The 56,621-nt window shown below is 65.8% G+C and carries 50 protein-coding genes (1 of these 50 running past the window's edge); 21 read left to right on the top strand and 29 right to left on the bottom strand.

Annotated elements, in window-relative coordinates; all coding sequences use genetic code 11:
- Positions 1-543: the 5' portion of a helix-turn-helix domain-containing protein gene (locus tag FAS41_RS10905; protein ID WP_425049009.1), read on the bottom strand. 210 nt of this gene lie to the left of the window's left edge; 543 of the gene's 753 nt are visible here — the first part of the coding sequence; the start codon lies at positions 541-543; its stop codon lies beyond the left edge, outside the window.
- A gap of 304 nt (positions 544-847) precedes the next feature.
- Here FAS41_RS10905 and FAS41_RS10900 point away from each other — a divergent pair, with 304 nt between their 5' ends.
- From FAS41_RS10900 to FAS41_RS10890, 3 genes are all read left to right on the top strand, one after another.
- Positions 848-2,656, top strand: a complete 1,809-nt coding sequence (locus FAS41_RS10900) for a DUF1302 domain-containing protein (RefSeq protein WP_138522058.1) — start codon at positions 848-850, stop codon at positions 2,654-2,656.
- 22 nt (positions 2,657-2,678) lie between these two features.
- A complete protein-coding gene (locus FAS41_RS10895) occupies positions 2,679-4,049 on the top strand; it encodes a DUF1329 domain-containing protein (protein WP_138522056.1) in 1,371 nt (456 codons plus the stop codon).
- A 196-nt stretch (positions 4,050-4,245) separates the two neighbouring features.
- The gene (locus tag FAS41_RS10890; RefSeq protein ID WP_138522054.1) at positions 4,246-6,774 is read left to right on the top strand and encodes a LuxR C-terminal-related transcriptional regulator; all 2,529 of its coding nucleotides are present in this window, start codon (positions 4,246-4,248) and stop codon (positions 6,772-6,774) included.
- A gap of 22 nt (positions 6,775-6,796) precedes the next feature.
- On the opposite strand, the gene FAS41_RS10885 is transcribed toward FAS41_RS10890, so the two are convergent.
- Complete coding sequence (locus FAS41_RS10885) at positions 6,797-7,606, bottom strand: SirB1 family protein (RefSeq protein WP_138522052.1); 810 nt, start codon at positions 7,604-7,606, stop codon at positions 6,797-6,799.
- Positions 7,607-7,761: 155 nt separating this feature from the next.
- Between FAS41_RS10885 and FAS41_RS10880 the strand changes: the two genes are divergently transcribed.
- Positions 7,762-8,796, top strand: coding sequence for a Glu/Leu/Phe/Val dehydrogenase family protein (locus tag FAS41_RS10880; RefSeq protein ID WP_138522050.1), 1,035 nt, complete (start codon positions 7,762-7,764; stop codon positions 8,794-8,796).
- Positions 8,797-8,852: 56 nt separating this feature from the next.
- Here the strand turns inward: FAS41_RS10880 and FAS41_RS10875 are convergent, their stop codons facing one another.
- Positions 8,853-9,119, bottom strand: a complete 267-nt coding sequence (locus FAS41_RS10875) for a YebG family protein (protein WP_017519065.1) — start codon at positions 9,117-9,119, stop codon at positions 8,853-8,855.
- 269 nt (positions 9,120-9,388) lie between these two features.
- Positions 9,389-9,670 (bottom strand): DUF3509 domain-containing protein, encoded by a 282-nt coding sequence (locus FAS41_RS10870; protein ID WP_138522048.1) that lies wholly within the window; start codon positions 9,668-9,670, stop codon positions 9,389-9,391.
- A 185-nt stretch (positions 9,671-9,855) separates the two neighbouring features.
- Between FAS41_RS10870 and FAS41_RS10865 the strand changes: the two genes are divergently transcribed.
- From FAS41_RS10865 to FAS41_RS10835, 7 genes are all read left to right on the top strand, one after another.
- On the top strand, positions 9,856-10,335 hold the full coding sequence (locus FAS41_RS10865) for a phosphate-starvation-inducible protein PsiE (RefSeq protein WP_045210811.1): 480 nt from the start codon (positions 9,856-9,858) through the stop codon (positions 10,333-10,335).
- 85 nt (positions 10,336-10,420) lie between these two features.
- Positions 10,421-11,392: an HlyD family secretion protein gene (locus FAS41_RS10860; protein ID WP_138522046.1), complete on the top strand. Its 972-nt coding sequence runs from the start codon at positions 10,421-10,423 to the stop codon at positions 11,390-11,392.
- On the top strand, positions 11,374-12,546 hold the full coding sequence (locus tag FAS41_RS10855) for an ABC transporter permease (RefSeq protein WP_138522044.1): 1,173 nt from the start codon (positions 11,374-11,376) through the stop codon (positions 12,544-12,546). Before FAS41_RS10860 ends, FAS41_RS10855 begins: the two co-directional genes overlap by 19 nt.
- A gap of 9 nt (positions 12,547-12,555) precedes the next feature.
- Positions 12,556-13,689: an ABC transporter permease gene (locus FAS41_RS10850; RefSeq protein ID WP_138522042.1), complete on the top strand. Its 1,134-nt coding sequence runs from the start codon at positions 12,556-12,558 to the stop codon at positions 13,687-13,689.
- Positions 13,690-13,723: 34 nt separating this feature from the next.
- Positions 13,724-14,083, top strand: a complete 360-nt coding sequence (locus FAS41_RS10845) for a YceK/YidQ family lipoprotein (RefSeq protein WP_138522040.1) — start codon at positions 13,724-13,726, stop codon at positions 14,081-14,083.
- A 30-nt stretch (positions 14,084-14,113) separates the two neighbouring features.
- Complete coding sequence (locus tag FAS41_RS10840; protein WP_138522038.1) at positions 14,114-14,476, top strand: YceK/YidQ family lipoprotein; 363 nt, start codon at positions 14,114-14,116, stop codon at positions 14,474-14,476.
- Positions 14,477-14,518: 42 nt separating this feature from the next.
- Positions 14,519-15,304, top strand: a complete 786-nt coding sequence (locus tag FAS41_RS10835) for a 3-hydroxybutyrate dehydrogenase (RefSeq protein ID WP_138522036.1) — start codon at positions 14,519-14,521, stop codon at positions 15,302-15,304.
- A gap of 376 nt (positions 15,305-15,680) precedes the next feature.
- Here the strand turns inward: FAS41_RS10835 and FAS41_RS10830 are convergent, their stop codons facing one another.
- Positions 15,681-18,062 carry a DEAD/DEAH box helicase gene (locus FAS41_RS10830; protein ID WP_480448356.1) on the bottom strand — a complete coding sequence of 794 codons (2,382 nt, stop codon included), beginning with the start codon at positions 18,060-18,062 and terminating at the stop codon, positions 15,681-15,683.
- A 90-nt stretch (positions 18,063-18,152) separates the two neighbouring features.
- On the bottom strand, positions 18,153-19,040 hold the full coding sequence (locus FAS41_RS10825; protein WP_138522034.1) for a DMT family transporter: 888 nt from the start codon (positions 19,038-19,040) through the stop codon (positions 18,153-18,155).
- A gap of 138 nt (positions 19,041-19,178) precedes the next feature.
- On the opposite strand from FAS41_RS10825, the gene FAS41_RS10820 reads away from it, so the two are divergent.
- From FAS41_RS10820 to FAS41_RS10800, 5 genes are all read left to right on the top strand, one after another.
- Positions 19,179-20,576, top strand: coding sequence for an aminotransferase-like domain-containing protein (locus FAS41_RS10820; protein ID WP_138522032.1), 1,398 nt, complete (start codon positions 19,179-19,181; stop codon positions 20,574-20,576).
- Between the two features lie 295 nt (positions 20,577-20,871).
- Positions 20,872-21,459: a hypothetical protein gene (locus FAS41_RS10815; RefSeq protein ID WP_138522030.1), complete on the top strand. Its 588-nt coding sequence runs from the start codon at positions 20,872-20,874 to the stop codon at positions 21,457-21,459.
- Positions 21,460-21,591: 132 nt separating this feature from the next.
- A complete protein-coding gene (locus FAS41_RS10810; RefSeq protein ID WP_138522028.1) occupies positions 21,592-21,879 on the top strand; it encodes a DUF3649 domain-containing protein in 288 nt (95 codons plus the stop codon).
- A complete protein-coding gene (locus FAS41_RS10805; RefSeq protein WP_138522026.1) occupies positions 21,876-23,399 on the top strand; it encodes a PepSY-associated TM helix domain-containing protein in 1,524 nt (507 codons plus the stop codon). Before FAS41_RS10810 ends, FAS41_RS10805 begins: the two co-directional genes overlap by 4 nt.
- A complete protein-coding gene (locus tag FAS41_RS10800; protein WP_138522024.1) occupies positions 23,399-23,722 on the top strand; it encodes a DUF3325 domain-containing protein in 324 nt (107 codons plus the stop codon). The genes FAS41_RS10805 and FAS41_RS10800 overlap by 1 nt, the downstream gene beginning before the upstream one ends.
- 126 nt (positions 23,723-23,848) lie before the next feature.
- Here FAS41_RS10800 and FAS41_RS10795 read toward each other — a convergent pair whose 3' ends face one another.
- Positions 23,849-24,724, bottom strand: a complete 876-nt coding sequence (locus FAS41_RS10795) for an AraC family transcriptional regulator (protein ID WP_138522022.1) — start codon at positions 24,722-24,724, stop codon at positions 23,849-23,851.
- Positions 24,725-24,859: 135 nt separating this feature from the next.
- Between FAS41_RS10795 and FAS41_RS10790 the strand changes: the two genes are divergently transcribed.
- On the top strand, positions 24,860-25,753 hold the full coding sequence (locus tag FAS41_RS10790) for a DMT family transporter (RefSeq protein ID WP_138522020.1): 894 nt from the start codon (positions 24,860-24,862) through the stop codon (positions 25,751-25,753).
- 96 nt (positions 25,754-25,849) lie between these two features.
- Here the strand turns inward: FAS41_RS10790 and FAS41_RS10785 are convergent, their stop codons facing one another.
- Entirely contained in the window at positions 25,850-26,824 is a 975-nt protein-coding gene (locus FAS41_RS10785; RefSeq protein WP_138522018.1) for a 2-hydroxyacid dehydrogenase, read from the bottom strand.
- A 207-nt stretch (positions 26,825-27,031) separates the two neighbouring features.
- Complete coding sequence (locus FAS41_RS10780; protein WP_017519048.1) at positions 27,032-27,967, bottom strand: LysR family transcriptional regulator; 936 nt, start codon at positions 27,965-27,967, stop codon at positions 27,032-27,034.
- A gap of 294 nt (positions 27,968-28,261) precedes the next feature.
- Here FAS41_RS10780 and FAS41_RS10775 point away from each other — a divergent pair, with 294 nt between their 5' ends.
- The 4 genes from FAS41_RS10775 to FAS41_RS10760 are packed head-to-tail and all read left to right on the top strand — an operon-like array spanning position 28,262 to position 33,085.
- The gene (locus tag FAS41_RS10775) at positions 28,262-29,776 is read left to right on the top strand and encodes an efflux transporter outer membrane subunit (RefSeq protein WP_138522016.1); all 1,515 of its coding nucleotides are present in this window, start codon (positions 28,262-28,264) and stop codon (positions 29,774-29,776) included.
- Position 29,777: 1 nt separating this feature from the next.
- Positions 29,778-31,964: an FUSC family protein gene (locus FAS41_RS10770; protein ID WP_138522014.1), complete on the top strand. Its 2,187-nt coding sequence runs from the start codon at positions 29,778-29,780 to the stop codon at positions 31,962-31,964.
- A gap of 1 nt (position 31,965) precedes the next feature.
- On the top strand, positions 31,966-32,166 hold the full coding sequence (locus tag FAS41_RS10765; RefSeq protein ID WP_138522380.1) for a DUF1656 domain-containing protein: 201 nt from the start codon (positions 31,966-31,968) through the stop codon (positions 32,164-32,166).
- Between the two features lie 13 nt (positions 32,167-32,179).
- Positions 32,180-33,085 (top strand): efflux RND transporter periplasmic adaptor subunit, encoded by a 906-nt coding sequence (locus tag FAS41_RS10760; RefSeq protein WP_138522012.1) that lies wholly within the window; start codon positions 32,180-32,182, stop codon positions 33,083-33,085.
- 54 nt (positions 33,086-33,139) lie between these two features.
- Here the strand turns inward: FAS41_RS10760 and FAS41_RS10755 are convergent, their stop codons facing one another.
- The 20 genes from FAS41_RS10755 to algD all read right to left on the bottom strand — a co-directional run bounded on the left by FAS41_RS10755 (position 33,140) and on the right by algD (position 56,535).
- Positions 33,140-34,801 (bottom strand): SulP family inorganic anion transporter, encoded by a 1,662-nt coding sequence (locus FAS41_RS10755; protein WP_138522010.1) that lies wholly within the window; start codon positions 34,799-34,801, stop codon positions 33,140-33,142.
- A gap of 132 nt (positions 34,802-34,933) precedes the next feature.
- Positions 34,934-35,179 carry a hypothetical protein gene (locus FAS41_RS10750; protein WP_138522008.1) on the bottom strand — a complete coding sequence of 82 codons (246 nt, stop codon included), beginning with the start codon at positions 35,177-35,179 and terminating at the stop codon, positions 34,934-34,936.
- Between the two features lie 30 nt (positions 35,180-35,209).
- Positions 35,210-36,097, bottom strand: a complete 888-nt coding sequence (locus tag FAS41_RS10745) for a TIGR01459 family HAD-type hydrolase (RefSeq protein WP_138522006.1) — start codon at positions 36,095-36,097, stop codon at positions 35,210-35,212.
- Between the two features lie 74 nt (positions 36,098-36,171).
- Positions 36,172-36,843: a tyrosine-protein phosphatase gene (locus FAS41_RS10740; RefSeq protein ID WP_138522004.1), complete on the bottom strand. Its 672-nt coding sequence runs from the start codon at positions 36,841-36,843 to the stop codon at positions 36,172-36,174.
- Between the two features lie 85 nt (positions 36,844-36,928).
- A complete protein-coding gene (locus FAS41_RS10735) occupies positions 36,929-37,315 on the bottom strand; it encodes a hypothetical protein (protein ID WP_138522002.1) in 387 nt (128 codons plus the stop codon).
- The gene (locus tag FAS41_RS10730) at positions 37,315-37,668 is read right to left on the bottom strand and encodes a hypothetical protein (RefSeq protein ID WP_138522000.1); all 354 of its coding nucleotides are present in this window, start codon (positions 37,666-37,668) and stop codon (positions 37,315-37,317) included. Before FAS41_RS10730 ends, FAS41_RS10735 begins: the two co-directional genes overlap by 1 nt.
- Entirely contained in the window at positions 37,665-38,495 is an 831-nt protein-coding gene (locus tag FAS41_RS10725; protein ID WP_138521998.1) for an SDR family oxidoreductase, read from the bottom strand. Before FAS41_RS10725 ends, FAS41_RS10730 begins: the two co-directional genes overlap by 4 nt.
- A 61-nt stretch (positions 38,496-38,556) precedes the next feature.
- On the bottom strand, positions 38,557-39,021 hold the full coding sequence (locus tag FAS41_RS10720) for a multidrug transporter (RefSeq protein WP_138521996.1): 465 nt from the start codon (positions 39,019-39,021) through the stop codon (positions 38,557-38,559).
- Between the two features lie 438 nt (positions 39,022-39,459).
- A complete protein-coding gene (locus FAS41_RS10715; RefSeq protein ID WP_138521994.1) occupies positions 39,460-40,902 on the bottom strand; it encodes a mannose-1-phosphate guanylyltransferase/mannose-6-phosphate isomerase in 1,443 nt (480 codons plus the stop codon).
- Between the two features lie 337 nt (positions 40,903-41,239).
- Positions 41,240-41,902, bottom strand: a complete 663-nt coding sequence (gene algF, locus FAS41_RS10710) for an alginate O-acetyltransferase AlgF (RefSeq protein WP_138521992.1) — start codon at positions 41,900-41,902, stop codon at positions 41,240-41,242.
- An 80-nt stretch (positions 41,903-41,982) separates the two neighbouring features.
- The gene (locus FAS41_RS10705) at positions 41,983-43,173 is read right to left on the bottom strand and encodes an alginate O-acetyltransferase (protein ID WP_138521990.1); all 1,191 of its coding nucleotides are present in this window, start codon (positions 43,171-43,173) and stop codon (positions 41,983-41,985) included.
- 11 nt (positions 43,174-43,184) lie between these two features.
- Complete coding sequence (locus FAS41_RS10700; protein WP_138521988.1) at positions 43,185-44,747, bottom strand: MBOAT family O-acyltransferase; 1,563 nt, start codon at positions 44,745-44,747, stop codon at positions 43,185-43,187.
- 379 nt (positions 44,748-45,126) lie between these two features.
- Positions 45,127-46,239 carry a mannuronate-specific alginate lyase gene (locus FAS41_RS10695; protein ID WP_138522378.1) on the bottom strand — a complete coding sequence of 371 codons (1,113 nt, stop codon included), beginning with the start codon at positions 46,237-46,239 and terminating at the stop codon, positions 45,127-45,129.
- Between the two features lie 35 nt (positions 46,240-46,274).
- Positions 46,275-47,687: an alginate O-acetyltransferase gene (locus tag FAS41_RS10690; RefSeq protein WP_138521986.1), complete on the bottom strand. Its 1,413-nt coding sequence runs from the start codon at positions 47,685-47,687 to the stop codon at positions 46,275-46,277.
- A gap of 9 nt (positions 47,688-47,696) precedes the next feature.
- Entirely contained in the window at positions 47,697-49,337 is a 1,641-nt protein-coding gene (gene algG, locus FAS41_RS10685; protein WP_138521984.1) for a mannuronan 5-epimerase AlgG, read from the bottom strand.
- Positions 49,338-49,441: 104 nt separating this feature from the next.
- A complete protein-coding gene (locus tag FAS41_RS10680) occupies positions 49,442-50,875 on the bottom strand; it encodes an alginate export family protein (RefSeq protein ID WP_138522376.1) in 1,434 nt (477 codons plus the stop codon).
- Between the two features lie 101 nt (positions 50,876-50,976).
- Positions 50,977-52,374: an alginate biosynthesis TPR repeat lipoprotein AlgK gene (gene algK, locus FAS41_RS10675; protein WP_138521982.1), complete on the bottom strand. Its 1,398-nt coding sequence runs from the start codon at positions 52,372-52,374 to the stop codon at positions 50,977-50,979.
- Positions 52,375-52,387: 13 nt separating this feature from the next.
- Positions 52,388-53,557 carry an alginate biosynthesis protein Alg44 gene (locus FAS41_RS10670; RefSeq protein WP_138521980.1) on the bottom strand — a complete coding sequence of 390 codons (1,170 nt, stop codon included), beginning with the start codon at positions 53,555-53,557 and terminating at the stop codon, positions 52,388-52,390.
- 49 nt (positions 53,558-53,606) lie between these two features.
- Entirely contained in the window at positions 53,607-55,091 is a 1,485-nt protein-coding gene (gene alg8, locus FAS41_RS10665) for a mannuronan synthase (RefSeq protein ID WP_138521978.1), read from the bottom strand.
- Positions 55,092-55,224: 133 nt separating this feature from the next.
- Positions 55,225-56,535, bottom strand: a complete 1,311-nt coding sequence (gene algD, locus FAS41_RS10660; RefSeq protein ID WP_138521976.1) for a GDP-mannose 6-dehydrogenase — start codon at positions 56,533-56,535, stop codon at positions 55,225-55,227.
- Between the last annotated feature and the right edge of the window lie 86 nt (positions 56,536-56,621).

The following is a 56,621-nucleotide window of genomic DNA, read 5'->3' as shown; positions in this document are numbered from 1 at the left end:
CATCACCTGGTTGAGTAGGTAGGAAATCTGGTTGCGCGTATAGCCGGTGGCAGTGGCCACTTGCGTGAGGTCGAGGTCCGGCGCCAGGTACGGCTGGCTCTTGCTGAAATAGTCTTCCAGGTCGCTGGCCAATTGGCTGAGCTGACGAGGCGAGAGCCCCAGGCGGCTGGTTGCCGGACGCGGATCGATGGTCTGGGGGCGGTTTTCCCCACCTTCGCGCACCACCGAGGCGTATTCGTTGATGCGCCAGATCAGGCCGTCACGGACGGTGATGGCTTCGCTGGAGTGGAAGGTCGCCAGGCGCCCGCTCAGCGTCACCGCGATGCGGTACTGGATGAAGGCGGTGTCGCCATCCACGCGGATGCGGTCGATGTGGTCGAGAAATTCTTCCGGGCGGCTCGGCATGGTCGCCTGCACGTAGTCGCGCAGGTCGGTGTAACCCAGGGTGCGGTTCTGGAAGAAGTCGTTGTACTGCACCTGCGGGTGATACAGCGCGAGCACCGCTTCGAGGTCGCGGAGCTTCCAGCACTGGTGGTAGCGCAGCACCACCTCGCGGGTCTGCTCGGTGAGGTGGCTGTCGGTCGGGCGTTGGTCGATGGCATGCATAGGGGGCTAAGCATGCCCCAGACGGCGCTTCTCGGGTAGTGGCAAAGCACCTGCCGGGTGCAAGGCACTATCCATCGTCTCGATGATCCGTCATCGCCTGCACCAATATCGCCCGACAGAGCCCGTCCCAGAGGGGGGATTCACTCTTTCGGGCGACACGCCAAATACCACCTTGGAGCGCTTACTCCCCGCCAGGTCGCTCAGTAGGGTAAGGCCACCTAGACACCGTCAGGAGAGCCGCATGACAACAAAAACAAGGCGCGGATTCTTCCAACCGCAACTTCTCGCCACTGCTGTCGCCCTGGGATGCGCCACCCAGGCTCAGGCAATCAACTTCAACATCGGGGAGATCGAAGGACAGTTCGATTCCAGCCTGTCTGTGGGGGCCAGCTGGAGTACGCAGAGTCCGAAAGAGGACCTGATCGGCTCCGCCAACGGCGGTCACGGGATGACCCAGACCAACGATGATGGCCGGCAGAACTTCCGCAAGGGCCATACCTTCTCGAAGATCTTCAAGGGTATCCACGATCTGGAGCTGAAGTACGGGGACTTCGGCGTGTTCACCCGTGGCAAGTATTGGTACGACTTCCGCCTGAAGGACGAAAGCGTGGCCTTCAAGGACCTGTCCGACGATGGCCGCAAGGAAGGCGCCAAGGCTTCCGGTGCACAACTTCTCGATGCCTTCGGCTACTACAACTATTCCATCGCCGAACTGCCGGGCACCGTGCGCCTGGGCAAGCAGGTGGTGAGCTGGGGTGAAAGTACCTTCATCGGTAACAGCATCAATGCCATCAACCCCATCGACGTGTCCGCCTTCCGCCGTCCCGGTTCGGAGATCAAGGAAGGCCTGATCCCGGTGAACATGCTCTATCTGTCGCAGAGCCTCACCGACAGCCTGTCCGTGGAAGGCTTCTACCAGCTGGAGTGGGACCAGACGGTGCTCGACAACTGCGGCACCTTCTTCTCCACCACCGACGTCGCCGCCGACGGTTGCAAGACCAACTACAACATCCTCGACAAGAACACCGTCACTGCATTGAATGCTCCGGCGACCAAGGCGCTACTCAACTCGCTGAACGTTACTGTCACCCCCGAGGGTCTGATGGTGCCGCGCGGCGCTGACCGTGACGCTCGTGACTCCGGTCAGTGGGGCCTGGCCCTGCGCTGGCTGGGTGATGATGTGGAGTACGGCGCGTATGCCATGAACTACCACAGCCGCACGCCCATCGTGAGCATGAAGAACGCAGGCGCCGCTGACATTGGCAATGCCCTGCGCGCTATCGGTGCGGGTGCTTCGGCGCTGGCTCAGCCGATCCTCCTGGGGCGCGGCAATTACTTCCTCGAATACCCTGAGGACATCCGTCTCTACGGCCTGAGCTTCTCCACCACTCTGCCCACCGGGACCGCGTGGAACGGCGAGATCAGCTACCGGCCGAACATGCCGCTGCAGCTCAATACCACCGACCTGACGCCGCTGCTCGCCACCACTGTGGCCGGTGGATTCGCCACCGGTGGCGTCGCCGGCGCCCTGGCCGAGGCCAACCAGATCAGCCATGGCTACATCCGCAAGGAAGTGACCCAGGCCCAGACCACGTTCACTCACTTCTTCGACCAGACCATGGGCGCTGACCGCCTCACCCTGGTCGGCGAGGTTGGCGTGACCTACGTCGGCGGCATGACCAACAAGGTCGGCGAGCGCTACGGCCGCGACTCGGTCTACGGCGTGCCGGAGAATGCGGCGGCCGATGCGGAGTACGGCAGCGGCGGCTTCTATACCTCGTCTTCCTGGGGTTATCGCGCCCGCGCCATCTGGGACTACAACAACGTGTTCGCCGGGGTGAACCTCAAGCCGAACATCGCCTGGTCCCATGACGTGAACGGCTACGGCCCGGTCTTCAACGAAGGCAGCAAGGCTGCCAGCGTCGGCATCGATGCGGACTACCAGAACACCTACACCGCAAGCCTGAACTACACGAACTTCTTCGGCGGCGACTACAACACCATCGTCGACCGGGACTTCCTCTCGCTCAGCTTCGGCGTGAACTTCTGACCTGCCTGCTCAAGGAATCGACATGAGAACGACAAGAATCCTCCAATGCGGCGCGCTGGCCCTGAGCCTGCTGTCCTGTGGCGTGATGGCGGCGGCGTCCGCCGACGATGTGGCCAAGCTCGGCACGACGCTGACGCCCATGGGCTCGCAGAAGGAAGGCAACGCCGATGGCAGCATTCCGGCCTGGACCGGTGGCATTTCCCGCACCGCCGGCAAGCTCGACAGCAAGGGCTTCCTCTCCGACCCGTTCGCCGGTGAGAAACCGCTGTTCACCATCACCGCGCAGAACGCCGACCAGTACAAGGACAAGCTTTCCGCCGGCCAGCTGGCGATGTTCAAGCGCTACCCGGACAGCTACAAGATCCCGGTTTACAAGACCCACCGTACCTTTGCGCTGCCTGACGACATCTACGCCGCGATCAAGCGCAGCGCCGAGTTCGTTCAGCCGATCAACGACGGTAACGGCCTGGAGAACTTCGAGAAGAGCCGCTACTACGCCTTCCCGCTGCCCAAGAATGGCGTACAGGCACTCTGGAACCACCTGACCCGCTACCACGGCGGCAATATCTCCCGCACCGTGGTGCAGGTGGTGCCGCAGACCAATGGCAGCTACACGCCGATCCGCTTCGAAGAATCGATTGCGGTGCCGCAGAGCATGACGGACCAGGACGCCGGCAAGACCGGCAACATCCTCACCTACTTCAAGCAGCAGGTAACGGCCCCGGCGCGCCTGGCCGGTAACGTCCTGCTGGTGCACGAGACCCTGGACCAGGTGAAGGAGCCCCGCCTGGCGTGGATCTACAACGCCGGTCAGCGCCGCGTGCGCCGTGCCCCGCAGGTGGCGTACGACGGTCCGGGCACCGCCTCCGACGGCATGCGTACTTCGGACAACTACGACATGTTCTCCGGCGCCCCGGACCGTTACGACTGGAAACTGGTGGGCAAGCGCGAGATGTACATCCCGTACAACAGCTACCGCCTGAATTCGCCGGAGCTCAAGTACGACGACATCGTCAAGCCGGGCCACATCAACCAGGACCTGACCCGTTACGAACTGCACCGTGTCTGGGAAGTGGTGGGCACGCTGAAGTCCGGCGAGCGCAACATCTACGGCCAGCGCCACTTCTACCTCGACGAGGACAGCTGGCAGATCGCGGTATCCGAGCTGTATGACGGTCGCGGGCAACTCTGGCGCGTCGGCGAGGGCCACGAGATGACCTTCTACACCGAGCTTGCCACTGGCTACGCCGCCGAGTCGCTGTATGACATCCTCGCCGGCCGCTACGTGACCTTCGGCCTGAACAACGAAGAGAAGCGTGGCTACCAGTTCGGCCAGAAGGCCAGCATGGCCGACTTCACCCCGGCGGCACTGCGTAACGCCGGCGTTCGCTGACGTAACACCCCGCTCCTTGGCCCCGGCATTCCTCGTGGATGCCGGGTTTCTTTTTTTCCGCCGTCTGCACGTCGCGTAGCCTCTATTTCGGGCCTGGGGGCGACCTGCGCTATACCGCCCCATGAATCTGGCTGATGGTCCTTTGCCCGCTTCGCCCGGCGGCATAGTCTGGCCAGCAAATGGCCGGAAGAAGCCCATGTCGACAATCGCCCTGCACAGCGTGGCGCTGCCTCGCCTGCCCCGCCAGCACCTGCCCCGCGAACGGCTGCATGCCAGCCTGAGCGCCACCGAGTGCCGCCTGCGCCTGCTGGTGGCGCCGCCCGGTTGCGGCAAGACGGTGCTGATGAGCGAGTGCGCGCGCCTCGCGCCGGCCGGCACCCGCCTGGTCTGGCTCGGGCTGGGCGGTCGCGCCCTGGAGCCCGAACAGTTCTGCGAACGGCTGGGCGAGGCGCTAGGGGTGCCCTGGTCCGGCGAAGCGGCGCTGGCGGCCTGGCTGGAAAACGCCAGTGAGCCGGTCTGGCTGATGCTCGACGACTATCCCCGTGCACCCGATCCCGCCCTCGATGACTGTTTCGATCGCTTGCTCGCCGTGGCCTCGCCGCAGATCGGCTGGTGGTTGGCCAGCCGCCGTCGCCCGGCCTGCAACCTCACCCGCCTGTTGCTCGAAGGCGAGTTGCTGGAACTGGGCGCCAGCACTCTGGCGCTGACCCAGATCGAGCTGGATGCCTACCTGCAGACTGCCGGCCTGGAATGGCCGCAGGCCCAGCGCCAAGCCCTGCAGGATGCCACCCACGGCTGGTTCGCCGGCGTGCGCTTGCGCCTGCTCAGCCTGGGCAACGAACCCATCGCACCCTGTGCCACCCAGGTGGCCGAGACCGGCAACGGCCTGCTGCAGGACTACCTGCAGCGCGAAGTGCTGGCGAGCCTGCCGGCGGAGCTGGCGGAAACCCTTTGCGGTCTGGCGCAGATCGCCCGCTTCAATCGCGAACTCTGTGATTACCTGTTCGACGAACCCGGCCTTGGCCTGGACGGCCTGCAGGCATGGGGCGTGCTGATCGAAGCGGTGGACAACACCCAGCACTGGTTCCAGGTGGCGCCGATGGTCGCGACGGCGCTGGCGAACCTGTCGCGCTGGCCGGCGGCGACCCTGCACCGGCGCGCCTGCCAGTGGTTCACCCAGTGCGGGGAAATTCACTCGGCGTTCGAGCACTCGCTATACGCCGAGCAGCCGGATGTTTCCGCCAGCCTGCTGCAGCGCCTGACCGAGGAGCAACTGCTGCACGGGCGCAATGTCGAGCGTGTGCTGCAACTTCGGGAATCGCTTCCCGAGGAACTGCTTTGCAGTACGCCACGTCTTCTCATCCTCAACGCCTGGACGCTGCTGTTCGTCGGTCGCCTGGACGACGTGGAAGCACTGCTGACCGGCTTTGATCGTTTCCTGCCGATGCCCGGTGAGCACCGCCAGCGAGCACTGATTGCCCAGTGGCAGGGGTTGAACGGCATGCTCACCCATGCTCGTGGCCTGGCCGGCTCTCGCGAGCAGCTGCGTGAGGCGCTGGCGTACCTGCCCGAGGACGCCTGGGCACAGACCCTGATCTGCCTGTCCGCGTTGACCCAGCAGGCCCAGGCCGAGGGACGCCTGGCCGAGGCACGGCTGATCAACCGCGAGGCGCTGCGGCGCGCTCGCCTGCAAGGCAGCACCACTTTCGAGGCGCTGCTGGAACTGGACCGCGCCCAGTGGCTGGAGCAGCGCGGCGAGTTGCAGCGTGCCGATGCACTGCTGGCGCGCGTGCAGGAATACCTCGACGAGATGCGTATCACCTGCAATGCCATGGCCGGCCGTGTTGCCCTGCGCCGGGGCTGGCTGTGTCTGCGCCAGGGGCGTGACGAAGAGGCTCGCGAACTGTTCATCGCCGGGTTGAACGAAACCCGCCGCAGCCACGATCCGAGCTCGATCTACGGCTTCACCGGCATGGCCTGGCTGGACGCGCTGGATGGCGACACCGACGGTGCGTTCAGCCGCCTGCTGGAAGTCGAGCGTCTGATGCAGCTGCAACATGTGCCCGAGCCGATCTACCGCGGCCCGCTGTTGCTCGCCAGCGGTGCGCTGAACCTGCGCCAGAATCGCCCAGGGCCGGCGCGAGAAGTCCTCCAGCGCGTAGCCTCGCGTTATCGCACCGACCACCTCAGTCCGCCCGCGGCAGCACCGGATCAGATACTGCGGGTCGAGCACCATCTGGCACTGGCCGAGCTTTATGACGGCGACGTGGATGCCGCCCTGCAGCGCTTGCTGGCAATGCTCCCGGACCTGCTGCGCCAGGGCCGAAATACCTTGGCCTGCGACGTCTGGCTGGCGCTGGCCGAGGCTCACTTCATCGCCGGCAGCCTGGACGAAGCGCGCAGCGCGCTGGACGAGGGCGTCGCCCTGGCCCAGCGCTTCGGGCTGCTCTCAACCTTGCGCGACACCCAGCGCCGCCAGCCCGGCCTGTTCGGCCTGCGCCCACATGCCGGCGAGATGGCGCCGCATAACCTGCTGAGCCTGCGCGAGCTCTCGGTGCTGGAGCTGATCGCCCGGGGTTGTTCCAACCTGGAAATCGGCGAGCGGCTTTACATCTCCCTGCACACGGTGAAAACCCACGCACGCCGGATCAACGGCAAGCTCGGCGTGGAGCGCCGCACCCAGGCGGTCGCGCGGGCCAAGGAGCTCGGTCTGTTGAAGGTCTGAGGCTTGCTGAAAGTCTGAAGCGTCAGTGCAACGCCTTGGGCGGCACGTGGATTTCCGCCAGTCGCTGGGCCAGGCGCACCTGCTCGGCGGCGTCGTCGCTGAGCAGCATCGCCCGCTCCAGGTCGTAGCGTTCGGCCTGCGGGCAATCCAGCGTGTGATAAAGGTCGGCGCGGGCCAGGTGATCGCTGGCACTGGGCGGCCCCAGCTCCAGCACGCGCTGGGCATCCTTCAGCGCCGCCAGCGGTTCTCCGGCGGCCAGGTGCAACTGGCGCAGATTGCGCGATAGACGTTGCAGCATGTCGGCGGCGCTGGCGGTGCGCAGGTGCTCGGCGGACAGCTCAGCGTTGGCGCCCATCTGGCGCGCCAGCAGGTCACGGCAGTCGCGGGTATAGAGGCGGCGGCCGGTGGCGGGGTCGAGCAGGTGGTCGGCGCCGGGCACGCGCAGCAGGAAGCGTCCGGGGAAGTTCACCCCGACCAGGGTGATGCCGTTGCGCCGTGCCATCTCCAGGGCGATCAGCGCCAGTGACAGAGGCTGGCCGTGGCGGCGCTGCAGTACCTGGGGGAGCAGGGCGGCGCGCGGGTGCAGCGGGTACTCGTCGTCCTCGGCGAAGCCCAGCTCGCTCAGCCGGCGCAGCAGGAACTGCGCGCGCTCCGCAGCGCTTGTGCCCTGGGGCAGGGCGACCGCAACCTGGTGCGCGAGCGAGTCGAACAACCGTAGCGCCTGTTCCGGCGGCAGGTGCGGTTCGTGCTCGGCGGCGATCCACAGGGCCGCCTCGAACAGGGCGGGCGGGTCCTGGGCAAGACAGGCAAGGCAGGCTTGACGCGGGTCCATGGCGTTCTCCGGCTGACCCTGCGGTTGTAACCGGAGCGCCGGGCACTCGTCCAGTGGCACGGTCGTCGCCCGTGACGGTCAGGTGACAGGCGCTGCCTATACTTAGAAGGATTCGCTTACGGACTGCCGTCCACCCCCAGCAAGGGAGCGCCGCCATGTTCGACATGATGGAAGCCACCCGGCTCGAGTCGCTGCATCTCTTCCAGGACCCGGCCACAGGACTCAAGGCCATCATCGCCATCCACAATTCCCGGCTCGGGCCGGCGCTGGGTGGCTGTCGCTACCTGCCGTACCCCAGCCATGATGCCGCGCTGCGCGACGCGGCGCGCCTGGCCCAGGGCATGAGCTACAAGGCGGCGCTGGCCGGGCTGCGCCAGGGCGGCGGCAAGGCGGTGATCCTGCGAGCCCCGCACGTCAATAACCGCGGCGAGCTCTTCGAAGCTTTCGGTCGCGCGATCGATTCCCTGGGTGGCGCCTACATCACGGCGGTGGACAGCGGCACCTCCAGCGCCGACATGGACTGCATCGCCCAGTTCACCCGTCACGTCACCAGTACCACCAGTGGTGGCGATCCTTCCCCGCACACCGCGCTGGGGGTGTTCGCCGGCATCCGCGCCAGCGCTCAGGCGCGTCTGGGGAGTGATGATCTCGATGGTTTGCGCGTGGCGATTCAGGGGCTGGGCAATGTGGGGTATGCGCTTGCCGAGCATCTGTCGGCGGCGGGCGCTGAACTGCTGGTCAGCGATATCGATGCCGGTAAGGTGCAGCTGGCGGTGGAACAGCTGAGCGCGCGCCCTGTGCCCAACGAGGCGCTGCTCACCACGCCTTGCGACATTCTTGCGCCCTGCGGGCTGGGTGGTGTGCTGTCATCACAAGTGGTCGGCCACCTGCGCTGTGCCGCCGTGGCGGGTGCGGCCAACAACCAGCTGGCTCATCCGGACGTCGCCGATGAACTGGAGGGGAGGGGAATTCTTTACGCGCCGGATTACGTGATCAACTCCGGCGGGTTGATCTACGTCGCCCTGCAACACCAGGGTGAAGCCCTGCCGACCATCACCGCGCATCTGTCGCGCATTGCCGAACGCCTGACGGAGGTCTATGCCCATGCCCAGGCTGATCACCTTTCGCCGGCTCGAGTGGCCGACAAGCTGGCGGAGCGGATCCTCTATGGGGAGTTCTCGGGGCACTGAGGCCCTCGCCGCTTGCAGGAGCGCACGGATGACGCGCCCCTGGAGGAGGCGCGAGCTTACTCCTCGGCGGCAGGTTCGCTGAATATCTCGCTCAGCGCGTCGGGCTGGTTCTTGAAGGCGCGGGCGAAGGCGTCGCGGTTCCTGGCCATGAAGATGCCGATCTCCTCGACCTGATCCTCCTTCAGCGAAGGCACCGCCTTCTGCAGCACGTCCGCCAGCGTTTCCGCCAGCTCCAGCATCTTGTCGTGCCGGTCGGCTTCTGCCTTATCCATGAACAGGCGCTCCGGATCGCGGCTGCTGCGGTACACCACTTCGACGGCCATTCATCACCTCTGTGCCTTCTCTTTGATTGGGGAGTTCGAAATAACTGTTTATTTATACAGTAAAGTGATTGCGCAATGCTACTGCCGTTGTGCGAATCATTGCCAGCAGCGTAGACGTCGGAGAGGGGTGTGCCTGTATCTGGCCAGTATCGGCAGTGGCCCAAAGCAGTGCGCGCGCCCTGTAGGCGCGCGCACTGCCGCCACGTGACTGGCGCAATGAATCGTCAGTCAGATGGCTCTGTAGGAAGGAGTTCTTGCGGAGGGTGGTTTCAGGAGGCGATCGGCAGGCCGTTTTCGCCGCGCGTCATGGCAGCCAGCATCTGCGGCGCCGTGCCGCCTTGCTCGATGGCGATGCCGAAGCGGATGCTCTGGATGAAGCGCTGCAGCTGTTCCGGGTCCTGCAGCTGGGTATTGCGGATCAGACGGCGCGCGGCGACACCTGCCTCGGTGGAGAGGGTCAGGACAATGCTGCCGTCTGGCCGTTCAAGGCTGAAGTTGACGCGGTATTCGTCCTGGAAGGCGTCGGTCAGCTTCTGAAAGGGACTTTCCATCACTCGTTCCTGCCTGTTTTGTGGCATGCCCCTGAATGGACTCGGGGCCGGCCGAAAAAGTTCGCAGTCATATTCGCGCAGCGCCCTTGTGCCATAAGAGGGGGGTGCCATGACTGCGCAAGATCAATGGCGTAGCACTTGCAGGCTTCACGCCAACAAAGCCTTGTATTGCGGAGAACCGACGAATGAAACAGAACTGGGCCGAGCGCCTGAGCGAGCGGATGCACGGCTGCGCCGAATCCCTGGGCAATCTGCTGGTGGAGGGCTTCCACTACCTGGCGCTGTTCGCCATCGGCGGCACGGTGTTCTGGTCGGCGGCGGTGGCGTTCGGCGAGATGGTCGGCAAGGGGCACGCGAGCATCGATGACATCCTGCTGCTGTTCATCTACCTCGAACTGGGCGCCATGGTGGGTATCTATTTCAAGACCAACCACATGCCGGTGCGCTTCCTGATCTACGTGGCGATGACCGCGCTGACCCGCCTGATGATTGCCGACATCCAGCACAACCACGTGCCCGACGACGGCATCATCCTGGTCTCGGTGGCGCTGTTGCTGCTGGCCCTGGCGATTCTGGTGGTGCGTTACGCCTCCTCACGCTTCCCCTCGCCGAGTTCACCGCAGCGCGGCAGCGAACGCGATCTGATCAGCGACGACGAGCGCTGATCGCCCGGCGACGTTGATCCAGAGCCGCCGCTCGGGCAGCGGATGCACTACCATCGGTGCATCCGCTGCCTGAGAAGACCACTCCATGAAGGGATGGAAGCTGTTCGCACCCCTGCTGATCCTGGTGATCATTGCCGTCACCCTCTACCTGCGCCTGCACACCCAGCCGCTGCTGCTGCAGGGTGAAGCGGACGCCACCAACGTCATCGTCGCTTCCAAGGCCAAGGGCCGGGTCGAGGTGCTGCATGTGCGGCGCGGCGACGACGTGAAGCAGGGCCAGGTGCTGATCTCCCTCAGCAGCCCGGAGCTGCAGGCCCAACTGGATTCCCTGCGCGCCGCGCGCAACCAGGTACAGGCCAATCTCGACGAATCCCTCCACGGTACCCGCGAGGAAACCCTGCGCGCCCTGCAGGCCAGCCTGTCCCAGGCCCAGGCCGAGATGCGCAACGCCGATCTGGAGTACCAGCGCAACGAAGAACTGGCCGGGCGCGGCTTCGTTTCCCAGGCGCAGTTGGACCTGTCCCGCCGTGGCCGCGACGTGGCGCGCAACCGCGTCGCCGAGGCCCAGGCCAATCTCGATGAAGGCACCCAGGGTGACCGCGAAGAGCGCCGTCAGGCGCTGGAGGCCGCCGTACGCCGGGCCGATGCGCAGATTCTCGAACTGCAGGCACAGACCGATGACCTCAACGTGGTGGCGCCGGTGGACGGCGAGGTCGGGCCGATCCCGGCGGAGCAGGGTGAGCTGGTCAACGCCTACAGTCCGCTGCTGACGCTGGTGAGGCTGTCCGACAGCTATTTCGTGTTCAACCTGCGCGAAGACATCCTGGCCGACGTGAAGAAGGGCGACGAAGTGGCCATCCAGGTGCCGGCCCTCAAAGGCGCTGAAGTGCAGGCCAGGGTCGCCTACATCGCGCCGCTCGGTGACTTCGCCACCAAGCGCGCCACCCGCGCCACGGGTGATTTCGATCTGAAGACCTTCGAGGTGCGCCTGTATCCGGACCAACCGGTGCAAGGCCTGCGCCCCGGCATGAGTGCGCTGTGGCAGTGGAAGCAGTAAGGCGCAACCTGCTGCGTTTCGCCCAGGCCTTCAGCAGCGAAACGCGAGTCGCCCTGCGCAGCTGGACCATCCACTGGCTTGGCTGGCTCTGGCCGTTGCTGCTGTTCGTGGTGATCAGCGGCGTGTACCAAGCGGGCACGCTACTGGACATGCCGGTGGCTGTGGTCGATGCCGACCACAGCAGCCTGTCGCGGCGGATCGTCCGCGAGTTGGACGCAGGCTCCCATGCCAAGGTCGAGGTGCTCGGCGGCGGGCTGCAGGAGGGACTTCGTCGGCTGCGGATGGCCGACGACTACGCGCTGCTCTATATACCCCGCGACTTCGAGGCGGACGCCTTGTCCGGCCGCCAGCCCGTTGCCGAGCTCTACTACAACTCGCTGTTCTACTCGGCCGGCTTCTACTCGACCCAGGATTTCAGCGGCCTGATGAGCTCGGTCAATGCCGAACTGCGACCGCGCCTGGCTGCAGGGATGGACCGCGCGATGCCCGCGCTGGCCAGCATCAGCGTGTCCTACGAAAGCCTGTTCAACGCCAGTGGCAACTACATCTACTTCCAGCAGTTCGCTGCCATCGTGCACTTGCTGCAACTGTTCGTGATCGTCGCCACGGTGCACGTACTGGCGCGCGAAGCGCCTGAGCTGCGGGCGTCCTCGCCGCACATCCTGCGGGCCAAGGCCCTCGGCGCGCGGCTGTTGGGCAAGATGGCGCCCTACACGTTGCTGTTCAGCACGCTGCTGATGGTCGAGCTGTTCCTGCTGGTGGAGCTCAATGGCGCGCGGATCAACGGCAATCCCTGGTGGATGCTGGCAATCACCGTCTGCTATGTCGCGGCGGCCCAGAGCGTCGGGCTGATGTTGTTCATCTTCACCGCCAACCGCTTCAGCGCCTACTCGCTGATCGGCCTGCTGATCGGGGTGGCGCAGACTTATTCCGGGGTGCTGCTACCGGAGCTGGCGATGCCGCAGATCGCCCGGATCATCTCCGAGGCCGAGCCGCTGACCCATACCCTGCACGGGCTGTTCGACCAGTTCCTGCGCAAGGCGCCGGCCGAATCCGGCCTGTACACCTGCTGCAAGCTGCTGCTCTACCCGCTGATCGCCTACATGATCGCCAAGATGCGCCTGCGCCGGCGCCTCGACCTGAGCCCGGCGTAAGGAGCCGCCATGGAGAACTTCTGGAACGTCTTCCGCCAGTCGCTGAAGAACATGCTCGGCAAGCCGCTCTGGCTGCTGATGGTGCTGTCCGTGGCACTGACCACCCTGCCGTACGCCCACCGCACCATGGACGACCTGCCGGTGGCGGTAATCGACATGGACCACAGCGCAGTCTCCCGCGAACTGATCCGTCTGCTGGACGCCGCGCCGAAGATCGCCACGCGCGCCTACGACCAGTTGCCGGAAGCCCAGCACGATCTCGCCTGGCGCGAGCTGTTCGGCATCGTGGTGATACCCGTGGACTTCGAGAAGCGGGTATTGCGAGGCGAATCGGTCACGGTGCCGATCTTCGGAGACGCCACCAACCGCATGGCCAACGGGCAGATCCAGCAGGACATCAGTGCCACCTACACTGAGCTGTCGCTGCGCTACAACCGTGAGCGGCTGATGCGCGGCGGCTTCTCCGAGGAGCAGTCGAACGTGCTGCTGCAACCGGCGATCGGCCAACTGACCGATCTGTTCAACCCCGGTACCAGCTTCGCCGCCATCGTCCTGCCGGGGCTGGTGACGCTGATCCTGCAGCACAGCCTGCTGCTCTCCTGCACGCGGGTGAACCTCAACCTGCGCGGCGGCACCCCGCGCTCGCTGCGCCAGCCAACATCGACCCGATTCGGTCGCTACGCTGCGCAGTTGCTGATCTGGATGGTGCTGGCGATGCTCTTCTACGTGATCTGGCCATGGATGATGGGCTACCGGCAGACGGCCTCGTTCTTCATGCTGATGGGGCTGGTGCTGCCGTTCCTGCTGGCGGTGATCGCCATGAGCGAGTTCATCGCCGAGCTGCTGCCCTCGGAAGAGGCGGTGTACCTGACCATGACCTTCATCACCCTGCCGCTGTTCTACATGGCCGGCTTCACCTGGCCGCCCCAGGCCATGCCGCAGTGGGTGCAGCTGCTGGCCGACGCGATCCCCTCGACCTGGGCGATCCGCGCGGTGGTGGAGATGAACCAGATGAATCTGCCGCTTTCCGCCGTGGCCGACAGGATTCTCATCCTCTTCGCCATGGCGGCGGCCTATGGACTGTTGGGTACACTGATCTACCAGTACCGCAACTGGCGCTGGGACCAGCTCAAGGGCTGGTAGGCTGCCGCTTTCGCTATCGAGAGGGAGTTTCGATATGACGATGTTCCGTTCCTGCCTGCTGCTCGGTGTCGGGTTGCTCAGCGGTTGTGGGTCCTACCACACCCTGCGCAGCGACAGTGTGGTGGACGCCAGCGACCTGAAGCTCAAGGGCTCCTATTGCGGTGCCATTCCGCGCGTCTATGGCGGCGTGGTCTGGGATGCCTGTCAGCTTTACGGCGAGCCTCCGGCCAACAGCGGTTACACGCCTCCTGCCGCGCCAGCTAACTACACCTTCGGCCCGCCGATCCTGCCTGTGCTGGATATGGCGCTTTCCGGCATCGTCGATACTCTGGCCTTGCCCTACACCCTTTATCGGCAGAGCCGCGATGGCAGCATCGAGCTGCGCCGGGACTGAGCGGAATCCAAACTTCACAGGAGATGAGCGATGCTGAGGCGTCTGTTCGCGGTGCTGATAGTCACCGCCGGAGTCAGCGGGTGCGGGTCGGTTCGGACGCTGGACAGCGAAGCGCATGAGAGCGTGAGCGATCTGAAACTGGGCAGGACCTACTGCACCGAGCTCCCCCGCATCTACAGTGGTGTCGCCTACAACTTCTGCGCCTTGCATGGTGATCCGGGCGGTAGCTATCAGCGCAGCGCCGGGCTTTCGCCACCGCTTCCCGACTCGCCCCAGGGGCTCTACTGGCCACTGTTCGATGGCCTGCTTTCCGCTGCCACCGATACGCTGGTGCTGCCTTACACGATCTATCGGCAGCAACGCGATGGCAGTATCGAGCTGACCCACGACTGAGCCGTCTAGAGTGAGAGTTCCAACTTCCCTGGGAGCTCTCTGATGAACGCATTGAACGGCAAGGTCGCAGTGGTCACCGGCGCGGCCAGCGGCATCGGCAAACAGATCGCCCTGACCCTGGCGCACGCCGGCGCGGCGGTGGCCATCGCCGACTTGCAGCAAGACGCCGCCCAGCGCGTGGTGGCCGAGATCGAAGCCGCCGGTGGCAAGGCGCTGGCGGTGGCCATGGACGTGACCGACGAGCAGGCCGTGGACAGCGGTATCGACCGGGTGGTCGCCACTTTCGGCGGGCTCGACATCCTGGTTTCCAACGCCGGCATCCAGATCGTCAACCCACTGCAGGACTATGCCTTCGCCGACTGGAAGAAGATGCTCGCCATCCACCTCGACGGCGCCTTCCTCACCACCCGCGCAGCTTTGCGCCACCTGTACCCGACCGGGCGCGGAGGCGTGGTGATCTACATGGGCTCGGTGCACTCCCATGAAGCCTCGCCGCTCAAATCCGCCTACGTCACCGCCAAGCACGGCTTGCTCGGCCTGGCCCGCACCCTGGCGAAGGAGGGCGGGCCACACGGTGTTCGTTCACACGTGGTGTGCCCCGGTTTCGTACGGACGCCATTGGTGGAGAAGCAGATTCCCGAGCAGGCAAAGGAACTGGGCATCAGCGAGGAGGCAGTGGTGAAGCAGGTGATGCTCGGCGGGACGGTGGATGGCGAGTTCACCACCGTGGAGGACGTGGCGCAGACAGTGCTTTTTCTGGCCAGTTTCCCTTCGGCGGCGCTCACCGGGCAGTCGGTGCTGGTCAGCCATGGCTGGGGGATGCGCTAAGGCGCCAGTGGAAAAACAATGACCCCGTCTCGTAAGGGGACGAGCGGGGTCACTGGGTCGACTTGCTTGCGCCGGCAAGAGCCCTGGTTCACTCGGGGCGTCTGCCTCTGCCGGGGCCGGGCTCGTTGCTTCGGCGCAGGAGTAGATTCCTACAAATAGGGGAGGCTCGATGTAGTGGGTTTCCCTTTTGCGTTGTCAGAAGGTTCTTCTCTGTAGGGCAGCAGGGCCGCGTCGACGCCCTGGCTGGCTGCTGCAGGAAGGCGCAAGCCTGGGGCGTCGGAGAGCTGGGGCTGGTTCGCGAGCAAGCTCGCTCCTACAGTCTGAACCGGGTCGCTCCAGGTAGGAGCGAGCTTGCTCGCGAACTGCTCTCGGCGGCTCAGACCGCCTTGGGCAGCGGCGCGAACAGCGCGTCGATGTCCGCGTCATCCAGCTGCCAGTCGGTGCCGGTGCCTTCGAGGATGCCGGCGGCCAGGGCGGCCTTGTCGCGCTGCAGCAGTTGGATCTTTTCTTCCACCGTGCCGCGGGCGATCAGCTTGTAGACGAACACCGGTTTGTCCTGGCCGATGCGGTAGGCGCGATCACTGGCCTGGTTCTCGGCCGCCGGGTTCCACCAGGGGTCGTAATGGATCACGGTGTCGGCGGCGGTGAGGTTCAGGCCTACACCACCGGCCTTCAGGCTGATCAGGAACAGCGGTACGCGGCCTTCCTGGAAATCCTTCACCGGTGCGCGGCGATCGCGGGTGTCGCCGGTCAGCAGGGCGTATTCCAGGTTGCGCTCGGCCAGAGCCTCGCCGATCAGCGCGAGCATCGAGGTGAACTGCGAGAACACCAGCACGCGGCGGCCTTCGGCGAGCAGCTCTTCGAGCATGTCGAGCAGGTAGACCAGCTTGCCCGAGGTCACCGCACGCGCGGATTTGCCGGTGGGCGGCGGGGCTTCCTTGTTCACCAGGCGGATGTCGCAGCAGACCTGCCTCAGTTTCAGCAGTGCCTCGAGGATGATGATCCGGCTGCGCGCCAGACCTCTGCGGGCGATCTCGTCGCGTACCTTGCGGTCCAGTGCCAGGCGCACGGTCTCGTAAAGGTCGCGCTGCGCCTCGCTGAGTTCGATGTGCTGGATGAACTCGCTCTTGGGCGGCAGTTCCGAGGCGACCTGCTCCTTGGTACGACGCAGCAGGAAGGGCCGGATACGCGCGGCCAGGTGCGCCAGGCGGCCCTGGTCACCGTGGCGCTCGATGGGCGTACGGTAGTCCACGGCGAACTGCCGGGCATCGCCGAGCCAGCCCGGCAGCAGGAAGTGGAACAGCGACCACAGCTCACCCAGGTGATTCTCCAGCGGCGTGCCGGTCAGGCACAGCCGGTGGCGCGCGCGCAGGTGCCGCGCGGCCTGGGCGGCCTTGGTGGTGGCGTTCTTGATGTTCTGCGCCTCGTCGAGGATCAGCAGGTGATACTCGTGCTGGGCGAGCTTCTCGGCATCGCGGGGCAATAGGGCGTAGGTGGTGAGGATCAGGTCGTGCTCGGCGATCTTCGCGAACGCCTTGCGCCGCCCGGCGCCATGCAGTGCGAGCACGCGCAGATCGGGGGTGAAGCGCTCGGCCTCGTCCAGCCAGTTGGGGATCAGGCTGGTAGGCATGATCACCAGGGCCGGGCTGGTCAGGCGGCCGGCCTGCTTTTCCAGCAGCACGTGGGCGAGGGACTGCAACGTCTTGCCCAGGCCCATGTCGTCCGCGAGGATGCCGCTGGCGCCAACTTCGCGCAGGGTCTGCATCCAGCTCAGGCCTTCGTGCTGGTAAGCACGCAATTCGGCGTTGAGGCCGTCGGGAATCTGCGCCGGCTGGGCGCGGTAGTCGCGCAGGCGATGGGCGATCTCGCGCAGCTGTTCGCCGCCCTGCCAGGTCAGCGGCAGCTCTTCCAGTTCGGTGAGGCGCGCGGCGTCCGGCGCACCCATGCGCAGGCGACGTACCGGCGGCTGCTCGCCGATATAGAACTCGGACAGTGTGCCCAGCAGCGGCTTGAGCTTGCCGAACGGCAGCGAGACGCGCAGCGGGCGGTCGGAGGCGGTCTGCCAGGTGTGGATCGGGTTGCGCCCGGCATCCAGGCGCAACACCAGTTGTTCATCGTCGGCGTGGCGGGCGAGGGCGACTGGGTCGAGTAGCGCCGGCATGCGACGGATCAGCTCGATCAGCGCCGGCAGCAGGCTGATGCGCCGGCCTTCCACCTCGATGCCCAGCTCCAGGTCGAACCATTGGCGGTCGTCGGTCTCCTCGATCTCGGCGTACCAGTTCTCTACCGGCGTGAGGTCGAAGACGAATTCGGGGCGGATGTCGATTTCCCAACCCTGTTCGCGCAGGTGCGGCAGGCCTTCGCGCATGAACGCCTGCCAGGCGCTGTCGTCGGGCAGTTCGAACATTTCCCCGGCGCTGTCTTCCAGCGCGTCGCTGCGGCGCATTGCCGGCTTGAAGCCCAACTCGCGCAGGTCCAGGCGCCAGGCATGTTCCAGCTCCAGCTCGCGGCTGACACGGACGATCTGGTCGTCGCGGAATACCCGGATCTCGCGGCCCGAGCGCGGCGTGACGCTGCCCGAGACCGGCATGTCGCCATACAGGAATGCCAGCGCGGCGCGGTGCCGGGAGATGTTCTGCATGCGCCCGCTGCGCAGGTCGAAGCCGCTGTGCACGTGGCTGCCCAGAGTCAGCCGTGGCCGGGGCGCGAGTTCGTCGCGCTCCACGGCAGGCAGTGGAGATTCGGCGGGTGGCTTCATCCGAGTGTCCTTCCGGCAGTCCAGCCGAGTACGCAAACGCCCGATGATACCGCGATTTTTCTCGGGCGGGACGCGGAAGGAAACCGGCGGTCAGCGGGCGAAGCGTTTCGCCCCCGCCACGCATAGCACCACGGCGACAGTGGCGCCGGCCATCAGCGGGCTGATCTGCTCGTGCAGCAGCAGGCCGGCCAGTGCCAGGCCGAAGAAAGGCTGCAGCAGCTGCAGTTGGCCAACCGCTGCGATGCCGCCCGTGGCCAGGCCGTGGTACCAGAAGAAGAAGCCGATCAGCATGCTGAACAGCGACACGTAGCCCAGGCTGATCCAGGCCGGCCAGCTGGCGCCGGTGAAGGTTGCCGGCTGGGTGTACCAGGCCAGTGGCAGCATCAACGGCAGGGACAGCACCAGCACCCAGCAGATAACCTGCCAACTGCCCAGGTGACGGGCGATGCGCCCGCCTTCGGCGTAGCCCAGGCCGCAGACCGCGACGGCGGCCAGCATCAGCAGGTCGCCGGTGAAGTTACCCGCGCCACTCTGCGACAGGGCGAAGCCGGCGACGACGGCGCTGCCCAACAGCGAGCAGATCCAGAACGCCGGACGCGGCTGTTCGCCGGCGCGGATCACGCCGAACAGCGCGGTGGCCAGTGGCAGCAGGCCGACGAAGACGATGGCGTGGGCCGAGTTGACATGCTTGAGTGCCAGCGCAGTGAGCAGCGGGAAGCCCACCACCACGCCGCCGGCGACCACCAGCAGGGGAATCAGGTCCTTGCGCGCCGGCAGCTTCTGCCGCAACAGGATGAGGATCGCCGCGGCCAGCAGGCCGGCGATGCTGGCGCGGGCGAGGGTGAGGAAGGTCGGGTCGAAGTCGGCCACCGCTACCCGCGTTGCCGGCAGCGAGCCGCTGAAGATGAGCACGCCGAGGAAACCACTGAGCCAGCCGCCGAGGTTGCTGTTCGTGGCGAGAGTGTGGGTGTTGTTCATGGTGGGTCTTCCGGCAGGAGAGCGAGCCTGGAGGATGCGCGCGGAGCCGCCGGGCGGCCAGTGACAGAAAGGTACAATTTTCGCAAACTGTCCGTAAATTATATCGGTACACATTACCCAGAGGCAGGCGAGGGCGGCATGGGCAGACCAAAGAGCACGCGGGTCGATTCGGTGATGCACCACGTGCGCGAGCGACTGGCCGCGCGGGCGCTGGTGCCGGGAGAACGACTGCCGTCGATTCGCCAGTTGGCCGAGCAGTTGGCAGTGTCCAAGACCACCGTCGTGGAAGCCTATGACCGGCTGGCCGCCGACGGCGTGATCGCCGCGCGCCGGGGCTCCGGCTTCTATGTCGCCGGCCATGCGCCGCCGCTGTCCCTGGCGGACGTTGGCCCGGCGCTGGACCGCAGCATCGATCCGCTGTGGATTTCCAGACAATCGCTGGAGGCGGCCGACACCTCGCTCAAACCCGGCTGTGGCTGGCTGCCGCCGTCCTGGCTGCCGGAGGAGGAGTTGCGCCGGGCGTTGCGGCAGATCGCCCGCGCGCCGCAATCGAGTCTGCTGGAATACGGCCGTCCCTACGGCCATTCCGGCCTGCGCGAACAGCTCGCGCGCCGACTGGCGGACTATGGCGTGCCAGTCGGACCGCAACAGCTGGTACTCACCGACAACGGCACCCAGGCCATCGACCTGGTCTGCCGCTTCCTGCTGGAGCCGGGAGACTGCGTGCTGGTGGACGATCCCGGCTACTTCAACTTCCAGGCCCTGCTGCGCGCGCACCGTGTGCAGGTGGTGGGGGTGCCCTACACACCGACCGGGCCGGACGTCGCCGCCATGGCGACCTTGCTGGACCAGCATCGCCCGCGCCTGTACATCACCAACTCGGCCTTCCATAACCCCACCGGCGCGGTGCTCTCGCCACTGGTTGCCCATCGTCTGCTGAAGCTGGCCGAGGCCCATGACCTGCTGATCGTCGAGGACGATATCTTCGGCGACTTCGAGCATGAGAGCGCGCCGCGCCTGTCGGCCTTCGACGGGCTGGAGCGGGTGATTCAGGTCGGCAGTTTTTCCAAGACGCTGTCGGCTTCGGTGCGCTGCGGCTACATCGCCACCAAACCCGAGTGGTGCGAGCGCCTGGTGGACCTGAAGCTGGCCACCAGCTTTGGCAACAGTCCGTTCAGCGCGGAGATGCTCTACGAACTGCTGCGCAAGGGTAGCTACCGTCGCCACCTGGACAGCTTGCGCGGGCGCCTGGCCGACGCCATGGGCGAGACGCTGCTGCGCCTGCGCACGCTGGATATCCAGCCGTGGCTGGAACCGCGCGGCGGCGTGTTCGTCTGGGCCTGCCTGCCGGGCGGGCTGGACGCCGCCGAGGTCTCGCGCGCTGCACTGGCGGACAATCTGGTGCTGGCGCCTGGCAACGTCTTCAGCCTGAGCCAGAGCGCCACGGGCTACCTGCGCTTCAACGTTGCCCAATGCCTGTCTCCGCGAGTTTTCGAAGGGCTTGAGCGTGCCATGAGGAAAGCGTGTGTGCGCTGACAGGAATTTCGTTCAGAACCGGTCGAGTATTCTTTTTTCTTCGTGCGAACTCGGTGCGCTTCCCTCTCCTGGCGCTGGCAGGAAGTGACGCAGGTTGGGCAATGAGTCCTGAAGCGGCTGAAAAGCCTGCGGAAAGTTGAACAGATGTACAGCTCAATCCGAAAAATACCACTCCACGGTCGAAAAGGTAGGGCGAACCGCGCATAGGGCAAACCTCTAGGATTATCGATTCAGCACCTCGGAGCGTGATGCGCGATCCGAAGTGAATCGTTGGATCAGAAAAAAGGACACCCCTATGGCCGAGCCGTGTCAGCTGTACCTGAAGGTTTCCATCACCCGCCCCCGACTTGAGGCCTTCCTCTCCAGGGAAGCGGATTCTGCCGCCTGTTTCAGGGATCTCGAGCAATGGCTCGACGGCAATCACCACCGACGAGGCGGTCTGACCTGGGCCGAGCTGTGCGAACTGGGACAGGGCACTACCGCGGCGGCCTGGGTGGCGGGCTGGAGCCAGCACCTGCGCTCGCCAGCGTGGAACCACTACGACGAGACGACCCAGACCTGGAGCCTCGGCGTGCTGGAGTTCACCGAAAGCCGGGACTGGATACTCGGTTCGATCAACGTGTTGCGGCGTATCGCCGACTTCAAGGACCTGCCCGGCACGGACTACCTGCTGATCTACGAGTACCTGTTCGGCAAAGGCTCGGTGGTGGCTGCGGTCGAGCTGACCCCCGGCGCCTCCCGCATTCTCGAGGAACAACCGCCTCCGCGCCTGACCGCCGAAGCAGACCGGATGATGAACAGCCTGTTGCGCGCCATGGATGTGACCGCCACCTATGCCGTTCAGCGAATTTTCGACACAGATACTCACAAACGGCGCTGCTGAGTTCTTTTAATTGAGAACCAATATCATATAATTCCGCTTTTCAATCGCGTGCCTTGGGCTGTGCCCGGGCCGCCTCGCAGGATTCACCTCGATGTGCGTTTCCCCGCGCCCGACCCAACCGAGAGCCGACGCATGAGCGCAGCCCAGGCCGGTACTATCGCAGCCCGCATTCTCAGCGCCGTGGTCGGTGGCTATGCCCTGGCCTACACCGCCACGGCCTTCTTCAGCGTCTACCTGCCGATGTCGCGTTCGGACCGTGTTTCGCTGGCCAGCCTCGCCTGCTTCATTGTCTGGGTTGCCGCCATCCTTTATGCCTTTGGCGCGAAAAGCCCGTGGCGCGCGGTCTGGGCGCCGCTGGCGTTGAGCGTCGTGCTGGGCTTGGCGGCCTTCCTGCCCACTGCCTACGCGGTGCGCCCATGAGCCTGCGTCAATCGATGTCCGGCCTGCATACCTGGGCCGGGCTGCTGGTCAGCTGGATTCTCTTCGTCGTGCTGTTCTCCGGCACCGTTGCGGTGTTCGACAAGGAACTCACCCGCTGGATGACGCCGCAGCTGCACAAGCTGGAGCAGGTCAAGGTCGGCGCTGACCAGGTACGCGAGCTCATCGTCGAACGCGCGCCCAAGGCCCACGGCTACTGGATGCACCCGCCCACCGAGCGCATGCCCTACTGGACGGCGGGTTGGGAGCCGGCGGACTTCAGCGAGTTCCAGTCATTCCTGGTGGACGCCCAAAGCGGCGAGGTGCTGCCCAAGACCGTTGGCGGCAACTTCTTCCTCGAACTGCATTACGAATTGCACGGCGGCATGCTCGGTCTCTATGTAGTCGGCGTGGCCGGCGTGTTCATGCTGGTGGCGCTGGTCAGTGGTGTGATCGTCCACCGCCGTATCTTCAAGGACTTCTTCACCCTGCGCCCGAAGGCCGCCAGGCAGCGTGCCTGGCTCGATGCACACAATGTGCTGGGTGTGCTTGGCCTGCCGTTCCATCTGCTGATGGCTTACACCGGGCTGGCGATCTTCATCACCTTCTATATGACCGCCGGCATCAAGGTGGCCTACAAGAACGACATGGAGCATTTCTTCCATGATGTGCAGGGCGCCTTCGACCGCGAGGCGCTGGGCAAGCCGGCGAAGGCGACCAAGTCCATCGACAACATGATCCTCAAGGCCCGTGAAGCCTGGGGCGATGACAGCCAGGTCGGCTGGATCAATATCGAGAATCCGGGCGATGCGGCGGCGATGGTTCAGATCCGCAAGGCGGTGGACAAGAGCATGGTCAACGACCAGCGCACTGTGTCCTTCGATTCTGGCAGCGGTGCGCTGTTGCACGTTCAGAAGCCCTACAAACCGGGCTACAAGACCTATGCCTGGCTGACCGGCCTGCACATGGCGCAGTTCGGCAACGACCTGCTGCGGGTCATGTATTTCGTCCTCGGCCTGGTGGGTTGCGTGATGGTCTTCGGTGGCTTGCAGGTTTGGGTCAGCAAGCGCGAGACGAAAGGGCACCGAGGCCTGGCGCTGGTTCGCACGCTCAATGGCGCGGTCTGCGGCGGGCTGCCGATTGCCTCGCTCGGCCTGCTGGCCGCGTCGCGGCTGCTACCGGCCGACCTGCTCCAGCGCACCCGCTGGGAAGCCACCGCGTTCGTGGTGATCTGGCTGCTGGCGCTGGCCCACGCGCTGCTGCGCCGTGGCAGCCGCGTCATGGCCCGCGAGCAGTTCGTCGCCCTGGCGGCGCTCGCTGTTCTGCTGCCAGTCCTGAGCCTGTTCGGCCCTGAGCCGGGCCGGGTGACGACGCATCTCGCCAATGGCGACTGGATGATGGTCGGCATCGATCTCGGCCTGCTGCTGATCGGCGGTCTTTGCGCCTTCCTCGGCTGGCGACTGGGGCGGGAGCGCGCCGAGCCCGTTCGTGCGCGTCGTGCCCGCAATGAGGAGTACGCCTGATGCTGCTGGTCTTCGGTCTCAACCTGCTGGCGCTGGCGGCGGCCTGCCTGTCGCTGTCCCGCCATCATCGTGATCTGTTCGGCAGCGCGCCGTCGCAGTCACGCGTGCGCCTGCTGCGGATCGCCGCGTGGGTGGACGGTGCGCTGGCGTTGGCCTACGCGATCCACGTCATCGGCGTTGAGCTGGGAATCGTCTACTGGGCGTGCCTGCTGATGATCGCGGGTGCAACGCTGGTCCTGCTGTTGGCCTGGCGGCCACGCTGGGCATTGCCGACGGCGGCGGCGATGCCGGTGATAGGCGGAGTGCTGGCTGTACTCGGCTGAGGCCTTCAGGTTTCTGTAGGAGCGAGCCTGCTCGCGAACCTGGCTTGGCAGTGGAGAATATTCGCGAGCAGGTCAGCCGTTTGCGCAGGGGCGAACTCTGTCCACTCGCGGGTGCCTGCCGACCTTCTATTCCTCGAACGCCTGCCGGTACTCCCCCGGTGTCCCACCCACCACCGATCTGAAACGGTTGGCGAAGTGGCTGGCGCTGGAGAACCCGCAGGCCAGGGCAACCTGGCTCAGCGGCTGGCGGGTATCGCGCAACAGGCGCTGCGCCAAGGCCACGCGGCGGGCCAGCACGTACTGGTGCGGCGGCATGCCGAAGCTTTCGCGGAACATCCGCGCGAAGTGGTATTCCGACAGGGCCGTCTGCATCGCCAGCTCGCCCAGCGACAGCGGCTGGTCCAGTCGTTGCTCGATGTAATCCGCTACCCGCTTGCGCATGGTCGGTGCCAATCCACCCTTGAGCCTCAGTCCTTCCCGCAGGCCGACCTGGTTCAGCAACAGGTGATCGATCAGGTCATGGGCCAGGGTGCTGGTGCGGATGCGTTCGCCCGGTTCTTGCCAGTCGAGCTTCACCAGTTGGCGGAAGCGCGCGGCCTGCTGCGGGTCGTCGAGGAAGGTGCGTTCGTGCAACTGCAATTCGCGCGGCTCGCGGTCGAGCAGGCGGATGCAGCCAAGGGAGAACTGTTCCTGGCCGATGTAGAGGTGCGCCAAGCGGATGTCGCCGTTGACTATCCAGGCCGACTCGGCGCCGGCCGGCATTACGCAGAGTTTGTCCGGCGCGCCAGTGGTGCCGGGGGCGCCACGGCGGAAGGTGCCGGTGCCGTCGTTCAGGTAGCAGGACAGCGTGTGATGGCTGGGCGCGTGGTAGTCGCGGGCATCGTGGCTGTTGCTCCAGATCGCCGCGGACAGCCCGTCGCCCAGCTCCGCGCAACGCTCCAGGCGAGCGTTGGGCGAGGCGTTCATCGACTGGAAGACTTCGAGCTGCGAAATGGCTGACATGGGTATTCCTCTGTTGCCTTCACTCTACCCGCGCGGGCGCGCCTTGCCAGCCCGGTTGTCGCAATAAGCGCAAGAATCTGCAAGCCGGTGCCGGGCCTGGGCGGGAGACTGTCTCCCAGTACTCCGGAGACTGCCATGAATCTCTCGCTCTACCTGCTGACCGTGCTCATCTGGGGCACGACCTGGATCGCCATCAAGCTGCAGGTCGGCGTGGTCGCCATTCCCTTGTCCATTGCCTACCGCTTCAGCCTGGCGGCGCTGGTGCTGTTCGCCCTGCTGTTGGTGTCCAGAAAGCTGCAGCCACTGGGGCGACGTGGACAGGTGATCTGCTTTGCCCAGGGCCTGTGCCTGTTCTGCGTGAACTTCCTGTGTTTCTACACCGCGAGCCAGTGGATTCCCAGCGGGCTGGTCGCCGTGGTGTTTTCCACCGCCACGCTGTGGAATGCGCTGAATGCGCGGATTTTCTTCGGCCAGCGCATTGCGCCCAACGTACTGGGCGGCGGCGGGTTCGGCCTCGCAGGGCTGGCGCTGCTGTTCTGGCCGGAGCTGTCGGGGCACCAGGCGACGCGGGAGACCTTCTACGGACTGGGCCTGGCGCTGCTCGGCACGCTGTGCTTCTCGGCCGGCAACCTGCTGTCGAGCCTGCAACAGAAGGCCGGGTTGCGGCCGCTGTCGACCAACGCCTGGGGCATGCTCTATGGCTCGCTGATCCTGCTGATGATCTGTCTGGTGCAAGGCGTGCCGCTGACCTTCGACGCCAGCCCGCAGTACGTCTGGTCGCTGCTGTACCTGGCGATTCCCGGTTCGGTGATTGGTTTCACCGCCTACCTGACGCTGGTGGGACGCATGGGGCCGGAGCGCGCGGCCTACTGCACCGTGCTGTTTCCGGTGGTGGCGCTGAACGTCTCGGCCTTCGCCGAGGGCTACCAGTGGAGCCTGCCGGCGCTGGCCGGGTTGGGGCTGGTGATGGCGGGCAATGTGCTGGTGTTCCGCAAGCCCAGGCCGGTGTTGCAGTCGGCGCGGGCGTAGGATGGGTGGAGCTTGCGATACCCATCAACGGTGTTCACACGTTGATCGATGGGTATCGCTTCGCTCCACGCCATCCTAAGCAAGAATGCTGAGGTCTCAGGCCTTCCAGGCCTGCGGATTGACCAGGTTCTTCGGCCGCTCGCCCCGCAGGGCGGCTTCGAAGTTGTCCAGCGCGCACTCGGCCATGGCCCGGCGTGTTTCGTGGGTGGCCGAGCCGATGTGCGGCAGGGTCACGGCGTTGGGCAGGGCGAACAGCGGCGACTCGGCCAGCGGTTCCTTCTCGTAGACGTCCAGGCCGGCGGCGAGGATGCGTTTCTCCTGCAGGGCTTCCACCAGAGCGGCTTCGTCGATTACTTGGCCACGGGCGATGTTCACCAGGATGCCGCTGGGTTTCATCAGCTCCAGTTCGCGCTTGCCGATCAGCTTGCGGGTCTTGTCCGACAGCGGCACCACCACGCAGACGAAATCTGCTTCGCCCAGCAGCTCTTCGAAGCCGCAGAAGCGCGCATTGAACTCCTGTTCCAGCTCCGGTTTGCGGCTGTTGCCGTGGTAGAGGATGTCCATGTTGAAGCCGAAGTGGCCGCGACGGGCGATGGCTGCGCCGATGCGGCCCAGGCCGAGGATGCCGAGCTTCTTGCCGTGCACGTCGACGCCGAAGTGCTGGGCGTCCACGGTGCGTTTCCACTGGCCGGCCTTGGTCCAGGCGTCCAGCTCGGCGGTGCGCCGGGCGGCGGCCATGATCAGGGCGAAGCCGAGGTCGGCGGTGGTTTCGGTGAGCACGTCCGGGGTGTTGGTCAGCGGGATGCCGCGCTGGTTCAGGTAACTCAGGTCGTAGTTGTCATAGCCCACCGAGACGCTGGAAATGACCTCCAGCTGCGTGGCCTGGGCCAGTTGCTTCTCGCCCAGCGGGCGGCCGACGCCGATCATGCCGTGGGTGGTCGGCAGGGCAGCGGCCAGCTGCGCGTCGACATCGCCCTGTTTGGGATCCAGCACGGTGACGTTGAACTGGCTGCTCAGGCGGTCGAGGTGTTCCGGGGCAAGGCGGCTGAAGACGAAGACGTTCTTTTTCATGGCTCTCGGACGGCTGGGAGGCGGGAGGGGGGTTAACCCTACCATTGCCGGACCAGAGCGGCGCAAGGCTTGCGTGCGCGCCGGGCGATTATCGAACGTGAGGTGGTTTGCAGCGGGGAAGAAGATGGGTTCGCGGGCAAGCTCACTGAACACCGGGGTAGGGAGTTACACAGTGAGCTTGCCCGCGAAACACGGCGAAAAGGATAGTCAGGGTCCCACATCGGCGAGCCCGGCGCCATCGGCCTGGAGCACACCGGGGAGATTTTCTCGCAGGTACGCGACCCAGGTCTTGATCTTCGCGTCCAGGTACTGGCGAGAGGGATACAGCGCGTAGACGTTGAGGATCTGCAACTTGTAGTGCGGCAGCACGCGCACCAGCGAGCCGTCGCGCAGGCCATCGATGGCCGAGTAGACGGGCAGGGCGCTGATGCCCATGCCCGAGCCGATGGCCTCGGTCATGGCGTCGCCGACGTTCACCTGGAAGGGCGAGGGGCCGAGGGTAATCATTTCCTGGCCATTGGGGCCGTCGAACAGCCACTTGTCCAGCGGCAGCACGGGGCTGATCAGGCGCAGGCAATCATGCTCCATCAGCTCCGTCGGGGTCTTGGGCGTGCCGCGCCGGGCCAGGTAGTCGGGCGAGGCGCAGAGGATGCTGTAGGTCTCGCCGATGCGCTGGGACACCAGGCCCGAGTCGGGCAGTTCGGAGGCGACCACGATGGCCACGTCGAAGCCTTCGTCGAGCAGGTCCGGCACGCGGTTGGCCATGGTCAGCTCGAAGGTCACGTCCGGATGCAGCTGGCGATAGTTGGCGATGGCGCGGATCACGTAGTGCTGGCCGATGCCGGTCATCGAGTGCACGCGCAGGCGGCCGGCGGGGCGGGCGTGGGCGTCGCTGGCTTCGGCTTCAGCCTCTTCGACATAGGCGAGGATCTGCTCGCAGCGCAGCAGATAGCGCTGGCCGGCCTCGGTGAGGGCGATCCGCCGGGTGGTGCGGTTGAGCAGGCGGGTCCGCAGGTGGGACTCCAGATTGGCGACCGCGCGGGATACGTAGGCGGTGGTGGTGTTCAGCTGCTGCGCGGCGGCGGTGAAACTGCCGGTTTCCGCGACACAGGCGAACGCACGCATGGTCTGCAGTGTGTCCATTGGGGCCTCGTCAGTGGGGCGTCTGTCCCGGATGGCGACGCCAATGAAGCGATACGTCGTCGCCGGCGGCATGTCCTTGATGGGTGGCAATGCGCGGAGCAGAGCGGGGGCGGCCTATTGTCACATGGATGGCGACACACATTGTTTCATTATCGGTAATAAACAATCACAAATCAGCTGGCTTATCCGTTCCCTTTCCCATCCCTAGAATTCAATCGCCGCAACTGGCTTTGCCGGCTCTCCACGCTTAAAAGCCCCACGCTGAAAAGCTAGACCACTTCCAGGACCTCCACCGTGTCGCGTCACCTCGTGAAAGGACTGACGTTCGTCGGCTCCTTTGTCATTTTTTCAACAATCGCCGGATGTATCAGCACCAACGGCATCGCCCCGCAGGAACAGCGCCTGGGCGACACCGAGCTGGCCACCGACGCCGCCATCGCGCACGCCAACCAGGAAGCAGGCTGGCCGGCCGAGCAGTGGTGGCGCGCCTATGGCGATCCGCAGTTGAATGCCTGGGTGCAGACCGCGCTGGAGGGCAGCCCGACCCTGGCCCAGGCCGAGGCACGGGTGCGCATGGCCATGGCCATGGCCGGCATCGCCGAATCCGCCGAGTCGCCGCAGATCGGCGTGGATGCCTCGCTGACCCGCCACCGCTGGCCGACCGACTACTTCTACGGCCCGGGCGACCTGGCCGACAGCACCACCTTCAACAACAACGCCGCCCTGGGCTTCAGCTACTCGCTGGACCTCTGGGGCCGTGAGCGCAGCAACACCGAGCGCTACGTCAACATCGCCAAGATGACCGCCGCCGAGGCGCGCATGGCCCAGCTGGAGCTGGAGAGCAACATCGTCCGTGCCTACATCCAGTTGTCGCTGCAATACGCCAAGCTGGATATCGGCAAGGCCATGCTGGCGCAGCAGGAAGGCATCCTGGCCCTGGCCCAGCGCCGCCTCGACGGTGGCATCGGCACGCATTTCGAAGTCAGCCAGGCGGAAGTCCCGCTGCCGGAAACCGAGCGCAAGATCGAGGCGGTGGACGAGGAGATCCAGCTGACCCGCAACCAGATCGCCGCCCTCGCCGGCAAAGGTCCCGGCGCTGGCGCTTCGATCCAGCGCCCGAGCCTGAAGCTCGCCGAAGGCCCGGGCCTGCCCAGCAAGCTGCCGATGGAGCTGCTCGGCCATCGCCCGGACGTGGTCGCCAGCCGCTGGAAGGTCGCTGCCCAGGCCAAGGGCGTGGACGTTGCCCGCGCCGAGTTCTACCCCAACGTCGACCTGGTCGCGAGCATCGGCTACAGCGCCGTCGGTGGCGGCGTGCTGGAATTCCTCAACGCCGAGAAGTTCACCTACGGCGTCGGCCCGGCCATCTCCCTGCCGATCTTCGACGGCGGCCGCCGCCGCTCGCAGCTGAGCCAGGAGTCCGCCGGCTACGACGCCGCCGTGGCGCAGTACAACCAGACCCTGGTCAATGCTCTCAAGGGTATTTCCGACCAGCTGATCCGCATGCACTCCATGGAGCTGCAGGAAGGCTTCGCCGCCAAGTCCGTGGCCTCGGCCCAGCGCACCTACGACATCGCCACCAAGGCGTACCGTGGCGGCCTGACGGATTACCTCAACGTGCTCAACGCGCAGACCCGACTGTTCCAGCAGCAACTGGTGGAACAGCAGGTACGCGCCGCGCGCCTGGCCACCCACGCCGGTCTCGTCGTCGCCCTGGGGGGCGGCCTGATGGACAAGCAGGAAGGCCCGAAAGAGGCGAAGATGGTCCCCGAGACCGTCGACGTGCGCGCAGCTCAGGGAGCCGGGCGCTGATATGGCGGCGAACGACTTCAGCGCCCACCCGGCACCGCTGGACGCCCTGCGTCGCGCGCTGCTGGAGTGGGGCCGCAGTGACGGCATTACCTGGATCTACATCGCCAAGGTGCTGCTCGCCGCGTTGCTGACCCTCTGGTTGGCGATGCGCCTCGAACTACCGCAGCCGAGCACGGCGACCATCACCGTGTTCATCGTCATGCAGCCGCAGAGCGGCCAGGTGTTCGCCAAGAGCTTCTACCGGATTCTCGGCAGCTTGGTCGGCCTCTCCGTGATGGTTGCGCTGATCGCCATCTTCGCCCAGCAGCGCGAGCTGTTCCTGCTCGTGTCGGCGCTGTGGATCGGCCTGTGCACCGTCGGTGCCGCGCGCTACCGCGACTTCCGCTCCTACGCGTGCGTCCTCGCCGGCTACACCGCCACGCTGATCGGCCTGCCCGCCACCCTGCACCCGGAAGCCGCATTCATGTCGGCCATCTGGCGGGTGCTGGAAATCAGCCTGGGGATTCTCTGCTCCATGGTGGTCAGCGCCACGCTGTTCCCGCAGACCTCCAGCACCGCCATGCGCAGCGCGCTGTACCAGCGTTTCGGCGCTTTCGCCGGCTTCGTCCTGGATAACCTCGGCGGCGGTGAGCGGCCGAAGTTCGAGGCGGCGAACGTGGCCTTCGCCTCCCAGGCCGTGGGCCTGGAAGCGCTGCGCAGCGTTACCCGTTTCGAAGACCCGCACATGCGCCTGCGTTCCGGCCGCCTGTCGCGCCTGAACAACGAGTTCATGGTCCTCACCACCCGTTACCACGCGCTGCACCAGCTGCTCTCGCGCCTGCGTGCGCAGGAGGCCGAGGCCGTGCTGAGCGCCCTGCAACCGTGCCTGGACGAGCTGACCCAGGTGCTCGCTCCGTGGCGCGGCCAGTCGGTCACCGACCGTGACGCCGAGCGCCTCGCCGGACAGCTGGAAAGCCACCGCACGCGGATGATGCAGTGCATCCGTTCCGGCCGTGCGCAACTCCTCGCGGTGCAGGACGAGCCCTCCGCGCTGCTGGACTACAACACCGCCGGCGAGCTGCTCTACCGCCTGGCCGACGACCTCTACAACTACGCCCTGACCCACGCTTCCCTGGCTGCGCACAAGCACGAGCGGGAGAACTGGAAGCACGGCTTCTCGCCCAAGGCCAACCTGGTCGCCTCGCTCGTGGCCGGCGGCCGCACCGCGCTGATGGTGCTGGTGTTCGGCCTGTTCTGGATCGAGACCGCCTGGCCCAGCGGCAGCACCTTCGTGCTCAACGCCGCCGCCGTCGCTGCGCTGGTCTCGGCCGCGCCGGACCCGGCGAAGATGGCCATGCAGATGGCCGTGGGCACCTTCTTCGCGGCGATCCTCGGTTTCTCGGAAACCTTCTTCGTGTTCCCGCACCTGGACGGCTTCGCCCTGCTGGCGTTCGCCCTGGCACCGGTATTCGCGGTGGGCGCGTTCTTCTCGATCAAGCCCAAGTACGCCGGCTACGGCCTGGGCCTGCTGGTGTTCTTCAGCTTCGGCGCGATCCCGGCGAACCTCACCGTCTACGATCCGGGCCGCATGCTCAACGAGTACATCGCCCTGGTGCTGTCGCAGAGCCTGGCCGCGGTGGTCGCCGCGGTGATCATGCCGCCGACCAGTGCCTGGCTGTGGCGCCGCCTGGAGAAGGACCTGCGCTTGCGCGTGGTGGAAGCCATCAGCGGCAAGCTCGACGGCCTGGTTTCGTCCTTCGAGAGTGGCACCCGCGACCTGCTCAACCAGGCGTACGGAGTCGCCGCGCGCAGCCCGCAGATGCAACGCCGCTTGCTGCGCTGGACCTTTGTCGTGCTGGAGATCGGCCATTCGATCATCGAGCTGCGTGTCGAGCAGGAGAACCTGCCGGCCGAATCCTGCTACGCCGAGTCGACGCCCTGGCGGCAGTCGATCCGCAGCATGGGCCGCGCGCTGATCCGCCTGTTCGTCAAACCGTGCGAAGCCAGCCGCGAGCGCGCCCTGGCCGCCGTGGAGCAGGCAATCGACTGCGTGAAGACCACTGACGAGCCGCGCGCTCCGGACTTCGAAAGCTCGCCGCTGCGCCGCGTACTCAGTTATCTGCACTTCATCCGTAGCAGCCTGCTCGACCCGCAGTCGCCGTTGCGCGATGGCGAAACCTCTTCTGGAAGAACCACCCATGTTGCCTGACCTGCCCCGCGAGATCGCGTTCCACGGGGTCTACATGCCGACCCTGACCCTGATGTTCCTCGTCGCCGCACTGCTGTGCTGGGGCATCGACCGCATCCTCGCCTCCATCGGCCTGTACCGCTTCACCTGGCACCCGGCGCTGTTCCGCGTGTGCCTGTTTGCCTGCCTGTTTGGCGGCCTGTCTCTCACTATCTATAAGTAACGAGCGTGCACCCATGACTCTCAAATCCATCATCAGCCTGCTGGCGACCCTGATCATCCTGGCGGTCGCCGCGTTGATCGGCCGCGCCCTCTGGGTGAACTACATGGATACGCCCTGGACCCGCGACGGCCGGGTGCGCGCCGACATCATCAACGTCGCCGCCGACGTCTCCGGCGTGGTGGTCGACGTGCCGGTGCGCGACAACCAGCAGGTGAAGAAGGGCGACCTGCTGATGCAGATCGACCCGGACCACTACCAGATCGCCGTGAAACAGGCCGAAGCCCTGGTCGCCTCGCGCAAGGCCACCCTGCAGATGCGCCAGCTCAACGCCAAGCGTCGCCGTGCGATGGACGAGGAAGTGGTCTCCCGCGAGAGCCTGGACGACGCCAGCAACACCGCAGCCGCCTCCGAGGCCGACTACCAGCAGGCGCTGGCCGCGCTGGACGCCGCCAAGCTGAACCTGGAGCGCACCCAGGTGCGCGCCTCGGTGGACGGCTACGTGACCAACCTCAACGTGCACCGTGGCGACTACGCCCGCGTGGGCGAGGCGAAGATGGCCGTGGTCGACGAGAACTCCTACTGGATCTACGGCTACTTCGAAGAGACCAAGCTGCCTCACATCCGTGTCGGTGACCCGGCCGAGCTGCAACTGATGAGCGGCGAGCGCCTGAAGGGCCACGTCGAGAGTATCGCCCGCGCCATCTACGACCGCGACAATCCCGAGAGCCGCGAGCTGGTGGCTGACGTGAACCCGACCTTCAACTGGGTGCGCCTGGCCCAGCGCGTGCCGGTGCGCATCCACATCGACGAAGTGCCGGAGGGCGTGCTGCTGGCGGCGGGCATTACCGCTACCGTGATCGTCAACCCGGAGAGCCGCAACGCGGAACACTCCGATGGCGCGGCTGCGGCGGCGCAGTGATCGGATCGGATGCATGAAAACGGGAGCCTCGGCTCCCGTTTTCGTTAGTGGGCATCAGCCCAGTTGTGGCTGTACGCCGGCCAGCGCCAACGCCTCGTGCAGGGTCGGCAGAATGTGTTGCGGCGGAACCAGGGCGGTGATGCCGTGCCGCTCCAGGTCCTGGCGCAGGTAGTCGTTGACTCGCCCGAACACCAGCTGGATGCCTTTGTCCTGCAAGCGCTGGCACAGCTCGCCCAGCGCCCTGGCCGCCGAGTAATCCAGGCTGGTGATGGCCCCGGCATCGATGACGAACCAGGTCAACTCGCCGGGGGCGTGGTCGACCAGTTGGTTGACCTGCTGGGTGAAGAGGTTTTCGTTGGCGTAGAACAGGTCGGCGCCGAAGCGATAGACGATCAGCCCCGGCGAGGTCACTTGCCCGTACTCCACCGGCCGGGCCAGCCAGCGGCCCTGCGGGCCCGGTTCGAGCATCTGGCTGTGGGGCCGGTAGCTGTGGCGGACGTGGTGCAGCAACGACAGCGCCATGGCCAGCAGGATGCCCTGCTCGACACCCACCAGGACCACGGTGGCGGCGGTGACCAGGGCCATGCGGAACTCGGTGGGGCTTTCCGGACGCATCGCCCGCAGCGCCTTCAGGTCGATCAGCCCGAGACCGATGGTGAAGACTACGGCGGCCAGCACGCAGTGCGGCAGGTACTGCAGCCAGTCGCTGAAGAACAGCAGGACCAGCGCCACCACGGCGGCGAAGCCCAGCTGCGCCAACTGGCTGCGGGCGCCCGCCTGGTCGGCCATGGCGGTCTGGGTCGGGCTGCCGTTGACCACGAAGGCACCGCTCACCGCCGCGGCGGCGTTGGCGGCGGCCAACCCCAGGATGTTCGCGTTCTGGTCGTCGTGTTCCTGGTAACGGTCAGCGAACACCCGGCTGGCGGCCGAGGCCTGGGCGATGATCATCACGAAGCAGGCGAAGGCGATGGGCAGCAGGTCGAGCCATTGCTGCCACGCCAGTCGCGGCAGGACCAGCGAAGGTAGCCCGCCAGCGATGGGGCCGAGCACGGTAATGCCGTGGCCGGCGAGGTCGAAGCGGGCGCTGGCGGCGATGCAGCCCACCAGCACCAGCAGCGGAATGGGAAGGCGCGGGCCCCAGCGTTTGGCCGCCAGCAGGATGACGATCAGCGACAGGGATAGCGCGAGGGTCGGGCCGTGGGCCTGCAGCAGGTGGCTTGCCAGGTAGAGCGCCTGGTGAACGCTGTCGCGGGCCGTTACCTCGATGCCGAGCAGATCGCCCCCCATCGCCAGAGCGACCTGCACGCCGACGCCGGCAAGAAAGCCGGTTAGCACGGTGCGTGAGAGGAAGTCAGCGAGGAAGCCCAGCTTCAACAGCCGTGCAATGAGCAGCATGCCGGCCGTCAGCAATGCCACCCCGGCGGCCAACGCCAGGTATTCGGCGCTGCCACCGGGAGCGATGCCGGACAGTCGGCTGGAAAAGATGGTGGCGGTCGCCGAGTCCGCGGCCACTACCAGATGGCGCGAGGCGCCGAACAGCGCGAAAGCCACCAGCGGCAGCAGGGCGGTGTAGAGGCCGACCACCGCGGGCATCCCGGCAATCCGGGCGTAACCCAGCAACTGCGGGATATCCATGGCGGCCAGCGACACGCCGGAAAGGACATCGCGCCAGCCGCGCGTGCGGGAGAGTGGGCGAATACCCGGAAATAGCTTCATGGAACAACCCATCGATCGATGCGCCAGGGGCGATGGCGCATTCGAACAGCTGCCTGGCCGACAGGGCAACGCCTGCTTTCCCGGATGCTCATCGGAACGTCCGGATTGCGCAGTGGAAACGGCCGCTGGAGCTCAGCCGTCCTGCTGCAGCCGGTTCTTGTAGCTGCCGCGAATATTCATCGCCGCCAGGCACAACTGCAGCAGCACCAGCGCATAGGCCTGGGCCGGAATCCCCCAGGCAATCCACAGCGCGTTGCTGGCGAGGAATACCCAGAAGCCGACCTTGCGCCGTTTCCGGTCACGGGAACCGACCAGCCAGGCGGCGAGGACGGTGACCAGCATGGCTGGCCATTGCAGCAGGTCGATCAGCTCGTTCATGGGGGGCGAACTCAGGCGATTGTCCTGAAATCAGACCAGCCCCGGCGCGGCAAAGTGCGGACGAACTGGGTAGCCGTCGAGCAGCGCATTGGTCTTTTTCGGGTCCAGTTCGCCGTTGAAGGGCACGCCCAGCGCCTGGCGGTGAATGCCGGTGGACGCCAGCCACAGGGTGTCGATACGCGCGGCCAGCGCGCCGGGGACGTCGGTCACCAGCGAGTCGCCGACGAACAGGATGTGCTTCGCTCCGCGTGCTTCCAGCTGCCGCTGGGCGATACGGAACGCCGATGGATCGGGCTTGCCGTACCAGTGAACCTTGCCGCCCTCCTCGGCGAAGGCCTCGGCTAGGCGGCCGGCGCCGAATACCGTCTGGCCCCCGGAAACCACCACGCGGTCGGGGTTGGCGCAGAGGAAGGGCTTGTCGGTGGCGCCGCGCAACGGAGCGAAGCGCTCTTCCAGTTCGTCCTGCGGAAAGCTGCCGACGCCGAGGATCACCGACGCGGCGTGGATGTCATCGCAGAAACGCTGGCGAATCTCCGCCGGCCAGGTGGTCAGCGCATCGCCCACGCCAACGGTGTAGATGCCGCCGCGCTGGAATTCCCGTTCATGGGTGAAGGCATCGATGGCCAGCTGGCCGGAGGTGGTGATGCCGGCGAACAGCTCGCGGGAGACGCCCAGGCGCACCAGGGTGTCGGCCATTTCCGGGACGCTGCGCGAGGCGTTGCTCAGGAACCACACCGGCTTGCCCTCGGCGGCGCGGCGGGCCAGCCAGTCGAGGGCGCCGGGGAAGACGTCGACACCGTCGATCAGCACGCCCCAGAGGTCGAGCAGGAAACCGTCGTAGTCGGCGCAGAAGGCATCCAGGCCGGCGTGGTCGATGTAGCGGGTGTGGGTGACGGCGCTGAAGCGGGAGCTGGTCATGGCGTGCCTGTGCAACGGTGGGAGTGCGCCCACGTTAGCGCACTCTTGCCATGACGGTGTGACAGATGCGCCGATCAGTGCGCCGGGTGCAGCACGCTTTCCTCACCGAAAGTGTCCGCCAGCCAGCCCTTGAGCTGGCAGCCGGCGAAGGCCGAGGTGCTGCACTCGCCGCTGGCCAGGGCCTGTTGCAGCTGGCCAATGTCGGCCTTCTGCACGTAGGCGATGGCGTCGGTCATGTCATCTTCGGTGCCGTAGCCGCCCTGGGTCATCTCCTTGAGCGCGTCGTCCTTGCTCCAGCCCTGGACCACGGTGCGGTACATGGCGGCAAACAGGCCGGTGCGGTCGCGCCCGTGCTTGCAGTGCATCAGCACCGGACCGTTCTGCTCGGCGCTCTGCAGGATGCGCAGGACCTTCAGCACGTCGGCGTCATCGACGCGGTCGGCGTGGGTCGGGAAGCTCACCGCCTCCAAATCGTGCTGGCCGATCCATTCGCGGTCGTCGTCCTTGATGAAGCTCACCACGGTCTTCACCCGCAGGCGCTGCAGCTCGGGCACGTTGGCGCTGGCGGGCAGGGCACTGCGGTAGAGGGTCGGCGACATCTGGTAGAGGTTGAACGACTTGTCCACCGGTTTGGCCCAGTCGGCCGGCGTCTCGCCAGCGGCCTGGGCGAGGGGGATGATGCTCTGCAGCGCAGTGCCCAGCAGAGCAGCGGCGATGACGCCACGGAAAATCGAAGGCAGGGACATGGGAACTCCTCTAAGGTCCGCGTCACCTTAGGTGGAGGCCGGTTGTGCCCGAATGAAAAGCAGGTGAAGAAAGCGTGAAGCCTGCTCAGCGCCGGCCGGCAGGCAGGAAGCGCGCAAGCACGCCGGGGCGGAAGAACCACCAGACGCACAGCGGATAGCACAGGTAGTTCAGCGCGTAGATCAGCAGCGCCGCCGGGCTCGGTGTGTTCTTCCAAGCGGCCATGCCGACGAGGATGGCGTAGAGCACTGCCAGCCCGCCGCCGTACAGCGCAGTCAGCCGCCAGCGTTCGCCGATTTCCGCCAGCCGCTTGTGCCGGCGGGCGAACCAGAAGGCCATGGCGGCGGCAATCACGGCTGCTACCAGCAAGGTCGCTGGCACGCCGCCGACCCGTAGCAGCCCGCGCGCCACCACGTTGAGGAAGAAGGCGGCGAGGATGCCGGCGAGGGCGAGGTAGCGGACCGGGTTAGTCATCAGACCCCCTTCAGCAAGTAGGCGCCGGTAAACAGCAGCGCGCTGCTGGTCATCAGTGTGACGGCGAAGGCGCGGCCGTCGGCGAGATCGGCCATCAGGCCGTGCCACAGACGAGTCGAGGTGGCGGCAGCGTTCATCACCTCGCGATTGCGCAGCAGGCCGGCACTGTCATGGCTGCCCTTGAGCATCAGCGCGGCCAGCGCGCAGCAGGCGAAGCCGACGTAGATCGTGGTCTCGCACAGGGCCGCTGCGCTCAGCTCGCCCCGGTACGCCGTCACGCCGATGGCTACGGCCAGTTGCAGCAGGAGGAACGGCAGGAGGATGCGGCTGATGCGAAAGAGGAAGTGCTTCATAGCGCACCGTTGAGGCCAAAGCGCTTCTTCAGCACCTTGTCCAGCAGGCCAGTGGGCAGCCAGCGCGAGAGCAGCGGCAGGGCTCGGCTGCCGTTGCCAATGCGCACCAGGCGCGGGCGCGGGGACTTCTGTGCGGCGGCCAGCAGCGCGCGGGCGAAGTCGCTGGCTGGCGTGGGTTTGTCCTGGGAGGCGGCGGCGCGTGCCTGGATGAACTGGCGCAACGGCCACCAGGCGGAGTCCTCGCTGACCACCGCGGCCATCTCGCGGCTGGCGTTGGCGCCGAAGTTGGAGGCGATGGCGCCGGGCTGGACTTCCATCACCTCGATGCCGAAGGGCGCCAACTCCAGGCGCAGGGCGTCGTTCAGCGCATGCACCGCCGCTTTCGATGCGCAGTAGGCGCCGGCGAAGGGCGTCACCAGCACACCGGACACGCTGCCGATGTTCACCACCAACCCGCGCCGTGTGCGCAGCGCCGGGAACAGTGCGCGGGTGACGCCGACCACGGCGAACACGTTGGTTTCGAACTGTCGGCGGATCGCCTGGCTGCCGCCATCCAGCAGCGGACCCATGGCACCGTAGCCGGCGTTGTTGATCAGCACATCGAGGCCCCCGGCTTCGCGTTGCAGCAGCTCGGCGAGGCGCTCGACGGCGGGCTCGTCGTTGACGTCCAGCAGCACGCCACGCAAACCCGACTGGCCAAGGGCGGCGACGTCTTCGTCGCGGCGGGCGGTGGCCCAGACCTGGTAACCGGCGGCCTGGAAGGCATCGGCGAGGGCGCGGCCGATACCGCTGGAGCAACCGGTGATGAGGGCGACGGGCTGGGGCATGGTGGGGCAGTCCTTGGGCTGTGGGCGGGACTACCGTACCGGATTGTGCGGGGCAGGTGAATCAGTTGCCGAATCGACCGTTCACCCGCTCGGCGCGGAATTCCAGGGTGCTGGCACGGTAGCCGGGGCGCAGCGGCGGCAGCGGCAGGCAGTCGCTCCAGCTGTCGCCGGCGAGCAGCGCACCGGGGCCGCGATAGCGCGGGGCTTCGTAGAGGTTCTCGGCGAGGTCGGTGGTATCGCCGGGACGGTAGGCGGCGACTTTCCAGCGCAGTTCCAGCAGCGGGCGATTGGCGCCGTTCTTCAGGCTGACGGCCAGCGGGCGGCCGGGAGGGCACTGGTCGGGCTGGTAGGCGATGCGCAGCTCCAGGTGTTCGAGCTGTCGGTCGTCGCTGTTGTCCTGCCAGATGGCGATGGCAATCACACAGGCCAGCCCGACCAGGCCGGCGCCGGAGATCGGCAGGGCGCGGGAGGGATAGCGGATCAGCAGGATGATCCAGGTGACGATCAGCAGGATGCCGTACAGCATGGAGCGCTCCGTGGGGGATGTGTGGATACCTTAGCAGGAGCTTCGTCGCGATGGGCTGACGCCGCTCTTTGTCGGAGCGAGTTTTGCCTCGCCGGAGCCAAGGCGGAGCAAGAACGTAGGATGGCGTGGAGCGCAGCGATACCCATCGATTCCCGCGCACCGGCAGCATGGGTATCGCAAGCTCGCGGAACGCTGCTCGCCCCATCCTACGCAAGCGCTCGCCGGGGAGGTCGGCAGGTTGCGGTTCGCGAGCAAGCTCGCTCCTACAGATAGTTGTCACATCTGTTGTGCTGCCAGCCCGACCACGGCGGATAACGCTGGCGAGATATGCGCCTTACGGGTGCCATCGGAGCCGGCGGGCATAAAAAAGCCCCCGCACCATAAGGTGCGGGGGCGTCGGCGCCGATGGGGGAAGCGCCAGGTCCAGTGACCCTCAGTTCAGCGCACTACCGCCTGTACTTCGACGTTTTCGGTGGTACGACCGTAGACATCTTCCAGACGCTCGATGTCGTCTTCGCCCAGGTAGCTGCCCGACTGCACTTCGATGATCTCCAGCGGGATCTTGCCCGGGTTGGCCAGGCGGTGCACCGAGGCGATCGGGATGTAGGTGGACTGGTTCTCGGTGAGCAGGAAGGTATTGTCGTCACAGGTCACCTGGGCGGTGCCGGAGACGACGATCCAGTGCTCGGCGCGGTGGTGGTGCATCTGCAGCGACAGGCGTGCGCCCGGCTTGACGGTGATGTGCTTGACCTGGAAGCGGCCGCCCATGTCCACCGAGTCGTAGGAGCCCCACGGACGGTAGACCTGGCAGTGGTTCTGGGTCTCGCTGCGGCCGGCGGCATCGAGCTGGTTGACCACCTTCTTGACGTCCTGCACGTGGTCCTTGTGGGCGATCATCATGGCGTCCTTGGTCTCGACCACCACGATGTCTTCCAGGCCGACCACGGACACCAGCTTGCCGTTGCCGTGAACCAGGCAGTTGTGGCTGTCATGCACCACCACGTCGCCCATGGTGACGTTGCCATTGACGTCCTTGTCGTGGACTTCCCAGATCGACGACCAGCTACCAACATCGTTCCAGCCGGCGGCCAGGGGGACCACGCAGGCGCGACGGGTCTTTTCCATCACGGCGTAGTCGATGGAGTTGTCCGGGCAGCACTCGAAGGTGGCGGCGTCGATGTTGATCAGGTCGCCGTCGTGCTGGCTGCGCTCCAGGGCGAGCAGGCAGGTGTCGTAGATGTCGGCGTCGTGCTTTTTCAGCTCTTCGAGGAAGCGGCTGGCGCGGAACAGGAACATGCCGCTGTTCCAGAAGTAGCCGCCTTCCTCGACGAATTGCTGGGCACGGGCTTCATCGGGTTTCTCGACGAAGCGCTCGACGCGGATGACGCCGTCCGGCAGGCCGCGCTCGTCGCCGGACTTGATGTAGCCGTAGCCGGTTTCCGGGCGATCGGCGGGCACGCCGAAGAGCACCATCTCACCCTTTTCGGCGGCGTTGGTGGCCAGTGCCAGGGCACGCTGGAAGGCACGCTGGTCTTCGATCACGTGGTCGGCCGGGAGGATCAGCAGCAGTTCGTCACGGCCTTCGGCCATGAGCTTCATGGCGGCGATGGCGACCGCCGGGGCGGTATTGCGGCCGAAGGGTTCGAGCAGGATGGACTGGGTCTTCAGGCTCAGCGCTTCGAGCTGTTCCTGGACAATGAAACGGTGTTCCTGGTTGCTCACCACCACCGGCGGCTCCATGCCTTCGAACACCAGGCGCTCCAGGGTCTGCTGGAACAGCGTGTGCTCGCCGGTCAGGGCCAGGAACTGCTTGGGATACTGTTTGCGCGAAAGAGGCCAGAGTCGCGAGCCGCTACCACCGGAAAGGATTACTGGGATCATCGGGTTTCTCCTAAAGCGTTTGCGTTCTGTCTGCCGGGCCACGTCATGCGGGCCGGCGTGCGGTTTGGGTGACCTCTCCTGTGCTTGCCGTCGTAGCGGCGCACGGGTCCTGCTGCCGGTGTGGGGCCGGTCTTGTTGTTTTGCATATCGGGTCGGGAACGGGGCAGAGCGCCCTCTCCCCAGCCCTCTCCCTGAAGGGAGAGGGAGTTCTTCGTGCCGGCTGATGCCATGGTTTCCACCTGCGCCAATCCAGTCCCCTCGCCCTTCGGAGCGGGGCGCGCAGCCAGGGTTAGGGAGAGGGCGGGCGGTACGCGCTGGCACGTCATCGCCGACTTGCTCAGTCCGCCTTCACCGGGCGCTTGACCCATACCGGGTTCAGCTTGCTGTCACCGGTGACGTAGAGGCAGACCACTTCGCCGCGCTCGAGGGTGACGGGCTTGAGGTCGCTGACCTTCTTCGCGCCGTCGAACAGCGCCAGGTTGACTTTCACCGGGTTGATCTCGCGGTCGCCGTGGCTCTGCGGGGCGACGTTGCTGACTACTTCGGTCTTGCCATCGGCGGTCTTCAGGGTGAGGGCCTTGCCGCTGAGGTTCTGTACGCGGACCAGGGCCTTCTGCTTGTTCTTGAACGGCGGCTCGGGCACCAGGCGTGGCTGGCCGCCGGGTTGGCTGACGAGGGTGTAGTAGGCGTCCGGATCGAGTTTCACCGGCAGGCTCTGGGAGCCGACCTTGGCGGTGTAGTTGCCCGGCGGGAGGAACTTGAAGTCACTGGAGCCCTGCGGGGTAATGTCGTTGAGTGTGGCATTGCCGACGCTGACGGACAGCTCGCCGCTGCCGGCGTTGTAGGCCCGCACGAAGGAAGAGCCCTTGGGTGCCTGCGGGCCGTACAGCGCGCCTTCACCACCGGCGAAGGCGCCGAAGGAGGCGGCGCCCAGGGCGATGGCCAGGGCGGACGACTTCAGGGTGCGAATGCTCACTCGGTTAAAGTTGAGTCGGTTCATGGGGTGTACCTCCGTCTTCTCTCTCGTGTGGGCACGGGAGGTGCCCTGTTCAGCGCTCATTGCGCCGTGGGTTCTTGGGATCACTGAGCGGCTGCCTGGTTGGAAGCCAGGCGTTCGTCGCGGTTACCGTCCGCACGCAGTTGCGCCACCCAGTCCTGGTTGAACTGGCTCAGGTCGCTGTGCATCGGCAGGTAGCGTTCGGGGAATTCCCACACCAGCAGCTTGGCCGGCGCCTTCTTGAAACCTTCGTCCTGCAGGAGTTCGAGCATCGGTTCCAGAGGGCCCTTGCCCTCCTTGGCGTAGTTGATGACGTCCGCCGAGAGCGCCTGTTTCAGCGCGCCGGCGAAGTTCCAGCGCGGGTTGGCGCTGTAGCTGGTGCCGACCAGAGCAACCTGCGGCTGGGCGCTGTCGCCGAACAGGTCGCCACCGCCGGCGCTGTCGTCGCTGGCGGCGGCTTCCTCGGCCGGGTGGGTCTGGCGCTGCTGCAGCTGGTCTTCTTCGGGCAGCAGGTTGGTGAACAGCGGGTCCAGGGGCAGGAAGGTCAGCAGATCGCCCTTGTGTGCGCCGCTCTTGCCGGCCTCGGTGACGAAACTCTGGGTCGGCAGGTTGGCGCCCTGGCCTGCACGGATGCTTTCGCCCAGGCGCTGGGCCACGGCTTCGGCGCCCAGCGGGGTCCAGTGGGTGTCGGTGCGCAGGAAGACCTGGCCGTTGTCCTTGGCCTTTTCCATCGTTTCCAGCAGCTCGGGCGCGGCCATGCCGGCCTGGCGAGCGCGCTGCAGGAAGTCGGTGTAGAGCGAGGCGTGCAGGGCTGCCGGCTGCTCCTTGCCGACGTACTCGGGATACAGGCGTGTCTTGGCCGGAATAATGGCCAGCACCAGCTTTACGCCGCGGCGTTCCAATTCCTGCTGCACGCCACGCACCAGTGCCCAGTTGTCGTCGAGTTGCTGCTGGGTGGGGGCCGGCTTGAACTCTTCATCGGTGAACAGCCAGCCGTCCTTGCCGATCACCACGCCGGGTCGGCCTTCGTCGAAAACGGTGTAGTCCAGCGCGGCCCAGAGATTGGTGCCCAGGCGCTTGATGGGGAATTCGTCGTCGTAATGGCCTTCAAAGGCGTGCGCCAGCTTGCCGTTGAGCACCGTGGTGCCCTCGGCGGCGGAGAAGCTGGGGAAGGCCTTCAGCGACCAGCCGGCAAGGCCCAGCAGCATCCCGCCGAAGGCGGCGATGTAGGCGTACTGAAGGGGCCTGGCGATTCTCTTGGTTTCTACTGACATGGTTGCCTCGCTCAGAACTGGAAGTAGAGGAACGGCGAGTAGCTCTGCGCAGAGAGCTTGAGCACCGAGGCGGCGAAGAGCAGGAGCAGGGCGACGCGGGTGGCCAGCAGCGGCAGCTGGGTCATCCAGTGCGGCTGGTAGACGGCGGCGCCGCTGGGCGAATAGGCAATGGCCGCCGGGTCCTGCTGGGCCATGGCCGGGGTGCGCGGCTGGGCGCTCGCCGGGCCGTCGGCGTCGATCTGTTCGGTCTTCGCAGCGGCCTTGGGTGCCTTGCTCTGCATCGGCTGGTTATAGAACTGGCGCAGGCCGAAGTAGGCGAGCACGAGGTAGGCGATCACCAGGGTGCCGACCTGCAGGCCGGTGAGGCTGGCGCGGTTGAGCTCGGAGAGCTGCCAGTCGCCGAAACTGAACATGGCGGCGTACATGCGCCAGGCCACGTGCAGGTTCTCGGCGCGGAAGATCACCCAGCCGACGATCACCAGCAGGAAGGTGAAAACCCACTTCAGCGGATTGAGCACGCGCGGCGCGGCATTCACGCCCAGTGCACGCTCGATGGCCAGCCACACGCCGTGCCAGGCGCCCCAGAGGATGTAGGTGACGTTGGCGCCGTGCCACAGGCCGCCCAGCAGCATGGTGAGGAACAGGTTGCGGTAGGTCTGGAAGGTGGTGCCGCGGTTGCCGCCCAGGCTGATGTACAGGTAGTCGCGCAGCCAGGTGGAGAGGCTGATGTGCCAGCGCCGCCAGAACTCGGTGATGGACTGGCTGATGTAGGGCTGGTTGAAGTTCTCCATGAAGCGGAAGCCCATCATCAGGCCCAGGCCGATGGCCATGTCGCTGTAGCCGGAGAAGTCGAAGTACAGCTGCGCGGTGTAGGCCAGCGCGCCGAGCCAGGCGTCGCCGGTGGTGGGGTCCTGCAAGGCGAAGCAGTGGTCGGCCACCGCGGCCAGGGTGTCGGCGATGAACACCTTCTTGACGAAGCCCTGCATGAAGCGGGTGCAGCCTTCGGCGAACTTGTCGACGGTGTGGGTGCGGTGGTTGAACTGGTCCACCAGGTCCTTGAAGCGCAGCACGGGGCCGGCGATCAGGTGCGGGAAGATTGCCACGAAGGCCGCGAAGTCGATCAGGTTGTGCGTGGCCGGGGTGTCGCCGCGGTACACGTCGATGATGTAGCTGATCGACTCGAAGGTGTAGAAGCTGATGCCGATGGGCAGCAGGATGTGGGTCAGCACGAAGGGCTGCATGCCGAACGAGGTGATGATCTCGTTGAGGCTGTCGACGCCAAAGTTGGCGTACTTGAAGTAGCCCAGGACGCACAGGTCGACCACCACGCCCAGCAGCAGCCAGCGCTGGGCGGCCTTGGTGCGTACGCCGGCGGCGCCGATGCGCAGGCCGATCCAGTAGTTGAACACGGTGACGCCGGCGAACAGCAGGAGGAAGTCCACCCGCCACCAGGCGTAGAAAATGTAGCTGGCGACCAGCAACAGAAGGTTCCGGTAGCGGTTCCCGCTCAGGTAGTACAGGCCGAGGAAAACCGGCAGGAACAGGAACAGGAACACGTTGGAAGAAAAGACCATTCCGCGTCTCTCTCTGGAGCTTCAAACCTTGAGTGGCTCCGGACCTTCCGGCGTCTTCTCGACGCCCTGAGGAAAGGCCGGGGCAACCCGCCAATTCCTCCCCTGGTGGTGCTTAATCTGTTGCGCCCGCCCGCGTCTTTTTTGCGTGGGTCGGGTGGTGGTGCCGTGCCCCGCGTGTGCGGGATGGGTAGCTCTTTGTAGGAGCGAGCTTGCTCGCGAACCGCTCGGCGCTGGAGCTCTCGGAGACACTGTTCGCGAGCAAGCTCGCTCCTACAGGTCGCCGGCCGAATGACGCGAAGCGTTATCCGCCGAGGTTCGTGCCAGGCTCTCCGGCGCATTACCGCAAGCGGTCATGCGCCCTACGGGGACTGGTGCGTCTTCAGCTCCCCGCCCCCTGACGGTTGAAAACCTTGGTCACTTCACCCCCCAGGCGGAAGCTGTTGAACGGCTCCATCTTCTTCTTCCAGTCCTGGGTCTTGGGCGCGCAGCTGTAGAGCGCGCAGTAGGGTTCCAGCCAGGCGAACTTGCTGTTCTCCTTCAGGTCGGCCATGTCCTGGTCGTTGCCGGTCTTCTGGTCGAACGCGTCCTGGTCGTCCACGCCTTGCATCACACGGTTGGCCAGGCGCTGCAGGGCACCGTTGTTTTCCTGGCGCAGGTCGACGCCGTTCACCTGGGCGAAGGCGGCGATCATGGTCAGCGGCGGCAGCGAGTAGTTGTGGTAGGAGAGGGCGCGCTGGCGGCGCTTGAGTTCGTTGGGCAGGTAGCCGTCGTTGTCCACCTGGTTGGCGGCGACCTTGAACTCCTGTACCGACCAGTCGAACAGGTCGCGGCGGTTGGTCACCACGGCAGTGGACATCACGGACCACGCGGCCCAGTAGGAGTGGTTGTTGATCTTCTTCAGCGGCAGGTCGCTCCAGTCGCGCACCACCTGGCTGCCCAGGGTGCTGAACCAGTTCTCGATCTCCTTCGACTGCTCGCCATAGGCGGCCAGCGGCCGGCTGCTGGAGAACTTCAGGCGCATGTAGGAGGACGACAGGCTGCCCAGCGCCCATTTGCGCATGGACTTGCCGGTGTGGTTGAAGTCAGTGCTCTCCAGCGCGCCGGCTTTTGCCCACGAATCCAGCCAGCTCATCGCGCAATCAAGGTCGCCCTTGTTGCCGCTGCGCATGTACTGGGTGATGAGCTTGGTGGCGCCGCGCTCCATGTCGGTGATGTCCTTGATCTGGGTGCGGAACTCCTTGTCCGCCTCCGCATTGAAGGTGGCGCGTGCCGAGTCCGAACCCTTGTACTTGCTGGTGAATTGCAGGCTGCCGGTGTACGGCGTGGGCGCGGTGGGGCAGCTGTCCGCATCCTTCTTGCTGCCTTTCTCACCGACGGCGGAGAAGTAGCCCGGCGGCGGCATCAGGTCGGCGGCGTAGGTGGTGCTTTCGCCGAACAGTGCGCCGAGCACCGCGATGGTCAGGCCGATGCGGGCGACGACGGGCGTCTTGATCTTGTGGAGGCTGGGCATGGTATTCGTCCCTCGCTTCAGTTGGCGGCCACGTCGGCCGACTTGGCTTTGGGCGTCTGACAGAGCTTGGCCTCGACTTCCAGGCCCGCCGGCATGTCGTCCGGCGCCTCGATCTCCAGGGAGAGGAACTGCTGGTTCGACCAGTCTTCGTCGTTGCGCAGCTCGAAGACGTAGCGTCCGCCGGTATCCACGGCCTTGGACTGCTCGATCTTCAGCTGCTCGCGACGACCGTTCATGTACCAGATGGTGTTCTTGAGCTCGTGCACGCCGGGGTCGGAGTAGGTGACGTCGGCGGTGTAGCTGCCCGAACGGATCGGCAGGGCGCCGCTGTTGAGCAGCACCTCGTTGCTGCCCGCGTGCAGCTTGACCTTGCGGCTGATGGCCGGTTTGCCGTCGGCGCAGCCGTTGTCCACCAGCGGCATGGCCTGGCGGTAGAAACTCTTCTGCGCCATGTCGTAGTGGGTGGCGAATTCCCAGATGAGGATCTTCGGCGGCTTGTCGTGGAATTCCTTGCTGGTCATGTAGGCCAGCAGGGAGCTGTCGAAGCCGCCGCCGGACACGGCGTTGTTGAGGATGTCGACCTTGCCGTACTGCTCCAGGAAGCCGGCGAAGTTGTACGCCGGGCCGCTGTTGGACGTACCCACCAGCGCAACCTGGGCATCGCCGCCTTCACCGAACAGGTCGCCGCCGCCCGAATCGCCCACCGGCTCGGTCTCGAAGCGGTCGACGTACTGCGGTGCGTAGCTGCTGCCGCACAGTTGCGCGGCGGCCTTGTGGAAGGTGCCCAGCTTGGACAGCAGGCCCACGCGCTTGCTCTCGAATTCCTTCTTCGGAATGTCGTTGTAGGCGGGGATTTCCTTCAGGGTCTGGGCCACGATCTTCGCGCTGCGCATGGCGCCGTACGGGGTCCAGTGGTGGTCGCCCTTGAAGTAGTACGGGTGCTCCTGCTTCTCGTCGAACAGCGGGGAGAAGTCGGGGGTGTAGATGCCGGCCTTGCGGAACTGGGCGATGGCCGCCTGGTAGTTCTTTTTCGCCAGGTCGTAGTTGAAGCTGGCTTTCTCCTGCGGGTTGAGCTTCTCGCGGTTCACCAGGCCACGCGTGGGCTGGTAGACCACGACGAGGTCGATGCCCTTGCGCTTGAGTTCGTCGCGCAGTTGCTTGAGCTCGCGCCAGCCTTCGGCGCTGGTGCCGAAGTCGGTGCGCAGGTCGTAGGTGGTGCGGAACAGCCAATCTTCCTGGGCCGGCACCAGGTGGGTGAAGAAGCCCAGGTACTTGGTGTTGTACGCCGCGTCGTTGGAGGCGGTGGGGCACAGGCCGGCGGCCGGTTGCGCGGTGTAGCTCGGGGCGTCGGCGGCGCCGGCCTGCTGCGCGATGAGCAGAGCCGCAGTGAGGCCCGACAGGCGCAGGAAATTGACAGTCATACGTTTCATGGTCGGTCCTCAGTTCTGCAGTTCGGCCTGGCTTTCGACGGGGTCGATCAGCACCGCGCGTTGCTGGCGCACCAGCAGGTCCAGGATCTGGTCCTGCTTCTCGCCAAGCACGCCGTTGAAGCTGATGCCGGAAGATTTGGTCGGGCCGAGCATGGCCACCTTGTAGAGCTCCAGCGACAGCGGCGAGTCCACCGACAGCGGGCCCGAGCCATTGCCGGCCAGCTTGCCGCCGACCACGATCAGCGAGACCTTGGTGTCGAAGGGGTCGAGGTCGATGTTGCGGTCGGTGTCGGTGAGGTCCTTGATGTGGCCGTAGACGCCGATCAGCTTGTTGCCCGCTGCGAGGTTCTCGTACAGGCGGATGTTCACGCTGTTACGGATGCGGATGCCGTGGCGCAGGTTGGCCAGCACCTGGTTGCCGTAGATGAGGTTGTCGCCGGACTCGTAGAGCGTGATGCCGTCGGAGTGGTTGCGGTACACCTCGTTGTAGGCCACCAGGTTGCGCTCGGAATTACGGTCCAGGACGATCCCGGAAAGGTGGTTGTCGTAGGTCTTGTTGTGGATGATCCAGCTGTCGTTGACCTCACGGGAAACGATGATGCCGTGCTTCTTCTTCGTCCCGTAGACGGTATTCTCGGCGATGACCAGACGGTGCGAGCGGTCATGCGGGTCGATGCCGTAGACGATGTTGTTCTTGTAGGTGTTGCCGCGCACCACCAGGTCGTCGGCCTCATAGCAATAGAAGCCGTACCAGGCGTCCTCGAAGGTCGAGCCGATCACCCAGCCTTTGGGGCGCGGGCGCTTCATGGTCTTGTCCATGCCCGGGCTGTACTGCGAGATGGAGATGCCGTAGGCCTTGGAAGCGTTGTAACCGAAACTGGTGAAATGGCTGTTCACCAGGTAGGCCTCGGCGCCACCCCAGGAGATCAGGAAGGGGCGGAATTCGTTGGGCGTCTTGTACCAGGCCGGTTCCTGCTTCGCCTCGTTCCAGGCGGTGACCTTGGTGTCACGCACGAACAGCTTGCCGTCGTTGACCAGGAACGAGCCGCGATCCTGGGACAGGCGCAGTTCCTTGACCTTGCCGTCGATCTCCAGGGTTGCGCCCTGGCTGACGACGATGGGCAGGCGGGCGATGAACACGCCCGGCTCGGTCTGTTCCAGGGCCGTCTTGGGCAACTTGCCGGCCAGTTCCGCGAGGTTCACGTAGCCGCCGTCGATGAAGATTGCCTGGGGCATCTGGCGCTGGCGTTTCACCCACTCGGCGAGGCGGTTCTTGCCGCCGGTGAATTCTTTCAGAGGCTGCTGCTGGACCATGCGTTCAACGCGGGCTTGGCCGCGCTTGTTGCGCTCGATCTTCTTCTCTACCTCCTCGGCGGTGTAGCCGGAGAGGTCGGGCAGCTTGGGCGGCTCCAGGTGCAGCGGTTCGCTGGGGGCGGCGGTGACGGTGTAGTTGCCGGACTCCTTCAGCGTCTGGGTGTGGCCGGGTTCGGTGGCCGGGTGCTGTTCGGCGGAGTTGCCTTGAGCATCCTTGGCGATGCTGGTCGCGGCCTTGGCCGCGGGCTGCGCCGCCCAGGCCGGCGCGCCGGCGCTGAGCAGGCCGCCGAGCAGCAGCGCGGTCAGCGGCAGGGCGTGTAACGGGTGGCGGTTCATGGCCGTTTCTCCTTGCGCGCGGGCCTCCACCGGGCACGCGACAACGCGCCGGGTACGGCGGAAAGCGAGCGTGGGTAAGTGGTGGAGGGTCATCGCTACAGTCCTCAGAAGCGCCAGATCACATCGACGAAGGCGTGGTGCATGGTCGAGTCGACGTGGCTGCCGTAGGCGTCGCCGGGCTTGAACACGCCGCCGCGGAAGCGGATCAGTGCCGACGGCTCGTCGATCGCCTGGCTCATCGAGGCCGGCAGCAGGCCCTGCTTGAAGTACTTGGTGACGACCAGGTCGACTTCCTGGCCGACGTCTTTCGAGTCGTTGACCATCGGCGCGGTGATGCCGCTGTTGCCGATGTCGGAGTCGCCGTCCACGCGCCAGAACTTGTGGTACACCAGGCTCGCGTCATAGTCCTCGCGCAGCTGCCAGGAGCCGAACAGGGTGGCGTCCTGGAGGTTCGAGAGTTCGCCGCGGAAGGCCTCGCCGAAGCGGTGCACGCGCGAGCGGGTGCCGGTGAAGTTGGAGCGGTTGCTTTCCAGGCCGGTCTGCTGGAACTGGTCCTCGCCGTCCTTGCCGCCGCCACTGCCACGGGCGTAGCCGATACCGGTCTTCCACTGTTCGTCGATGTTCCAGCGCAGGCCCAGGTCGACGCCGTAGGCGTTGACGTCGCCACTCTGCTTGCCGGTGGCGATGCGGTCGTCGCCGACGGTGGTGCTGGTCAGGCGGTCGCGGTTGCCGGTCAGCCAGGTCGCGCTGGCCCAGTAGTTGAGCGGCATCTGCGAGCGGTAGTTGTAGGCGTCGCCGGTGGCTTCGATCCCCACCCAGGTGAGGTCACCGGTGTAGGTCTTGTCGAGCGAGTCGATCTCTTCGCCCGGGTCCTTCAGGTGGCCACTGTCGTCGGCGTGGTGCAGGCGCAGACCGACCCAGTGGTTGGGTGCCCATTGCGTGGAGATGTCGCCGAAGAAGTGGGTACGGTCCTTGTCTTCCGGGGCCAGCTCGGTGAGGTCGGTACGGTATTCGGAGAAGCGCTGGGCGACGCCGGCGTGGGCGCGCAGCAGGGTGGTGTCGAAGGTCCAGTTCAGCGCTTCGATGTTGGTGTCCTGCCATTGGCCGCTGTCATCGCGCAGACGCTGGCGACCGAAGCGCAGGTGCTCGCCCGGATACTGGGTAAGGCCGGCATAGTCGACCCAGAATTCGCGCAGGGCCAGGTAGCTGTCGTCGCGCTCGCGGCCGTCGTCGCTGTTGTCGTCACCGTCGGCGCTGGCGTTGTCTTCCTGCAGGGTGTCGGTCTGGATGGTGTCGGTGGCGGTCACCGCCTGGCCCATGGTGTAGGCGCTCCAGTCGCCCCATTGGCCGAAGGCCCAGGGGCGCACGTCCAGGCCGAGGCCGTTGAGATCGCCGCCGTGGGCGGTGCCCAGGTCTCGGTCATCCTCGGATTCGGCGGTCACCTTGATGTCGATGCCGAAGTTCTTGGGTGGCTCTTCCGCCGCGTGGGCGAGGCTGCCGAACAGGGTGCCGGCGAGGCTCAGGCTAGCGCCGAGCATGGCGGGGAGCAGGCGGGCGCGGCGAACAGCAGAAGCCAGAGCACGCGGTTGAACGCCATCGACGAGAGCAAACAGCGGAGTGGTCATCGGGTCGGTGCGCTTCATAGATTTTCTTGTTCCTGGTTGTTCTGCAGAAGGCTGACGGTGGCTTGCCAGTTGGCGCCGCGAGCCTGTTCTTCACGCTTGAGCAGTTGTTGCGCGGCGCTGCGGTCGGCCGGCTGGATCTGCGGTTCGATCTGCGCCATCAGGTCGCTGGCGGTGGGCACCTGCTGGCGCTGGGCGAGTTCGCCGAAGACGTAGGCATTGACCAGGTTCGGGCGCACACCGCGGCCCTGCGAATAGAGTTGGGCGAGGGCCATGTCGGCGCTAGCCTGGCCGGCACGGGCGGCGATCAGCAGGTGGTCCACGGCTTTCTGCGGGTAGACCTGGCCGAGGAAACCACGGCGGTAGATCTGGCCCAGGTAGTAGTGCGCCTGGGGCTCGCTGGCGGCGGCCTTGAGCAGGTGCTGCTCGGCCTTCTGCGGCTCCTGCGGGGCCCACTTGCCGTCGTAGTAGAGGCGCCCGAGCAGCAGCTCGGCGCGGGGCTGGGCGGCGTCCTGGGCCTTCTTCAGGTAGTCGAGCATCTGGTCCAGGTCGCCCAGGTCGGGGTTGTCGTATTGCAGCTTGGCCAGGCTGACCCAGGCGGCCGGGTAGGTCGGCGCGATCTCGGTGAGCAGTGCCTGGGCGGCCTGCGGGTCGGCGGTGCCGATGTTCGGGTCGGCCAGCACGCCGGCTACCGACTCGACGCGCTCGGACGGCACGCGACCGGCCTTCCAGCCTGCCTTGAGTGCTTCGATATGGGCTTTCTGCTTATCCGCGTTGCCCTGCTTCTGGTACACGGTGGCCAGTTCCATCCAGCACACGTCCATGCGGTTCAGCCAGCGCTGGCAGACCTGTTCGACTTCGCTCAGGTGCTGGTCGTAGGTGCCCTGGGTGCGGTACAGGATGATCTGCGCCAGGTCCGCCTGCGGCAGGCCCTGGGCGCGCCACTGGTCGATGCGCTGTTGCGGGTTCACGTTCGGCCAGGCCTGCGGGTACTGCAGGTAGAGGACGATCAGCGGCACCAGCGCGCTGTCTTCGCCTTCGTTGAAGGCGCGGCTCAGCAGTTGCTCGGCTTCGCGGTGCTCGGCGTCGGTGCCGCCGGGCTTGGCTGCCAGCCATTTGCCCAGACGGGCGCGGGCGCGTGGGGAGCTTTCGGCGGCTTCGCGGTAGAGCTTCTCGGCGCGCGCCTGTTCGTCAGGGTCGCCAGTGGCGGCCTGCATGTCGGCCAGTCCGACCTGTGCGTCGGCGTAACCCAGGGTCGCCAGGGCCTGGAAGTTGGCCTGGGCGGTGGCGATGTCGCCGCGCTCCAGGGCTTCCTGGGCCAGTCGCTGGTCGGGCAGGCCGGCGCAACCGGCGGCTGCGGCGATGGCCAGTGCCAGAGCCAGATGCGGGGCGTGTCGGAAGACAGGTCGATTCATGCGGGCGGTCCTCTTAGCGGGCGGTGGCCAGGGCCATCGCCTTGTTCAGCAGGGTGCGGCCTGGCAGGCCGCCGATGCTGACTTCAGTCGGGCGGCCAGCCATCTGGCTGTCGAGCGGCTGGTCGGGGGTGATCTGCACGCGGATTTCCGAGGACAGGTCACCGTCCACCGGCGCGGTGCGCAGGATGCGGCCGCCGCGCACTTCGCTGTCGCCGGCGACCTGGAAGTTCACGTGGGTGCCCGGCGAAAGCTCGGCGGCGTTGCGGTAGGGGAAGCGCGCCTCGACGGTGGCGGTGCTGTCGCGCGGGGTCAGGGTGAAGATCACGTCGCCCTTGTTGGCGAACTGGCCGTTGGCGACGCGCTGCTCGACCACGCGGCAGTCGCACGGGCTGGTCAGGGTGCCCTTCATCTGGTGGCCGAAGAGCTTCTCGATGTTGCTCGGGTTGAGCTGTTCTTCGGTCAGGTTGCCCTTGAGCAGGTCCAGCAGGTTGGCGGAGAAGGAAGCGATCGGCGCGCCCTTGGCGACTTCCGCGCCCGGCTCCACCAGGCTTTCCACGGTGCCTTCGCGGGGCATGGTGATCTGCTGGTTGGCCACGCTGACCACGCCCGAGTCGGCGTGGGTGACGAAGTACAGGTTGTAGATCTGGTTGAGGATCACCGCGAAGGCGCCGACACCGACTACGAAGATCGCCGTGCTCACGGTGACCGCGCGGAAGCGCCCGAAGAAGCCCATGCCACCGGAGCCGGCACCGTGCTTGCGGGCCTTGGTGAAGTTCTCGCGCTGCAGGGTGTTGAGCATGTCGCCCACGCTGACCACTTCACCGGCCAGGTAGGAGGTGATCAGGTAGCGCAGGGCGGCGATCTCGCGCGGCTTCAGGTGCTGGAATTCGCAGCCGACGCGGCCGCTGTCGCGGTCGAAGGAGCGCACCTGGAATTCCACTTCCAGGGAGAAGCTGATGCTGTCGATCTGGAACAGCAGCTTGCCTTTGTGCAGGTCGCCGACCTGCACCGGCGTGCCGCTGGTGCTGAAGGCGAAGCCACCGGCGGACAGGTCCAGCAGGCGCGCATCGACGCCTTCGCGGTTGCCACCGATGTAGCGGATGCGCGCGGGCAGCTTGACCCGTGCGTGCTGGCGCTGGGCTTCGGATTCATGCACGACATTGACGTTGACGGCGGTATTCATGGGGTCGAGTCCTGTTCGTAGCTAAAAGGGGCGTGGCTAAAGGGAGCCTTCAGACGATGGTCAGCAGTACGGCGACGAAAACGCTGGCCGCGGAAAAGGTCATGGCGCGCGAGGACCAGGTGTTGAACCAGCGCTGGAAGCTGGCCAGGCCGCGATCGAGCTTGGTGTTCTGGCGGGTCCAGGACTGCTGGTCGAGGCGGAAGAACACGTAGATCTTCACCAGGGCGCCGACGATCTGGTTGTAATAAAGAATTGCGGGATAGGCCGGCCCGATGTGATGGCCCGACAGCGACAGCAGCAGGGTCAGCACGAAGCGAGTGATGCCGATCCACAGCAGGTAGATGAGCAGGTAGGCGATGCTGTACTTGATGCTGGCGATGATCGCGGCGACCAGGCCCAGCAGGCAGGTCCACATCGACAGGCGCTGGTCGAACAGCACCACGCTGGTGAACCAGCCCAGGCGTTGCGGGCCCAGGGCCAGGGCGCGGGAGTTCTGCCGCAGGTTGTTGCCGTACCAGCGGAACATCAGCTTGCGGCTGGCCTTGATGAAGCTCTTCTCCGGCGGGTGCTCGACCGTGTTGATCGCCGCGTCCGGCACGTAGAAGGTGTCGTAGCCCAGGCGCATCAGGCTGTACCAGCTGGACTTGTCGTCGCCGGTAAGGAACTGGAAGCGGCCCAGGCGCCAGTGGTCCAGGTGATCGCTTTCCACGTCGGTGATGAAGTCCGGATCGGTGACCACCGCGGCGCGGAACACCGACATGCGACCGGTCATGGTCAGTACGCGCTTGGACAGGGCCATCGAGCACATGTTGATGTGGCGCTGGGCGAAACGCAGCTTGTGCCACTCGCTCATGATGTAGCTGCCGCGCACTTCGCAGAATTCGTTGGTGGTCAGACCGCCGACGTTGGGGAAGAGCTTGAACCAGGGCACGGTCTTCTTGACCACGCCAGGTTCCAGCACGGTGTCGCCATCGATCACCGCGACTACCGCGTGCTCGTCCGGCAGGTGGCGGGAGATGGCGCGGAAGCCGTGGGCCAGGCCGTCGCGCTTGCCGGTGCCGGGGATGCGCACGAAGTCGAGTTCGACGTGGTCCGGCGGGTTGAGCTTCTGCCACTGCTGCTTGATCAGCACCTCGTCGGACATCTCGACGATGGAGCACACCACGGTGGTGGGGTAGCCGCAGGCAATGGCTTCTTCGATGACCGAGCGATAGACCATGGAGGTGGTCAGCGCGTCGATACGGAAACTGGTGACCATCAGGTACACGTGGGACGGGTCGGCCGCATCGCCGAGCTTGCGTACCTTGCGGCGGTAGTGCGGGTAGACCCCATAGAGGAACAGCATGCCGCGCAGGAAGTGCAGGCCGCCCATGGAATAGCGCCAGATACCGACCGCGCCGATCAGCAGCAGGAAGTCCTTGGATTCGGCGTCGAATACGGTGGGCGGCACGAGCAGTGCCAGCAGCATCAGCAGGCCGAGGAAGACCAGCCAGCCGGTGGCTTCACCGATCACGCGTTTGTAGGTTTCCATCATCGAAATCCGTCTGTCGCTTGGTGGGCGGGTGGCTCTTGTAGGAGCGAGCTTGCTCGCGAACCCGCCTGGCACACTGGTGCTGTCGGATAGTTCATTCGCGAGCAAGCTCGCTCCTACGAAGAGCTGGTGGCGCTTACCAGCAGATGCCTTCGGCGCGCTCGTCGCTGACGCTCGGCATGAAGCCGATCAGGTCGACGACCTTCTTGCCTTCAGGCGCCTTGTTCACCACGTCGACGAACAGCTCGTCACCGTTGCCCAGCACCAGGACGTCGGAGGACTTCACGACCGCGTCCAGGTCCGAGACCAGCAGCGAGGAGACGTGCGGGATCTTCGATTCGATGTACTCCTTGTTCGCGCCATGGACGCGGGCGTACTCGACGTTGCGGTCGAAGATCTGCAACTCGTAGCCCTTGCCGATGAGCATCTCGGCCAGTTCCACCAGTGGGCTTTCGCGCAGGTCGTCGGTACCGGACTTGAACGACAGGCCGAGCAGGCCGACCTTGCGGCTGCCGTGGGCGGCGATGATGTCGAAGGCCTTCTGTACCTGGTGCTGGTTGCTGCGCATGATCGAGCCGAGCATCGGGTGTTCGATGTCCAGCTGGCTGGCGCGGTAGGTCAGGGCGCGTACGTCCTTGGGCAGGCAGGAGCCACCGAAGGCGAAGCCGGGCTTCATGTAGTAGCGCGAGAGGTTCAGCTTGCGGTCCTGGCAGATCACGTCCATCACTTCGCGGCCATCGACGCCGACGGCCTTGGCGATGTTGCCGATCTCGTTGGCGAAGGTGACCTTGGCGGCATGCCAGACGTTGCAGGTGTACTTGATCATCTCCGCGACCTCGATGGTCTTGCGGATGATCGGCGCGTCCAGCTCGCGGTAGATTTCTTCCAGCAGGTCGCCGGTCTGGGCGTCCAGCTCACCGATGACGGTCATCGGCGGGAAGTCGTAGTCCTTGATCGCGGTGGATTCGCGCAGGAATTCCGGGTTGGTGCCCACGCCGAAGTCGGCGCCGGCCTTCTTGCCCGAGCAGTCCTCGATGATCGGGATCACCACGTTGTTGACGGTGCCCGGCAGCACGGTGCTGCGCACGACCACGGTGTGACGCTCTTTCTTCTCGCGGATGGCGTAGCCGATCTCGCGGCAGACGGACTCGATGTAGCCCAGGTCCAGGTCGCCGTTCTTCTTGCTCGGGGTACCGACGCAGATGAACGACACGTCGGTGTCCAGTACGGCCTTCTTGAAGTCGGTGGTGCCGGACAGGCGGCCGGTACGGATGCCCTGCTGCAGCAGCGGCTCCAGGCCCGGTTCGACGATGGGCGACTTCCCATTGTTGATCAGATCGATCTTGGTGGTGGACACATCCACCCCAACGACTTCATGGCCTCGTGCGGACAGGCAGCCGGCACATACTGCGCCAACATACCCAAGACCAAAGATGCTGATACGCATCGCATTCACCTCTTCAATGGTCGAACTGTTTAAAGTTGCCCGGTAGGGCGATTTTTAAAGGCTGCAAGAACCCGCGGAAGATGCTC

This window comes from Pseudomonas nicosulfuronedens, from assembly GCF_005877905.1.
Lineage (GTDB): Bacteria > Pseudomonadota > Gammaproteobacteria > Pseudomonadales > Pseudomonadaceae > Pseudomonas > Pseudomonas nicosulfuronedens.
This window is presented reverse-complemented; position numbering and strand designations above follow the sequence as displayed.

Excerpts from the sequence above, each read along its gene's own strand:
- FAS41_RS10900 (WP_138522058.1), top strand. The coding sequence starts at position 848 with ATGACAACAAAAACAAGGCGCGGATTCTTCCAACCGCAACTTCTCGCC.
- FAS41_RS10895 (WP_138522056.1), top strand. The coding sequence starts at position 2,679 with ATGAGAACGACAAGAATCCTCCAATGCGGCGCGCTGGCCCTGAGCCTG.
- FAS41_RS10890 (WP_138522054.1), top strand. The coding sequence starts at position 4,246 with ATGTCGACAATCGCCCTGCACAGCGTGGCGCTGCCTCGCCTGCCCCGC.
- FAS41_RS10885 (WP_138522052.1), bottom strand. The coding sequence starts at position 7,606 with ATGGACCCGCGTCAAGCCTGCCTTGCCTGTCTTGCCCAGGACCCGCCC.
- FAS41_RS10880 (WP_138522050.1), top strand. The coding sequence starts at position 7,762 with ATGTTCGACATGATGGAAGCCACCCGGCTCGAGTCGCTGCATCTCTTC.
- FAS41_RS10875 (WP_017519065.1), bottom strand. The coding sequence starts at position 9,119 with ATGGCCGTCGAAGTGGTGTACCGCAGCAGCCGCGATCCGGAGCGCCTG.
- FAS41_RS10870 (WP_138522048.1), bottom strand. The coding sequence starts at position 9,670 with ATGGAAAGTCCCTTTCAGAAGCTGACCGACGCCTTCCAGGACGAATAC.
- FAS41_RS10865 (WP_045210811.1), top strand. The coding sequence starts at position 9,856 with ATGAAACAGAACTGGGCCGAGCGCCTGAGCGAGCGGATGCACGGCTGC.
- FAS41_RS10860 (WP_138522046.1), top strand. The coding sequence starts at position 10,421 with ATGAAGGGATGGAAGCTGTTCGCACCCCTGCTGATCCTGGTGATCATT.
- FAS41_RS10850 (WP_138522042.1), top strand. The coding sequence starts at position 12,556 with ATGGAGAACTTCTGGAACGTCTTCCGCCAGTCGCTGAAGAACATGCTC.
- FAS41_RS10845 (WP_138522040.1), top strand. The coding sequence starts at position 13,724 with ATGACGATGTTCCGTTCCTGCCTGCTGCTCGGTGTCGGGTTGCTCAGC.
- FAS41_RS10840 (WP_138522038.1), top strand. The coding sequence starts at position 14,114 with ATGCTGAGGCGTCTGTTCGCGGTGCTGATAGTCACCGCCGGAGTCAGC.
- FAS41_RS10835 (WP_138522036.1), top strand. The coding sequence starts at position 14,519 with ATGAACGCATTGAACGGCAAGGTCGCAGTGGTCACCGGCGCGGCCAGC.
- FAS41_RS10830 (WP_480448356.1), bottom strand. The coding sequence starts at position 18,062 with ATGAAGCCACCCGCCGAATCTCCACTGCCTGCCGTGGAGCGCGACGAA.
- FAS41_RS10825 (WP_138522034.1), bottom strand. The coding sequence starts at position 19,040 with ATGAACAACACCCACACTCTCGCCACGAACAGCAACCTCGGCGGCTGG.
- FAS41_RS10820 (WP_138522032.1), top strand. The coding sequence starts at position 19,179 with ATGGGCAGACCAAAGAGCACGCGGGTCGATTCGGTGATGCACCACGTG.
- FAS41_RS10815 (WP_138522030.1), top strand. The coding sequence starts at position 20,872 with ATGGCCGAGCCGTGTCAGCTGTACCTGAAGGTTTCCATCACCCGCCCC.
- FAS41_RS10810 (WP_138522028.1), top strand. The coding sequence starts at position 21,592 with ATGAGCGCAGCCCAGGCCGGTACTATCGCAGCCCGCATTCTCAGCGCC.
- FAS41_RS10805 (WP_138522026.1), top strand. The coding sequence starts at position 21,876 with ATGAGCCTGCGTCAATCGATGTCCGGCCTGCATACCTGGGCCGGGCTG.
- FAS41_RS10800 (WP_138522024.1), top strand. The coding sequence starts at position 23,399 with ATGCTGCTGGTCTTCGGTCTCAACCTGCTGGCGCTGGCGGCGGCCTGC.
- FAS41_RS10795 (WP_138522022.1), bottom strand. The coding sequence starts at position 24,724 with ATGTCAGCCATTTCGCAGCTCGAAGTCTTCCAGTCGATGAACGCCTCG.
- FAS41_RS10790 (WP_138522020.1), top strand. The coding sequence starts at position 24,860 with ATGAATCTCTCGCTCTACCTGCTGACCGTGCTCATCTGGGGCACGACC.
- FAS41_RS10785 (WP_138522018.1), bottom strand. The coding sequence starts at position 26,824 with ATGAAAAAGAACGTCTTCGTCTTCAGCCGCCTTGCCCCGGAACACCTC.
- FAS41_RS10780 (WP_017519048.1), bottom strand. The coding sequence starts at position 27,967 with ATGGACACACTGCAGACCATGCGTGCGTTCGCCTGTGTCGCGGAAACC.
- FAS41_RS10770 (WP_138522014.1), top strand. The coding sequence starts at position 29,778 with ATGGCGGCGAACGACTTCAGCGCCCACCCGGCACCGCTGGACGCCCTG.
- FAS41_RS10760 (WP_138522012.1), top strand. The coding sequence starts at position 32,180 with ATGACTCTCAAATCCATCATCAGCCTGCTGGCGACCCTGATCATCCTG.
- FAS41_RS10755 (WP_138522010.1), bottom strand. The coding sequence starts at position 34,801 with ATGAAGCTATTTCCGGGTATTCGCCCACTCTCCCGCACGCGCGGCTGG.
- FAS41_RS10750 (WP_138522008.1), bottom strand. The coding sequence starts at position 35,179 with ATGAACGAGCTGATCGACCTGCTGCAATGGCCAGCCATGCTGGTCACC.
- FAS41_RS10745 (WP_138522006.1), bottom strand. The coding sequence starts at position 36,097 with ATGACCAGCTCCCGCTTCAGCGCCGTCACCCACACCCGCTACATCGAC.
- FAS41_RS10740 (WP_138522004.1), bottom strand. The coding sequence starts at position 36,843 with ATGTCCCTGCCTTCGATTTTCCGTGGCGTCATCGCCGCTGCTCTGCTG.
- FAS41_RS10735 (WP_138522002.1), bottom strand. The coding sequence starts at position 37,315 with ATGACTAACCCGGTCCGCTACCTCGCCCTCGCCGGCATCCTCGCCGCC.
- FAS41_RS10730 (WP_138522000.1), bottom strand. The coding sequence starts at position 37,668 with ATGAAGCACTTCCTCTTTCGCATCAGCCGCATCCTCCTGCCGTTCCTC.
- FAS41_RS10725 (WP_138521998.1), bottom strand. The coding sequence starts at position 38,495 with ATGCCCCAGCCCGTCGCCCTCATCACCGGTTGCTCCAGCGGTATCGGC.
- FAS41_RS10720 (WP_138521996.1), bottom strand. The coding sequence starts at position 39,021 with ATGCTGTACGGCATCCTGCTGATCGTCACCTGGATCATCCTGCTGATC.
- FAS41_RS10715 (WP_138521994.1), bottom strand. The coding sequence starts at position 40,902 with ATGATCCCAGTAATCCTTTCCGGTGGTAGCGGCTCGCGACTCTGGCCT.
- algF (WP_138521992.1), bottom strand. The coding sequence starts at position 41,902 with ATGAACCGACTCAACTTTAACCGAGTGAGCATTCGCACCCTGAAGTCG.
- FAS41_RS10705 (WP_138521990.1), bottom strand. The coding sequence starts at position 43,173 with ATGTCAGTAGAAACCAAGAGAATCGCCAGGCCCCTTCAGTACGCCTAC.
- FAS41_RS10700 (WP_138521988.1), bottom strand. The coding sequence starts at position 44,747 with ATGGTCTTTTCTTCCAACGTGTTCCTGTTCCTGTTCCTGCCGGTTTTC.
- FAS41_RS10690 (WP_138521986.1), bottom strand. The coding sequence starts at position 47,687 with ATGAAACGTATGACTGTCAATTTCCTGCGCCTGTCGGGCCTCACTGCG.
- algG (WP_138521984.1), bottom strand. The coding sequence starts at position 49,337 with ATGAACCGCCACCCGTTACACGCCCTGCCGCTGACCGCGCTGCTGCTC.
- FAS41_RS10680 (WP_138522376.1), bottom strand. The coding sequence starts at position 50,875 with ATGCTCGGCGCTAGCCTGAGCCTCGCCGGCACCCTGTTCGGCAGCCTC.
- algK (WP_138521982.1), bottom strand. The coding sequence starts at position 52,374 with ATGAATCGACCTGTCTTCCGACACGCCCCGCATCTGGCTCTGGCACTG.
- FAS41_RS10670 (WP_138521980.1), bottom strand. The coding sequence starts at position 53,557 with ATGAATACCGCCGTCAACGTCAATGTCGTGCATGAATCCGAAGCCCAG.
- alg8 (WP_138521978.1), bottom strand. The coding sequence starts at position 55,091 with ATGATGGAAACCTACAAACGCGTGATCGGTGAAGCCACCGGCTGGCTG.
- algD (WP_138521976.1), bottom strand. The coding sequence starts at position 56,535 with ATGCGTATCAGCATCTTTGGTCTTGGGTATGTTGGCGCAGTATGTGCC.